Raw genomic sequence first — 57,671 nt, forward strand, 5'->3', positions numbered from 1 at the left:
CGATCCCGCCGGGGTGCTCCGCCGCCGTGCGGGCGAAGGGCGCCATCAGGTCCCAGGGGTAGTCGGGCAGCGCGCCGAGGGCCATGGGAGCGGCCTCAGTGGCTCTGCGGAGGCAGCGCCGCGATGACCGGGTGGTCCTTCGCGATCACGCCGACCTTGGCGGCTCCGCCCGGGGAGCCGATCTCGTCGAAGAACTCGACGTTGGCCTTGTAGTAGTCGGACCACTCCTCGGGGAGGTCGTCCTCGTAGTAGATCGCCTCGACGGGGCAGACCGGCTCGCAGGCACCGCAGTCGACGCACTCGTCCGGGTGGATGTAGAGCGAGCGCTCGCCTTCGTAGATGCAGTCGACCGGGCACTCGTCGATGCAGGCGCGGTCTTTGACATCGACGCACGGAAGTGCGATCACGTAGGTCACGGTGCTCCAGGTCCCTTCGAACAGTGTCTCTATCGTACGGGGGCCGACGGGGCGTCGGCGTCCGCCGGCCGCGGGGCGGCGGCGGGAGCATCCGCCCGCAGCCGCGGCCAGGCGATCACGACGAGGGCGATGAGGGCGGGGAGGAAGGTCCAGGCCACGCCGAGGCCGTTCGCCGGGACGAGGACGGATCCGCCCGTGCTGCGCAGGGCGAGCAGCCCGATCATCCCGAGCAGGCCCATCGCGGTGCAGAACGCGACGAACCGGTCGATGAGCACGAGGCGCAGCCCGAGCAGGAGCAGCAGCACGCCGGCGAGGGAGGCGGCGAGGCCGACCGGGAGGACGACACCGCCGACCGACACGGTGCTCTGATGGGCGACGGTCGTGATCGCTCCTACCACCGCGCCGACCAGGACTCCGGCGACACCCGACAGCACGCGCGATCCCAGCGTCGGACGCTCCTCCGGCAGCGGCGCCGGACGCCCCGCCTGCGCGACCGGGCGGAAGCGCTCGATGCGGCCGATGGGGAACGGCGGACCGCTCGAGAGGCGGGCCTCGTCGCCCTCGACCACCAGCTGCGTCGCGTGCGCCTCGAGGGCCGCGCGCTTGCGGGCGTGGTCCTCGGCGGACAGCTCGATCACGACGTCGCCGGGGAGGGGCGGGGCCGCGTCGGGGAGGACGGCGAGGAAGCGCAGGCCCAGCAGCTCGGCGGCGCGCTCGGCGACCCGGGCGGTACGGACGTGGTCCGGGTGGCCGTAGCCACCGCCCGCGTCGTACGACAGCACGACGCCCGCGTCGACCTGCCGGAGGACGGCGACGAGATCGGCCACCTCCTCGTCCTCGGGCGCGGCGGTGAAGGACGCGGGATGCACCGGCTCGAGCGGCACCGGGACGCGGCCGGGCCCCCACTGCATGCCGGAGTCCCGGTAGACCCGCGGAGCGAGGCCGGGTGCGCGGGCACCCGCCTCGCCGAGGAAGCGGTGGTCGGCGACGCCGAGGGCCGTCAGGGCGACGACGAGCTCGGTCGTCCGGTGCGCGGCCAGCTCGGCCGAGCCCTCGAGCGGAGCGAGGTCCTCGGGGATGACCTCGCCGCACTCCCCCCGGGTGGCGGTGACGACGGTGACGGAGGCGCCCTGCGCCACCAGCCGCGCCAGGGTCCCGCCCATGGTGATCGTCTCGTCGTCGGGGTGGGCGTGCACCGCCACCACCCGCTCCGCTGCTGCGTCCCGGCCCGCGTCCACTCTCCGCCTCTCGTCCTGCGCGGCCTCCGCTGCGGGCGCTTCTGGACAGCGACCGGGCAGCGGACTACAGTCGACTCGGGTTAGGCAAGGCTTACCGAACAACGGAGCCCCGCCGACCGGATCGACTCGGGGCGGGAGTCGCCCCCTCCTCGTCCACCATCGACCAAGAGAACACGCGTGCTCGCAAACTACCTCATCGGCCTCCGCGAAGGCCTCGAAGCCGGCCTCGTCGTCGGCATCCTCGTGGCCTACCTGACCAAGCTCGGCCGGCGCGACGTGCTGCCGCGGCTCTGGACCGGTATCGCCGCCGCGATCGCGATCTCGCTCGTCACCGGTGCGATCCTCACCTGGGGCCCCTCGACCCTGTCGTTCCAGGCCCAGGAGCTCATCGGCGGCGGCCTCTCGATCCTCGCGGTCGGGCTGGTCACCTGGATGATCTTCTGGATGGGCGCGAACGCCCGCAGCATGAAGGGCGACCTCGAGTCCCGGCTCGACGGCGCCGTCGCGGGGTCGGCCCTCGGCATCGTGGTCCTCGGCTTCATCAGCGTCGGCCGCGAGGGCATCGAGACGGCGCTCTTCGTCTGGGCGAGCGTGTCCTCGAGCAGTGCGGGGTCGGGATCCAGCGCGTGGGTCGGCACGGTCGGCGCACTGCTGGGCATCCTCAGCTCGGTCGTCATCGCGTACCTGATCTTCCGGGGCTTCGTCCGGATCGACCTCGGGCGCTTCTTCACCTGGACGGGCGGCTTCCTCATCCTCGTCGCGGCCGGCGTCCTCTCCTACGGCGTCGGCGACTTGCAGGAGGCGTCGCTCCTGCCCGGCTGGGGCACCCCGCTGTTCTCGCTCGGCCCGATCCTCCCGCCGCCCGTGACCGCCGTGGTCGGCGGCCTCTTCAACTACACGCCCGAGCCGACCGCTCTGCAGTTCGCCGCCTGGCTGCTCTACCTCGTCGTCGTCGGCGCCCTGTTCGTCCGCCAGGTCCGCCTGCGCGGCCCGCGACGGGGCAGCGCGGCCCCGGTCGCCGCTCCCGCTCCCACCTCCGTCTGACCCGCTCCGGCACCGCCGGCGCACTCGCCCCGATCCAGGAGAAGCATGTCCTCGCGCGCTCGTCCCACCCTCCCCCGCGTCACCCTCGGCCTCGCCGGAGCCGGCGCCCTGGCGCTGATCCTCACGGGCTGCGTGCCGAACACCCCCGCGTCCTCCTCCTCCGCCGCGCTCGACGTCGCGATCAGGGACGACGCCTGCGAGGTGTCGACGGCGACCGCCGAGGCGGGAGCGGTGACGTTCTCACTGACCAACAGCGGCTCGGACGTCAACGAGTTCGAGATCCTGGCCGAGGACAAGCTGCGGATCGTGGGCGAGAAGGAGAACGTGACCCCGGGCCAGAGCGTCTCCTACGTCGCTCAGCTCGAGCCGGGCACCTACTACACCGCCTGCAAGTTCCAGCAGGTCGGCGCCCCGGTCGGGCTGAGCGAGTTCACCGTGACCGGTGAGGCCACCGCGCAGTCGGCGGACGAGAAGGCGGCGACGGAGGCGGCGGTCACCAACTACGTGGCGTACGTGAAGTCGCAGGTGGGCGAGCTGCTCCCCGCGGTGGCCGAGTTCGCCCAGGCCTACGAGGCCGGCGACGACGAGAAGGCGCGCGGCCTCTTCGCGTCGACCCGCGTCTTCTACGAGCGGATCGAGCCGACCGCGGAGGCGTTCGGCGACCTCGACCCGCGCATCGACTACCGCGAGGTCGACGCCGTCGCCGAGGGCCTGGACTGGACCGGCTTCCACCGCATCGAGAAGGACCTGTGGGCCCCCGCGGAGGGTGCGCTCAACTCCGACGGCACGAGCGCGCTCCTCGACTGGGCGCCCTCCACCCCGGAGCAGCGCGCGCAGTTCGGCCAGGGCCTCGTCGACGACGTGCAGAGCCTGGCCGACCTCGTGAACGCGCCCGGCTTCACCGTCTCGGTGGGCGACATCTCCAACGGCGCCATCGGCCTGCTCGACGAGGTCGCGGCCGGCAAGATCACGGGCGAGGAGGACTGGTGGTCGAGCACCGACCTCACCGATTTCGCCGCGAACGTCCAGGGCGCGGAGGTGGCGTTCGGCAACGTCGAGCCGATCGCGACCGCCAGCGGCGACGAGGGCGCCGACCTCACCGGACGGATCACGCAGCGGTTCTCCGAGCTCGACGCCCTGCTCGCGCAGTACGGCTCGATCGACTCCGGCTTCGCCGCGTACTCCACCGTCACCGCGGAGCAGAAGAAGGAGCTCTCGGACGCGGTCAACGCTCTCTCCGAGCCGCTCTCGCAGCTGACCCACACGGTGCTGGGCGTCGAGGAGCCGGCCGCGTAGTGGGCGCCGAGCAGCACGAGGGAGCCCGGCCGACGGATTCCGAGCAGCCCGCCGACGAGCCCCGCCGCCTCTCGCGGCGCGGGCTTCTCGGCCTCGTCTCGGCGGGGACGGCCGGGCTGGCCGCCGGAGTGGGCGGCACGGTGGCCGTCACGTCGTCCGCCAGCGCGACGGCCTCCTCCGCCACGCGCACCGTGCCGTTCTTCGGCGCGAACCAGGCGGGCATCACCACCGCCGCGCAGGACCGTCTGCACTTCGCCGCGTTCGACCTCGCCGCGGGCACCACGCGCGAGGACCTCGTCGAGCTCCTGAAGGACTGGACGCTCGCCGCCTCGCGGATGACCCAGGGCCTCGAGGTCGGCGAGACCGGCGCGGTGGACGGGCCGGACACGGCTCCCCCGGAGGACACCGGGGAGGCGCTCGGGCTCGACGCCGCGTCCCTCACCGTCACGGTCGGCTTCGGACCCACCCTCTTCACGGACGAGTCCGGCGCCGACCGCTTCGGCCTCGCCGACCGCCGGCCTCCGCAGCTGCAGGCCCTGCCCCGCTTCCGCGGCGACGCGCTCGTCCCGTCGGCCGGCGGCGGCGACCTGTGCATCCAGGCCTGCGCCGACGATCCGCAGGTCGCCGTGCACGCCATCCGCAACCTGAGCCGGATCGCGTTCGGCCGAGCCTCGCTCCGCTGGTCGCAGCTCGGCTTCGGCCGCACCTCCTCGACGTCCACCGCCCAGGCGACTCCGCGCAACCTGTTCGGCTTCAAGGACGGCACGGCGAACGTGAAGTCCGAGGAGGCTGACGCCGTCCAGGAGCACGTCTGGGTCCCGTCCTCCGACGGTCCCGCGTGGATGGTCGGCGGCAGCTACCTGGTCGCGCGGAAGATCCGGATGATCATCGAGACGTGGGACCGCAGCCAGCTGGGCGAGCAGGAGCGGGTCATCGGCCGCAGCAAAGGGTCCGGCGCGCCGCTCTCGGGCGGCACGGAGTCCACCGAGCCCGACTTCGCAGCGGCCGGCGCCACCGGTGCCCCGCTGATCGATCAGGAGTCGCACGTGCGCCTCGCGCACCCGAGCGTGAACAACGGAGTGCGGCTCCTGCGGCGCGGCTACAACTTCGTCGACGGCAACGACGAGCTCGGGCGCCTGAACGCGGGGCTGTTCTTCCTCTCGTTCCAGCGCTCCCCGGAGCAGTTCGTCACCGTGCAGCGGAACCTCGCGACGGACGCGCTGAACGAGTACGTGAAGCACGTCGGCTCGGCCGTGTTCGCGGTGCCGCCCGGTGCTCGCGACGAGACCGACTTCCTCGGCTCCGGCCTCTTCGCCTGATCCCTGAGAGGACCCGCACTCCGTCCCAGGATCCGGCGGGCGCACTCCACGGCGCGCCGAAGCCTGCGCCCGTAGCGTCGTCGGCGATGTCCGGGAACAGTGCGAGAAGCGGCCTGACCAAGCGCGAGCGCCAGGAGCTCGCCCGAGCGCAGGCGCGGGAGCGCCGCGAAGCCGAGAGGCGCCGGCGGCGCCGGAACCGGCTGCTCGGGCAGGGCGGAGCGGTCGTCGGGCTCCTCGCGGTCGTGGCCCTGGTCTGCTGGAACGTCTGGTCGCAGCAGGAGGTCGCGAGCGCCGGCCCGGCGAACATGCTCAGCGACGGCATCGTCCTCGCGGGCGACGGCTCGGCCGTGACGGCGACGACGACCGCGGCACTCGCTCCGGGAGCATCCCCCGTCCCGACCGACGAGAGCGCCACGCGGGCGGGCGGAGTCGTCGCCGTCGACCTCTACGTCGACTACCTCTGCCCGTACTGCGGGCAGTTCGAGAAGGCGAACGCCGAGCAGCTGCAGTCGTGGTTGACGAAGGGGGCGATCACGCTCGAGATCCACCCGGTGGCGATCCTCGACTCCTCCTCGGCCGGCTCCGAGTACTCCAGCCGGGCCGCGAACGCCGCGGCGTGCGTCGCCGACGAGGATCCGGACCGCTTCCTCGCCGTGAACGCGGCGCTCTTCGCGCAGCAGCCGGCGGAGGGGACGACGGGCCTCGACGACGACGCTCTGCGGGCGCTGGTGACCGGAGCGGGCGTCACCGACGACGACGTCCTCGCCTGCATGACCGCGGGCGAGTTCCGGCCCTGGGTGAAGGCCGCGACCGAGCGGGCCACCTCGCTCCCCCTCGCGAACTCCTCGCTGCCGAAGCTCGAGTCGACGCCCACCGTGCTGGTGAACGGCGAGCAGTACACGGGGAAGCCGGACGACGCGGCGGCGTTCGTCTCCTTCGTCACCTCGACGCTCGAGGCGGAGTCCTCGACCCCCTCTCCCTCTCCGAGTCCGGCGGGCTGATCCGGACCGCGAGGGACGGGATCGGCGCTGCACGCTGCAGCACCGGGCGGAGACGACGAGACCGGCCGGAGCATCGCTCCGGCCGGTCTCGTCGTGGGCGGGCGCCGAGGCGCCCGGGGCTCAGCCCTGCTTCTTGAGGCGGCTCGTCATGCGCGCGCGGGCGTTCGCATCGAGCTCCACCTTGCGGATGCGGACGACCTCGGGGGTGACCTCGACGCACTCGTCCTCGCGGGCGAACTCGAGGCACTCCTCGAGCGTCAGCTGACGCGACGGCGTCATCGACTCGAAGGTGTCGGACGTGGACTGACGCATGTTGGTCAGCTTCTTCTCCTTGGTGATGTTGACGTCCATGTCGTCGTTGCGCGAGTTCTCGCCGATCACCATGCCCTCGTAGACCTCCTCGGTGGGGTTCACGAAGAAGGTCATCCGCTCCTGGAGCGCGATGATGGCGAACGGGGTGACGACGCCGTTGCGGTCCGCGACGATCGACCCGTTGTTGCGGGTGACGATCGCGCCGGCCCACGGCTCGTAGCCGTGCAGGATCGCGTTCGCGATGCCGGTGCCGCGCGTGGTGGTGAGGAACTCGGTGCGGAAGCCGATCAGGCCGCGCGACGGGACGATGAACTCCATGCGGACCCAGCCGGTGCCGTGGTTCGACATGCCGTCCATGCGGCCCTTGCGGGCGGCGAGGAGCTGCGTGATCGCTCCGAGGTACTCCTCCGGAGCGTCGATCGTCAGGTGCTCGAAGGGCTCGTGCGTCTTGCCGTCGACCTGGCGGGTGACCACCTGGGGCTTGCCGACGGTCAGCTCGTAGCCCTCGCGGCGCATCTGCTCGACGAGGATGGCCAGCGCGAGCTCGCCGCGGCCCTGGACCTCCCAGGAGTCGGGGCGTCCGATGTCGACGATCTTGAGCGACACGTTTCCGATGAGCTCGCGGTCGAGGCGGTCCTTGACCATCCGCGCCGTGAGCTTGTGGCCCTTCACCTTGCCGACGAGCGGCGAGGTGTTGGTGCCGATCGTCATCGAGATCGCCGGGTCGTCGACCGTGATGGCCGGCAGCGGGCGGATGTCCTCGGGGTCGGCGATGGTCTCGCCGATGGTGATCTCGGGGAAGCCCGCGATCGCGACGATGTCGCCGGGGCCCGCGGACTCGGCCGGGTAGCGGTCGAGCGCCTTGGTGATCAGCAGCTCGGTGATGCGCGCGTTGGTGTGGGTGCCGTCGTGGTGGACCCAGGCGACCGTCTGCCCCTTCTTGATCGTGCCGTTGAAGACGCGGAGGAGGGCGAGGCGGCCGAGGAACGGCGACGCGTCGAGGTTGGTGACGTGGGCCTGGAGGGGCGCGTCGTCGTCGTAGGTCGGCGCGGGGATGTGCTTGAGGATCGCCTCGAACAGCGGCTCCAGGTCCTCGGCGTCCGGCAGCGTGCCGTCCTCGGGCTTGTTCGCCGAGGCGCGGCCGGCCTTGCCGGAGGCGTAGACCACGGGGACGTCGAGGATCGCGTCGAGGTCGAGGTCCGGCACGTCGTCGGCCATGTCCGAGGCGAGGCCGAGGAGCAGGTCCTGGCTCTCGGCGACGACCTCGTCGATGCGCGCGTCGGGGCGGTCGGTCTTGTTGACCAGGAGGATGACGGGGAGCTTCGCCTCGAGCGCCTTGCGCAGCACGAAGCGGGTCTGGGGCAGCGGGCCCTCGGACGCGTCGACGAGGAGGCAGACGCCGTCGACCATCGACAGGCCGCGCTCGACCTCGCCGCCGAAGTCGGCGTGGCCCGGGGTGTCGATGACGTTGATGGTGATGGGACCGTCGCTCGCGTGCTTGCCGCTGTACGAGACAGCGGTGTTCTTCGCGAGGATCGTGATGCCCTTCTCGCGCTCGAGCTCGTTGGAGTCCATCGCGCGCTCGTCCACGTGGGCGTGCGCGTCGAAGGAGTTCGTCTGCTTGAGCATGGCGTCGACCAGCGTGGTCTTGCCATGGTCGACGTGGGCGACGATCGCGACGTTGCGCAGGTCGGAGCGGGTGGCACTTGCCATGGATACGGACTCGTCTCGTGTTCTCGTGCAAAAGGGGGACCATCCATCGTACCGCAGCGAGGCGTCCGCACGGCGAAGGGCCCCGGATCCCCGCTCCGGAGGGCTCCGAGGAGCGCTCCAGGCGGGGCCGGGGCCCAGGTGACGGTCGGTCAGACCGCGAACTCGATGCCGGCGCCGGGGATGGCGTCGAGCAGCTCGCGGGTGTACTCCTGCTGCGGCGAGTCGAACACGGTGTCCGTCGGGGCGTGCTCGACGATCCTGCCCTTCTGCATCACGCAGACGTCGTCGGCGATCACGCGGACCACCGCCAGGTCGTGCGTGATGAACAGGTAGGTCAGCCCGAGCTCGGCCTGCAGGTCGGCGAGGAGGCGGAGGATCTGCGCCTGGACGAGGACGTCCAGAGCCGACACGGCCTCGTCGAGCACCACGATCTCCGGCTTCAGCGCGAGCGCGCGGGCGATCGCCACGCGCTGGCGCTGGCCGCCGGAGAGCTCGTTCGGGTACCGGCTCGCGATCACGCGCGGGAGGGACACCTGGTCGAGCAGCTCGAGGACGCGCTCGCGCTGCGACGTCCGGTCGCCGACCTTGTGCACCCGCAGCGGCTCCGAGATGGTGTTGCCGATGTTGTGGAGCGGGTCGAGCGAGCCGTACGGGTCCTGGAACACCGGCTGCATGGAGCGCCGGAGCGCCAGCATGTCGCGGCCCTTGAGCTTCTCGGTCCGGCGGCCGGCGATCGAGATCGCTCCGGAGGTCGCCGTCTCGAGGCCCAGCACCAGGCGGGCGATCGTCGACTTGCCCGAGCCGGACTCGCCCACGAGCGCCGTGGTGGTGCCCTTCGGGATCGAGAACGACACGTTGTCGACGGCCGTGAAGTCCTCGGCCTTCAGGCCGCCGCGGCGGATCTTGAAGACCTTGGTGAGGCCGTCGACCTCGATCATCGGGGCGCCCGAGGCGACCGCGCCCGCGTGGTGCGCGGCACCCGCGCCGACCAGGTCGACCTCGCGGACGGCCTCCGACTCGCCGGGGACCGACTCCACGGCTCGGCCGGCCGTCGACTGGATGCGGCGCGACGCGAGGCTCGGCGCCGCCGCGATCAGGCGCTGCGTGTAGGGGTGCTGCGGGTTCTGCAGCACCTCCACCGAGGCGCCGGACTCGACGATGCGGCCCTTGTACATGACGATGAGCTTCTCGGCGCGCTCGGCGGCGAGGCCCAGGTCGTGCGTGATGAAGAGCAGCGCGGTGCCGTCGGTCTTCGTCAGCGTCTCGAGGTGGTCGAGGATCCGGCGCTGGACCGTGACGTCGAGCGCCGAGGTGGGCTCGTCGGCGATCAGCAGCTGGGGTGCCGCGGCCAGGCCGATGCCGATCAGCACGCGCTGGCGCATGCCGCCCGAGAACTGGTGCGGGAACTGCTTGAGGCGCTTCTCCGCGTCGGCGAGGCCCGCGTTTTGCAGGACCTCGATCGCCTTGGCGCGCACCTCCTTGCGACCGGTCGCGAGGCCGTTGGCCTTGATGGTCTCCTCGACCTGGAAGCCGACCGACCACACGGGGTTCAGGTTCGACATCGGGTCCTGCGGGACGTAGCCGATGCGGCGGCCGCGGATGTCCTCGAGCTCGGTCCTCGTCGCCTTCGCGAGGTCCTTGCCGTCGAACAGCACGGAGCCGGCGGTGACCTGTCCGGTGCCGGGGAGCAGGCCGATGATCGCGGCGGCGGTCGTCGACTTGCCGGAGCCCGACTCCCCCACGATCGCGACGGTCTGGCCGTGCTCGATCGTGAGGCTCACTCCGCGGAGGGCGGGGACCAGTCCGCTGCCGGTCTGGAAGCCGACCTCGAGGTCGGTGACCTCGAGCAGCGGCCCCCTGGGTGCGTTCGGTGTCGTGGCGGTCATCGGAGGGCCCTCGCCTTCGGGTCGAGCGCGTCGCGGAGCGACTCGCCGAGGAGGATGAAGCTCAGCACCGTGACCGTCAGGGCGATCGACGGGTAGATCAGCGTCTGCGGGTTGGTGCGCAGATCGCGCTGGGCCTGGCTGATGTCGTTGCCCCACGACATGACCGAGCCGGGAAGGCCGACGCCGAGGAACGACAGCGTCGCCTCCGCGGTGATGGCCGCGCCGAGCGAGATCGTCGTGACGACGATGACGGGGGCGATCGAGTTCGGCAGCACGTGCCGGAACAGGATCGCCATGCGCGAGAGGCCGGTCGCGGTGGCGGCGCCGACGAAGTCGGCCTGCTTCACGCGGAGGACCTCGGAGCGCAGGACGCGCGCCGTCGTCGGCCAGGCGAACGCTCCGATCGCCAGGGCGATGACGAACACGTTCCGGTAGGCCGAGAAGACGGACATGATGACGACCGCGGCGAGGATGTAGGGGATCGAGAAGAAGATGTCGCCGAGGCGCATGATCACGGTGTCGACCCAGCCGCCGAAGAAGCCGGCCAGCGCGCCGCCGATGACGCCGGAGACCGTCGTGATCACGATCACGATGAGGCCGACGGTCAGCGACGTGGACGTGCCGTGGATGATCCGCGAGAAGACGTCGCACCCCTGCTTGGTGTAGCCGAGCAGGCTGCCGTCTCCGGGGCCCTGGTTGCTGAACGAGAGCGCGCACTGGCGGGGGTCCACCGAGGTGAACAGGCCCGGGAACAGCGCGACGGCGATGATGACGAGGATCAGGACGCCCGAGATCCAGAACATGGGCCGCTTGCGCAGGTCGCGCCACGCGTCGGTCCAGAGGTTGCTGGGCTTCTCGTCGAGGCTGACGGCGTCGACCGACGCGATCGGCGTCTCCTCGAGCGGGGCCACGAAGTGGTCGATGCGGCGGGCCTTCTGCGCGCCGCCGGTGGACTCATTTGGCATAGCGGATCCTCGGGTCGAGTACGGCGTAGAGCAGGTCGACGAGGATGTTCACCACGAGGTAGAACAGCACCATGACCGTGACGAAGGAGACGACGGTCGGCCGCTCACCTCGGATGATCGCCTGATAGAGCGTGTTCCCGACTCCGGGAACGTTGAAGATGCCCTCGGTCACGGTCGCGCCGACGATCAGGAGGCCGAAGTCGGCTCCGAACTGGGTCGTGACCGGGATGAGCGAGTTGCGCAGGACGTGCACGGGGATGACGCGGCGTCGCGAGAGCCCCTTGCTGTACGCGGTGCGCACGAAGTCCGAGCCGGCCGTCTCGATGACCGACCCGCGCGTGAGGCGGATGGCCGAGGCGACCACGAACAGGGCGAGCACGATCGCGGGCAGCAGCAGCCTCTGGAACGACGCGTCGGCTCCGACGGTCGGAGGGAACCATCCCAGCTGGATCGCGAAGAAGGACTGCGCGATGAAGCAGAGCACGAAGATCGGCACCGACACGAGCAGGAGGCTGACGACCAGCGCGCTCGCGTCGAAGAAGCTGCCCTTGCGCAGACCGCTGATGAGGCCGATGGTCAGCGCGACGACGATCTCGATGACGATCGCCATCATGGCCAGCGTCAGGGTGACCGGGAAGGTGCGGGCGAGGATCTCGTTGACGGACTGGCCGGAGAACGAGATGCCGAAGTCGCCGCGGACGACGCCTCCCAGGTAGTACAGGTACTGGACGAAGAAGGGCTCGTTCAGGTGGTACTGCTCCTCGAGGCGGGCGAGGAGCGCGGGGCTCGGCGTCTTGTCGCCGAAGAGCGACAGGAGCGGGTTCCCCGGCATGGAGAAGACCATGAAGTAGATGAGGAACGTGGTGCCGATGAGCACGGGGACGGCTTGCAGGATGCGTCGGACGATGTAGGCGAGCATGTCAGCCCAGCCGGTTCCGGAGTCGCATGGATGGGGACCTCATTCGATTGTGACCGAAACAGGGCGCTCCGCCCGTGCCGTGACCTGGCGGCCGACGGCACGGGCGAAGCGCCCCAGTGGTTCGAGCTTAGTTCTTGGTGATCTCGTAGTAGAGCGGCACCGAGTTCCAGCCGAACTCGACGTTCGACACGCCCTCGCCGTAGCCGCCGGTCACGTTCGCGTACCACAGGGGCAGCGACGGGAGGTCCTTGAGGAGGATCTCCTGGGCCTGCTGGAACGTCTTGTTCGCAGCGTCGGCGTCGGCGTCCGACAGGCCCTGCTGGAGCAGGGAGTCGAACTCGGGGTTCGAGTAGTCGCCGTCGTTGGACGAGGCGCCGGTCACGTAGAGCGGTCCGAGGAAGTTGTAGAGGCTCGGGTAGTCGGCCTGCCATCCGGTGCGGAACGCGGTCTCGATCGAGCGGTCGACGATCTTGGTGCGCGCCTCGGCGAAGGTCGGGTACGCGTCGCCCTCGGCGTCGATGCCCAGCGTGTTCTTGATCGAGTTGGTCACCGCGTCGACCCAGCCCTGGTGGCCGCCGTCGGCGTTGTAGGCGATCTTGAAGGTGCCGTCCCAGGGGCTGATCGCGTCGGCCTGAGCCCACAGCGCCTTGGCCTCGTCGGGGTTGTACTCGAGCACGTCGGCGCCGGTGAGGGCGTCGCTGTAGCCGTCGATCACCGGGGAGGTGAAGTCGGAGGCCGGGGTGCGGGTGCCCTCGAAGATCACGTCGGTGATCTCCTTGCGGTCGAAGGACATCGAGATCGCCTGGCGGCGGAGCTTGCCCTCCTCGCCGTCGAAGTGCGGGAGACGGCCCGGGATGGTGAAGGACTGGAACACGGCCGAGGGCTGGTTCACGGCGCGGTCGCCGAGGTCGCTCTCGAAGGTGCCGAAGGCGGAGTCCGGGATCTGGTCGATCACGTCGACGTTGCCGCCGAGGAGGTCGGCGTAGGAGGCGTCCTGCGTGGCGTAGAAGACGATCTTCAGGCCGCCGTTCTGGGCCTCGCGGGGGCCGGTGTACTCGTCGTTCTTGACGAGCTCGATCTGGACGTCGTGCTGCCACGCGTCGTCGCCGTCGAGCTTGTACGGGCCGTTGCCGATCGGGTTCTCACCGAAGGCGGCCATGTCGTCGAACGCGGCGGCGGGCAGCGGGTAGTACGCCGAGTAGCCGAGGCTGATCGGGAAGTCCGACTGGGGGGACTTGAGCGCGACGGTGAAGGTGGTGTCGTCCACGGCCTTGAGACCGGTGAGCTCGCTGTCCTCGGTGTCGCTGAAGCCCTCGAAGTTCGAGAAGAACGACGCGCTGAGCTGGTTGTTCGACAGCTTGGCGCCGTAGTTCCAGGCGTCGATGAACGAGCTGGAGGTGACCGGGTCGCCGTTCGTGAAGGTCAGGCCCGACTTGATCGTGATCGTGTAGTTCTGCGCGTCGTCCGACTCGATGGACTCGGCGACGTCGTTCTCGGGGGCGCCCTTGGCGTCGTAGTAGACCAGGCCCGCGAAGATTTCGTCGAGGATCTTGCCGCCGCCCACCTCGTTGGTGTTCGTCGGGATCAGCGGGTTCTGCGGCTCGGAGCCGTTCGTGGAGATGATCGCGGCGGCGTCGCCTCCCGATGCACCTCCGCCCGAGTCGTTCGAGCTGCTGCAGCCGGCCAGGACCAGCGTGCTCGCGGCGACGAGCGCCAGAGCCCCGAATCCGTAACGTCTGATGTTCACTATTCCTCCAGTGATGTGGGGGCGCGCGAGAAGTGGTTTCCCTGACGCGTGGAGTGCCGTGCGCGTGGCGACGGCGGCGGCGCACGAGACTGGTGGCCGTCGCGCGGATGCCTTCAACGAGACTATGTATTCGCCCGCTATCTGCACAAAAGCATGTGGCAACCGTTACACAGCGGTAACCGGGAGGTGGAATCCTTGCGCTGTTCTGCACGAAACGTGCGTGCCGGGCGGCCGTCGCGCAACACATCGACTTCAGAGGAGACGCACGGAGTGTCCACCGACCTGTCAGGATCCGCGCCCGGACGGCGCCGGATCCGCGTCGAGATCCTGCTGGTCCTCGGGCTCTCGCTGGGCGCCTCCGCTGTCTACTCGGTGGTCTCCATCGCCAACCGGCTCACCCGCTCGACCGCACTGGCCGACCAGACCGCGACGATCAACGGCGCCCTCAGCGACCGCCCGGGCTTCGACCTCGTCTACCAGCTGCTCGCGCTCTTCTTCGACCTGGTGCCGGTGGCCCTCTGCGCGTTCCTGCTCTGGCAGAGCTCGGGCCGTCCCCTCGGGCGCCTGGGGCTCGACCTGCGCCGGCCGTTCGCGGACCTGGGGACCGGGACGGTCCTCGCGGTGGCGATCGGCGCGCCGGGCATCGCGCTGTACGCCGTCGGACGCGCGCTGGGCATCACCGTGGCGGTGGTGGCCTCGCCGCTGGACGCGTACTGGTGGACGGTGCCGGTGCTCGTGCTCTCCGCGATCCGGGCGGGTGTGCAGGAGGAGGTCGTCGTGATCGGGTACCTCTTCGCCCGCCTGGGCGATCTGGGCTGGGGGCGGTGGCGGATCCTGGTGACCAGTGCGCTGCTCCGGGGCAGCTACCACCTGTACCAGGGCATCGGGCCCTTCATCGGGAACGTGGTCATGGGCCTGGTGTTCGGACTCTTCTACCAGCGCTTCGGCCGCACCCTGCCCCTGGTGATCGCCCACTCGATCATCGACATCGTCTCGTTCGTCGGCTACCCGCTGGCCGTCGCCCTCTGGCCCGAGCTGTTCGCGCCGCCGGCTCCGCGGCCGTGACGACGGACCGATCGCATCCGAGGAGCCGCAGGACCGCGCCGCGCTCGACGGCGGCTCTCAAGAGCCGCGGCGTGACACCCGCACGGTGGAGCCGCTCGCTCGTCGCGACTCCGTCGAGCCCTGCCAGCACCTCCACCACGCGTTCCACACGGTCGGGCTCCCTCGTGCATCGGAGTCGCCGTGCGCCGTTCCCCCCGGATCGGGAGGACTGCGCCCCACTCCGCGCCTGCGCGGAACCGCCGGTATCCGCAGCCGAGGATGGGAGATGACAGGACGGGCTCGAGGCTCCGTTCCTGCTCTCTCACCCTCGGTTGCGGACGAGCGCGTGCGGGCGGATCAGGCGAAGGCCTCGATGGGCGGGCAGGCGCAGACGAGATTGCGGTCGCCGTAGGCCTGGTCGATCCGGCGGACCGGCGGCCAGTACTTGCCGCGCACCAGCGAGCGGACCGGGTAGACGGCCTGCTCGCGGCTGTAGGGGTGCGTCCACTCCTCGGCCGTCAGGCACTCGGCGGTGTGCGGGGCGCCGCGCAGCGGGTTGTCGTCCACCGGCCACTCCCCCGCGCCGACGCGGTCGGCCTCCGCCCGGATCCCGATCATCGCGTCGATGAAGCGGTCGATCTCGGCGAGGTCCTCGCTCTCCGTCGGCTCGACCATCAGGGTCCCGGCGACGGGGAAGCTCATGGTCGGGGCGTGGAAGCCGTAGTCGACGAGGCGCTTGGCGACGTCGTCCACGGTCACTCCGGTCGCCGCCGTCAGCGGACGGATGTCGAGGATGCACTCGTGGGCGACGAGCCCGTTGTCCCCCGTGTAGAGCACCGGGTAGTGCTCGCGGAGGCGCGCGGCGACGTAGTTGGCCGAGAGGACGGCCGCCCCGGTCGCGGCCCGCAGGCCCTCCTCGCCCATCATCCGGGCGTACGCCCACGAGATCGGCAGGATGCCGGGGCTGCCGTAGGGCGCTGCCGACACCGGTGCGCCGCCGTGGACGATCCGCTCGCCCTGCGTGCCCACGCCGTGCTCGAGCCGCTGCGCGAGCGGGTGGCCGGGCAGGAACGGCGCGAGGTGCGCCTTCGCGGCGACGGGACCGACGCCGGGACCGCCTCCGCCGTGCGGGATGCAGAACGTCTTGTGCAGGTTGAGGTGCGAGACGTCGCCGCCGAAGTCTCCGAAGCGGGCGAAGCCCAGAAGCGCGTTGAGGTTCGCGCCGTCCACGTACACCTGTCCGCCGGCCTCGTGGACGAGGCGGCAGATCTCGGCGACCTCGTGCTCGTAGACGCCGTGGGTCGACGGATAGGTGATCATCAGCGCGGCGAGGGAGCCCGCGTGCTCGGCGATCTTCGCCCGGAGGTCGTCCAGGTCGACGTTGCCGAGCTCGTCGCAGGCCACGACGACGACGCGCATGCCGGCGAGGACCGCGCTCGCGGCGTTGGTGCCGTGGGCGCTCGAGGGGATCAGGCAGACCGTGCGGTCCTCGTCGCCGTTCGACCGGTGCCAGCCGCGGATCGCCAGCAGGCCCGCGAGCTCGCCCTGCGAGCCGGCGTTGGGCTGGAGCGACACGGAGTCGTAGCCGGTGAGGTGGGCGAGCCACCCCTCCAGCTGGCCGATCAGCGCCAGGGAGCCCTGCACGTCCGCCTCGGGGGCGAACGGGTGCAGGTCCGCGAACTCGGGCCAGCTGACCGCCTCCATCTCGGTGGCGGCGTTGAGCTTCATGGTGCAGGAGCCGAGCGGGATCATGCCGCGGTCCAGCGCGTAGTCCGAGTCGGCGAGGCGCTTGAGGTAGCGCATCATCGAGGTCTCGCTGTGGTGGCTGCTGAAGACCGGGTGCACGAGGAAGGGCGTGCGGCGGTCGAGCTCGGCGGGGATGCTCCGCGCGGAGCCGCCGAGGAAGCCGAACGACGAGTCCAGCTGCCCGACGGCGGTCGCGACGGCGATCACCTCGAGGTCGGTGACCGTCTCGTCGATCGACACCGAGACCGTGTCGGCGTCGACCAGGCGCACGTCGAAGCCGGCCTCGCGGGCGCGGGCGACCGCCGCCTCCGCGCCGCCGGGCACGACGACCGAGACGGTGTCGAAGAAGTCGGCGTGCCGGAGGGAGTGGCCCCGGTCGAGGAGGAGGCGCGCGAGGAGCGCGGCCCGGCCGTGCACGCGCTCGGCGATCGCGGCGAGCCCGTCCGGCCCGTGGTAGACCGCGTACATCGCCGCCATGACCGCCAGGAGGACCTGCGCGGTGCAGATGTTGGAGGTCGCCTTCTCGCGGCGGATGTGCTGCTCGCGGGCCTGGAGGGACAGGCGGTAGGCGGGGTGGCCGTCCGCGTCCTGGCTGACGCCGACGAGGCGGCCGGGCAGCTGGCGCTCGAGTCCCTTGCGGACGGCGAGGTAGCCGGCGTGCGGTCCTCCGAAGCCCAGCGGGACGCCGAAGCGCTGCGTGGTGCCGACCGCGACGTCCGCGCCGAGCTCGCCCGGCGAGCGCACCAGGGTCAGCGCGAGCAGGTCGGCGGCGACGACGGCCAGGCCGCCGTGGGCCTTCACCGCGGCGAGCACCGCCGACGGGTCCCAGAGGTGCCCGGACGCGCCGGGGTACTGCACGAGTGCGCCGAAGCACTCCGGCACCTCCTCCGCGGCGGTGCGCGAGAGCGGGAGCTCGACGATGCGGATGCCGACGGCCTCCGCCCGGCCGCGCAGCAGCGCGAGGGTCTGCGGGAGAGCGTCGGAGTCGACGACGAAGACGTCGGTGCGCGCCTTCGAGGCGCGGCGCGCGAGCAGCATGGCCTCGACGACGGCCGTGCCCTCGTCGAGCATCGACGCGCCGGCCGTGTCGAGGCCGGTGAGGTCGGAGACCATCGTCTGGAAGTTGATCAGCGCCTCCAGGCGCCCCTGCGAGATCTCGGGCTGGTACGGCGTGTAGGCCGTGTACCAGCTGGGGTTCTCGAGCACGTTGCGCTTGATCACCGCGGGGGTGTGCGTGCCGTAGTAGCCGAGGCCGATCATCGGCCGACGCACCGTGTTCCTCGCGGCGAGGGCGCGCAGCTCGGCGAGCGCCTCCGTCTCGGTGGCCGGAGCGGGCAGCACCTGCGGGAGGTCGCGGACGTGGATCGACTCGGGGACGGCGGCGGTGACGAGCTCCTCCACGGAGTCGTAGCCGAGAGCCGCGAGCATGGTGCGCTGCGCGTCGGCGTCGGTCCCGATGTGGCGGGACTCGAAGGCGCCGGGGGTCCTGGTGGCCGCCATCTACTCGCCGACCAGCTCGGTGTAGGCGGCCGAGTCGAGGAGGCCGTCGGGCAGGGCGTCGAAGCGGACCCGGATCAGCCACCCCTCGCCGAACGGGTCGGAGTTGACGAGCTCGGGGCTGTCGACGACGGCCGTGTTGGTCTCGAGGACCTCGCCGTCGACGGGGGCGAACAGCTCGCCCACCGACTTGGTCGACTCGATCTCGCCGACGACGCTGCCGCCCTCGACGCGGGCTCCCGCCTCGGGGAGCTCGACGAAGACGACGTCGCCCAGCTTGTCCGCGGCGTAGGCGGTGATGCCGACGGTCGCGACCTCTCCGTCGACCCGGATCCACTCGTGGTCGGAGGTGTACTGCAGCTCGGTGGGCACGGCCATGTCAGTTCTTCTTTCTCGAGTAGAAGGGGAGCTCGGTGACGGTCATCGGGAGGCGCGTGCCGCGGATGTCGACGGCGAGCGCCGTCCCGGGCTGCGCGGAGGCGGGGGCGACGTAGGCCATCGCGATCGGGACGCCCAGGGTCGGCGAGAGGACGCCGCTGGTGACCACTCCGACCTCGTCGTCGCCGGAGAGGACGGTGTAGTCGGCACGGGCGGCGCGGCGGCCCTCGCCGACGAGCCCGACGAGCACGGGAGCGTCTCCGGAGGGACCCTCCTCGCTGGCCGCGCGGCCGACGAAGTCGATCGGCTTCCCGAAGGCGACGACGCGGCCGAGGCCGGCCTGTGCGGGGAAGACGTCGCGGGAGAGCTCGTGGCCGTAGAGCGGCATGCCCGCCTCGAGGCGGAGGGTGTCGCGGGCGGCGAGGCCGGCGGGGACGAGGCCCGCTCCGGCGCCGGTCTCGGCGAGAGTCTGCCAGAGCGCGGGAGCGGAGTCGGGCGAGACGTAGATCTCGAAGCCGTCCTCGCCCGTGTACCCGGTGCGCGCGATCAGGATCGGATGCGCCTCGAAGGTCGCGGGCACGGCGCGGTAGTAGCGCAGCTCCGCGAGCAGGCGGGCGGCGTCGTCCGTGTCGAGCACGGACTCCGCTCCCCGCTCGGTCTCGACGGCGAGGCCCTGGACGTTCTGCAGGATCTCGAGCGAGCGCGGGCCCTGCAGCGCGATGAGGGCGACGTCGTCGCTCTCGTCGAACAGCTCGCACTCGAACATCGCGGTGCGGTCGCGGAGCGTCTCGACGACGATGTGCCGGTTGGCCGCGTTCGCGACGACCATGAAGCGGTCCTCGCCCGTGCGGTAGACGACGAGGTCGTCGATCACGCCGCCCGTGCGCTCCAGGAGAAGGGTGTACTTCGCGCGGCCGGCGGCGACGGCCGAGATGTCGCTCGCCAGCGCGTAGTCGAGGGCGTCGACCGCCTCGGGGCCGACGACGAGGATCTCGGCCATGTGCGAGAGGTCGAAGAGGCCGGCGGCAGTGCGCACGGCGTGGTGCTCGGCGAGATCGCCGGAGTAGCGGACCGGCATCTGCCACCCGGCGAAGTCGGTGAAGGACGCGCCGGCGGCGACGTGCACCTCGTGCAGGGGCGAGTAGCGGGCTTCGGGGCTGGTCGTCGGGGTCTCGGACATGAGTTCTCCATTTCGTCGCAGTGCTGGACTCGCGCCGCGTTCGCGGCAGAGCACAGCAGTGCCGTGGGAACTCCCCCTCTGTCGTGGAGCCTGAGAGATTCGCGCCGCCCCGAGGGGTCGAGCGCTTTCACCATGGGCGGATCCGAGCGGATCGCTTTCCAGAGTGGCCAGTTCGACGCGGTACAAGACCTGAGAGATTGGCGGGGAGGCTTGCTCCTTCGGTGCCGACCGGAGTCGGCTCTCCCGCGTCGCGTATTGCGGCCCGGTATTCGGTTGTGCGGTCAGCCTAGCGGTGAGGGCGGACCCTGCGCGGCGTGTCGCCTCTTCCGCTAGGTGTTCAGGTGTTCGTGACACTAAGGTGATCCCAGCACTTACAGTCGGTGCGACTCTTAGTAGGGGGCACCGGATGCCGGACGTGCAGCTCGCCGTGTCGACGGTGATCTTCGCCCTGCGGCCGCACCCGGAGACCGGAGCGAGCACCGTCTGGATCCCCGTCGTCCGGCGCATCCGCGAGCCGTTCGAGGGACTCTGGGCACTGCCCGGCGGACCGCTGCATCCGGACGAGGACCTCGCCGAGTCGGCCCGCCGCACTCTCCGCGAGACCACGGGCCTGGCTCCGCGCTACCTCGAGCAGCTCTACGCCGTCGGCGGCACCGACCGCTCCCCCGGCGAGGACCGCGTCGTGTCGATCGTCTACTGGGCGCTCGTGCGCTCCGCCGAGGCCGACGAGGCCATCGTGGGAGAGAACGTCGCCTGGCTCTGCACCGATCTGCCGCTCGAGCTCGCCTTCGACCACGGACTGATCGTCGACTACGCCCTCTGGCGCCTGCGCAACAAGATGGAGTACTCCCGCATCGCGCAGGCCTTCCTCGGCGGCGCCTTCACCCTGTCCCAGCTGCGGGAGGTCCACGAGGCCGTCCTGCAGAAGCCCCTCGACCCGGCCAATTTCCGCCGGACGATCGAGAGCTCCGGCACCGTGGTGCCCACCGGGGAGCGCCTGACGGGCACCCGCCACCGTCCCCCGCGCCTCTACCGCTACGACGAGTCGGCGGCGCTCGTCGACAACGGCCCGCTGCCCGTCTGAGCGCGCCGCCCGACTCCCCCACCCGCCTCACGAGGAGAACACCGTGACATCCGTCGACAGCACCATCCGGCTCATCGAGGGCGGCTCCGCGCCCGGCGCCACCTGCGCGCCCGAGCTCGCGGAGGCCCCCTGGTCGTTCGACCTCGGCCTGCCCGCCTACGGGCCCGGCGCCTCCCAGGCCGACCCGATCCCGGCCGACGCCCCGGTCCAGGGACGTCTGCCGGAGGAGTACACGACGGCGAGCGCCGACGAGCTGCACCACCGCATCCTCGCGGCGAAGGAGACGCTCGGCGAGCGGGTCGTCGTGCTCGGGCACTTCTACCAGCGGGACGAGGTGGTGCAGTACGCCGACTACGTGGGCGACTCGTTCCAGCTGGCGAAGGCGGCGACGAGCCGGCCCGACGCCGAGGCCATCGTCTTCTGCGGCGTGCACTTCATGGCGGAGACGGCCGACATCCTCTCCGGACCGGAGCAGGCCGTGATCCTCCCGAACCTGGCGGCCGGCTGCTCGATGGCGGACATGGCCGACATCGACTCCGTCGAGGACGCCTGGGCCGAGCTCACCGAGCTCTACGGCACCGAGCCGGACGCCGACGGCCGCGTGCCGCTCGTCCCGGTCACGTACATGAACTCCTCCGCCGCGCTGAAGGCGTTCTGCGGCCGCAACGGAGGCGTGGTCTGCACCTCCTCGAACGCGGCGACCGTTCTCGAGGACGCGTTCGCGCGCGGGCAGCGGGTGCTGTTCTTCCCCGACCAGCACCTCGGCCGCAACACCGCCAAGGCGATGGGCGTGCCGCTGGAGCGGATGCCGATGTGGAACCCGCGGAAGCCGCAGGGCGGCTCCGACACTGCGACGCTCCTGGACGCGCAGGTGATCCTCTGGCACGGCTTCTGCTCGGTGCACAAGCGCTTCACGACGGCCCAGATCGCGAAGGCGCGCGCCGAGCACCCGGGCGTGCGCGTGATCGTGCACCCGGAGTGCCCGATGGCGGTCGTCGACGCGGCCGACGAGTACGGCTCGACCGACTACATCGTGAAGGCGATCCAGGCGGCACCCGCGGGATCGACCTTCGCGATCGGCACCGAGATCAACCTGGTGCAGCGCCTCGCCGTCCAGTACCCGCAGCACACGATCTTCTGCCTCGACGACGTGGTCTGCCCCTGCTCGACCATGTACCGCATCCACCCCGGCTACCTCGCCTGGGTGCTCGAGGGACTGGTCGCGGGGACGGTGCTCAACCGGATCGAGGTCGCGGAGTCGGTGCAGGCCGAGGCGCGCATCGCCCTCGAGCGGATGCTCGCGGCCGTTCCGCCCGCCGGGCCGGCGGCGGTCTGACATGGCGCGGGTCGTCGTCGTCGGCAGCGGCATCGCCGGGCTGGTCGCCGCGCTGACGGCGCAGCGCCGCCACGAGGTGCTGCTCGTCACCAAGGGCGCGCTGGCGGAGTCGTCGACGCGCGCCGCGCAGGGCGGGATCGCCGCGGTCACGGCGCCGGGCGACTCCGTGGCGCTGCACGTGGAGGACACGCTCACCGCCGGTGCGGGCCTCGCCGTGCGCTCGGCGGTCGAGGTGCTCTGCGCCGAGGGGCCGGAGGCGGTCGCGGTGCTGCAGGAGTGGGGCGTCGGCTTCGACCGCGAGGGCGGCGAGCTGGCGCGGGGACTCGAGGGCGCCCACTCGCGTCCGCGGATCCTGCACGCCGGCGGCGACGCGACGGGCGCCGCGATCGAGGCCGCTCTCGTGGCGGCGGTGCGGGCCTCGTCGGTCGAGGTGCGCGAGCACGCCGCCCTGGTCGACCTGGTGCGGGAGGGCGGCTCGGTCACGGGCGCCGACGTCCTGCACGACGGCGTGCTCGAGCGCCTGGCGGCCGACGCGGTCGTGCTGGCCACCGGAGGCGCCGGGCAGCTCTACCGGCACACCACCAATCCGTCCGTCGCTACCGGGGACGGGCTCGCCGCCGCCCTGCGGGCAGGAGCGGAGACGGCGGACCTGGAGTTCTACCAGTTCCACCCGACCACGCTCGCGCTGCCGGGCGGCTTCCTCGTCTCGGAGGCGGTGCGCGGCGAGGGCGCGGTGCTGCGCGACGCCGCGGGCGAGCGGTTCCTGGCCGGGGTGCACCCCGAGGCCGAGCTGGCGCCGCGCGACGTCGTGGCGCGCGCGATCGCGGAGCGGATGCGGCTGCAGGGCGGACTGCCCGTGCACCTGGACGCCCGGGCGATCGACCCCGAGGTGCTGGCGAAGAGGTTCCCGACGATCTCGGCGGCCTGCCGCGAGAACGGGCTCTCGCTCGCCGACGACCTGCTGCCCGTGACTCCGGCCGCGCACTACTGGATGGGCGGGATCGCGACCGACCTGGACGGGCGCACCAGCCTCCCCGGGCTGCTCGCAGTGGGCGAGGTCGCCCGCACCGGCGTCCACGGCGCGAACCGCCTCGCCTCCAACAGCCTGCTCGAGGGCGTCGTGTTCGCGCGCCGCGCGGCGCTCGCCCTCGACTCCCTCTCCTGGAGCGGCGGCCCGGTCGCCCCTCCCCGCGCCGTCGTCCCGATGACGCTCGACCGCACCGCTCTCCAGGACGCGATGTGGGCGGGAGCCGGCCTCTCCCGGGACGCGGCGGGGCTCACAGCGGCGCGCGACGCGCTCGTCGCCTCCGCCTCGCCCGCTCCGCTCGGACTGAGGACGCTCGAGGACGCGAACCTGCTGATCTGCGCCCTCGCTCTCATCGACGCCGCGCTCGCGCGCACGCACTCCGTCGGCGCCCACCACCGCACCGACTCCTCCGACCCCGCGACGGCGAGCGCCGCCGCCCCCACCAGAGAGGCGGCCCTTCCGTGCTGACCCGCCAGAGCATCGACCGCGTCGTCACCCTCGCCCTCGAGGAGGACGCGCCCTGGGGCGACCTGACCTCCGACACCCTCCTCCCCGCGGACGCCACCGCGAGCGCCGCCCTCGTGGCCCGCGAGCCCGGTGTCTTCAGCGGCGGCGCCGTCCTCGTCGGCACGATGCGGCAGGTCGACTCCCGGATCCGCTGCTCGGTGCTCGTGGAGGACGGCGCGGTCTTCGAGGCCGGGCAGACCCTCGCCCGGATCGAGGGCCCCGCGGGCGGCGTGCTCCGCGGCGAGCGCGTCGCGCTCAACCTCGTGCAGCGGATGAGCGGCATCGCCACCCTGACGGCGCAGTACGTCGCCGCGGTGGAGGGGACGCGCGCCCGCATCGTCGACACCCGCAAGACCACGCCGGGCCTGCGCGCGCTCGAGAGGCACGCCGTCCGCAGCGGCGGCGGCCGCAACCACCGCTTCTCGCTCTCGGACGCGGTGCTGGCGAAGGACAACCACCTCGCGGTGCTCGCCGCGCGCGGGATCGACCTGACCGCGGCCCTGCGGGCGGCGCGCGCCTCGATCCCGCACACGGCGCACCTCGAGGTCGAGGTCGACCGGCTCGACCAGATCGAGCCCGCGCTGGCGGGAGGCGCGGACACGATCATGCTCGACAACTTCACCCCCGAACTGCTCCGCCAGGGCGTCGCCCTCATCGGCGGGCGGGCCGTGGTCGAGGCGAGCGGCGGCGTCGACCTCTCGACCGTGCGCGCGATCGCGGAGGCGGGGGTCGACGTGATCTCCGTCGGCGCGCTCACCCACAGCGTCCGCTCGCTCGACCTCGGCCTGGACATCGCGGTCGAGTGATCTACCTCGACCACGCCGCGACCTCGCCCGTGCGCCGCGAGGTGCTGGAGGCCATGTGGCCGTTCCTCACCGCCGAGTACGGCAATCCGTCGAGCAGCCACTCGCTCGGCGACGCCGCGGCGCGCGCGCTGGAGGCGGCGCGCGCTCACGTGGCCCGCTTCCTCGGCGGCCGCGCCTCCGAGACGCTCTTCACCTCCGGCGGCACGGAGTCGATCAACACGGCGGTCAAGGGCCTCGCGCTGGGATCGCCGCGCGGACGGCACCTGGTGATCTCGGCGCTCGAGCACGAGGCGACCGTCGAGTCGGCCGACCACCTCCGGCGCCTGCACGGCTTCGAGGTGTCGACGGCCCCCGTCGACGCGACCGGCCTGCTCGACCTCGACGCGCTCGCCGCGCTGGTCCGGCCGGACACCGCACTGGTCTCGGTGCTCGCGGCGAGCAACGAGATCGGGACGGTGCAGGACGTTCCGGCGATCGCGGCGCTCTGCCGATCGCGGGGCGTGCCGCTGCACGTGGACGCCGTCCAGGCCGCCGGCTGGCTGGACGTCGCGGGCTGGGGCGCCGACGCGGTCTCGGTCTCCGGGCACAAGCTCGGGGCGCCGAAGGGCGTGGGGGCGCTGCTGCTGCGCAGCCGGCTCCCGTTCGAGCCCCTGCTGCACGGCGGCGGCCAGGAGCGGGAGCGGCGCTCGGGCACCGAGAACGTGGCCTTCGCGGTCGCGCTCGGCACCGCGGTGCGCCTGCTCGATCCGGACCGCGCGGCGCGGGTCGGAGCGGTCCGGGACGCGTTCGCCGAGCGGGTCGCGGCCCTGGCGCCCCGGGCCGTGCCGCTGGGCTCCGCGGCGCACCGGCTCCCCTCGATCGCCGCGTACGCCGTCCCCGGGCGCAGCGGCGAGTCGACGCTCCTCGAGCTGGAGGAGCGCGGCGTCGTCGTCTCGAGCGGCTCGGCGTGCGCCGCCGGGCGCGACGAGCCCTCGCCCGCGCTGCTGGCCCTCGGCCTCGACCCCGACGTCGCCCGGACCGCCGTGCGGTTCAGCTTCGGCGAGGGCGCCACGCTCGAGGAGGCCGAGGCCGCGTCCTCCGCGCTCTGCGCGGTCCTCGCCTGAGACCTCTCGCAGCGGATCCCCGTCGATCGGGAATGTCCGGGGCGCCCGCCGCTGTTCTCCCTCCGTACCCCGCATCCGCGCCCGCGAGTCGAGCCGTCGATGCGCCCCTCACACCGATCCCCCTCACGACCGGAGAACACCTGTGACCGAGCGCAGCACCCTTCCCGCCGCGCGGCCCGCCGCACCCGCCGCCGCCACGACCCTCGAGCCGCGCAGCCGCCTGGTCATCAGCCTCCTGCTGGTGTCGGCGTTCGTCGTGATCCTCAACGAGACGATCATGAGCGTGGCGCTGCCCGACCTCATGCGCGACTTCGACGTCGAGGCGCACGTGGGCCAGTGGCTCTCGACCGCCTTCATGCTCACGATGGCCGTCGTCATCCCGATCACGGGCTACCTGATCCAGCGGCTGCACACCCGCACGCTCTTCGCCGCCGCGATGATCCTCTTCAGCCTCGGCACGCTCACCGCCGCGCTCGCCCCGACCTTCGCGGTCCTCCTGGCGGCCCGCGTGGTGCAGGCCGGCGGCACGGCCATCATGATGCCGCTGCTGATGACGACCGTGATGACGCTGGTGCCCCCGGCGATCCGCGGCCGGATGATGGGCAACATCTCGATCGTCATCTCGGTGGCTCCGGCCGTCGGACCGACGATCTCGGGCGTCATCCTCAACTTCCTCGGCTGGCGCTGGATGTTCTGGATCGTGCTGCCGATCGCGATCGGCGCGCTGCTCCTGGGCCTGCGCAAGGTCGAGAACGTCACCGAGCCCCGCTCCATCCCGATCGACTCGCTCTCGGTCGTCCTCTCGGTCTTCGGCTTCGGCGGCCTCGTCTACGGCCTGTCGAGCCTCGGCGAGGGCGGAGCCGCGGTCGTCGCGCCGTGGATCCCGTTCGTCGTCGCGGGCCTCGGCCTCGCGGGCTTCATCGCGCGCCAGCTCCTGCTGCAGCGCACCGACCGGGCCCTGCTGGACCTCCGGACCTTCTCCTCCGCGAACTTCACCATCGTCATCGCGATGATGGCGGTCAGCATGTCGGCGCTCTTCGGCACGCTGATCCTGCTGCCCCTCTACACGCAGAACGTGCTGGGCCTCACTCCGCTGGAGACCGGGCTGCTCCTGCTCCCCGGCGGCCTGCTGATGGGCCTGCTCGCGCCGTTCGTCGGCCGCGGCTACGACCGCTTCGGCCCGCGCGTGCTGCTCGTGCCCGGCTCGATCGTCGTCGCCGGCGCACTGTGGGGGTACACCCTGCTCGCGGCGGACTCGTCGCCCTGGTTCGTCCTCTCGCTGCACGTCACCCTCAGCCTGGGCCTCGCCTTCGTCTTCACGCCGCTGTTCACCGCCGGCCTCGGCTCGGTGCGCCCCTCGCTCTACTCGCACGGCAGCGCGATCATCGGCACCGTGCAGCAGCTGGGCGGCGCGGCGGGCACGGCGCTGTTCGTCACCGTCCTCTCGATCCGGTCGGCGGAGCTCGCGCAGGGCGGAGTCGACGAGGTCGCCTCCTACGCCGGCGGCATCCACTCCGCGTTCCTGTGGGGCGCGTCGATCGCGACGGTCGCGATCGTGGCCGCGTTCTTCGTCCGCCGCCCGGCGGAGTCGGACGCGCCGCTCCCGATGGCGCACTGAGCCGGGCGGGCCGACCCCGCCTGTTCACCTCCGCGTCACCCCGCCTCCCTACGGTGTCGCCCCGGCCGCCGCGCTCCCGATCGCGCGGCCGGGACGGAGACGAGACGTGACCGAGACGGCCGGCCCCCAGGACGTGCTCGACGCCGGAGCGGCCACCCCTCCTCCCCGCACGCTGGTCGACGTCCTCCGCGACACCGCGGAGCGCCACCCGGACGCCTCCGCCCTGGAGGACCCGGCCGGCGCGCTCAGCTACCGGGAGCTGCTGGCCCGCACGGTGCAGCTCGCGGGCGAGCTCACCGCCGCCGGGGTCCGACGCGGCGACCGCGTCGGGATCCGCATGCCCAGCGGCTCCCGCGAGCTCTACCTCGCGATCCTGGCCGTCCTCGCCGCGGGAGCCGCGTACGTCCCGGTGGACGCCGACGACCCCGAGGAACGGGCGCGCCTCGTCTTCGGCGAGGCCGCCGTCCGCGGCGTGATCACCGGCTCCGGGCGCTTCGAGCGCACCAGCGCCGACGAGCCGGCCGCACGCCTGTTCACCGCGAGCGCGCCGCACCCGAGCACGGCGTCGATCCCGCTGCTGCAGCCGCCCTCGCTCGAGGACGACGCCTGGATCATCTTCACCTCCGGCTCCACCGGAACCCCCAAGGGAGTGGCGGTCAGCCACCGCTCCGCCGCCGCCTTCGTCGACGCTGAGGCGCGCCTCTTCCTCCAGGCGGAGCCGCTCGGCCCCGGGGACCGGGTGCTGGCCGGTCTCTCGGTCGCGTTCGACGCGTCCTGCGAGGAGATGTGGCTCGCCTGGCGGCACGGCGCCTGCCTCGTCCCCGCTCCCCGCTCGCTGGTCCGCAGCGGCATGGACCTCGGCCCCTGGCTGACCACGCACGGCATCACCGTGGTCTCGACCGTGCCGACCCTCGCGGCGCTCTGGCCCGCGGAGTCGCTCGAGAACGTCCGCCTGCTGATCTTCGGTGGCGAGGCGTGCCCGCCGGAGCTCGGCGAGCGCCTGGCCGTCGAGGGCCGCGAGGTCTGGAACACCTACGGGCCGACCGAGGCCACCGTCGTCGCCTGCGCCGCGCCCCTCGGCGGGCCTCCCCCGGTGCGCATCGGGCTGCCGCTGGACGGCTGGCGGCTCGCCGTCGTGGACGCGGACGGGCAGCAGGTCGGCGAGGGCGAGGTCGGCGAGCTGGTCATCGGCGGGGTCGGGCTCGCGCGCTACCTCGACCCGGTCAAGGACGCCGAGAAGTACGCGCCGGCACGTCTCCTGGGCTGGGAGCGGGCCTACCGCTCCGGCGACCTGGTGCGCTTCGAGAGCGCCGGCCTGGTCTTCCAGGGGCGCGCGGACGACCAGGTGAAGCTCGGCGGTCGGCGGATCGAGCTCGGCGAGGTCGAGGCGGCGCTGCAGGCGCTCCCCGGAGTCTCGGGGGCGGCGGCCGCGGTCCGCACCACGTCGGCCGGCAACCAGGTCCTCGTCGGCTACCTGGCCCTCGCCGGCGGCCGGGAGCTCGACCGCGACGCGGCGCTCGCCCGCCTGCGCGAGGAGCTGCCCGCATCCCTCGTGCCGCTGCTGGCCGTGGTCGAGGAGCTGCCGACCCGCGTCTCCGGCAAGGTCGACCGCGCCGCACTCCCCTGGCCGCTCGCCGTGGGCACGACCGAGGACGCCTCCCTCGACCCCGAGGAGGCGTGGCTCGCCGCCCTCTGGCGCGACGTGCTCGGCGTGCCGGTCGACGAGCGGGCGAACTTCTTCGACCTCGGCGGCGGCTCCCTCGCCGCCGCCCAGCTGGTCGCGCGGATCCGCGAGCGCGACCCCGAGTTCACCGTCGCCGACGTCTACGCCCACCCGCGTCTCGCGGCGATGGCCGCCGAGATCCAGAGCCGCTCGACCGGCACTGCGGAGGTGTCCGCTCACCGCATCGCGCCGGTCCCCCTCAGGATGCGCGTGCTGCAGACCCTCCTCGGCGCACCGCTGCTCGTGCTCGGCAGCGCCCGCTGGATCACTGCGATCCTCACCGTCACCGCGGTGCTCGACCTGGTGCCGGGGTTCGGCTGGCTGCCCACCGCTCCGCTCGCCGCGCTGATCCCCGCGTTCGCGCTCTTCCTCACGCCGTTCGGGCGGATGGGGCTCACCGTCCTCGCCGCGCGCACCCTGCTGCGCGGGATCCGAGCCGGAGACCACCCGCGCGGCGGGAGCGTGCACCTCCGGCTCTGGCTGGCCGAGCAGATCGCCTTCCAGCTCAAGGCCGTGAGCCTGGCGGGCGCGCCCTGGGTCGCCTACTACGCCCGCGCGCTCGGCGCCCGCATCGCCGACGACGTCGACCTGCACTCCCTCCCTCCGCTGACCGGGATGCTCACGCTCGGGCGCGGCGCCGCGATCGAGCCCGAGGTCGACCTCTCCGGCTACTGGATCGACGGCGACGTCCTGCGCGTCGGCGCCGTCCGGGTCGGCGCCGGCAGCACGGTGGGCGCGCGCAGCACGCTCCTCCCCGGCGCCCGGATCGGCAAGCACGCGCAGATCGAGCCGGGATCGGCCGTCTTCGGGCGAGTGCCGGCCGGGCAGCGCTGGGGAGGATCCCCCGCCCAGCGGCTCGGCAGGGCGAACGCCGGGTTCCCCTCGGAGCGCCCGGCGCGCCGCCCGGGCTGGGTCTGGGCGTACGGAGCGTCCGCGGTCGGCCTCGCGGCGGTCCCGGTCCTCGCCCTCGCGGCCGGGCTCGCCGTCGTGGCCGCCGCCGTGCGCGGCTCGGCCGGCCTCGGCGCCGCGCTCGGGCCCGCTCTCGTCGCCCTCGTGCCCGCCGTCGCCGTCTCCGGAGTCGTCCTCGCCGCTCTCGTCGTCGTCCTGGTGCGCCTGCTCGGCCGGGGCGTCGAGCCGGGCACCCACCCCGTGCGCGGTCGGATCGGCTGGCAGGTCTGGTCGACGGAGCGGCTGCTCGACTCCGCGCGGGTCCTGCTCTTCCCGCTCTACTCGGGCCTGTTCACCCCGGTCTGGCTGCGGCTCCTCGGCGCGAAGGTCGGACGCGACGTCGAGGCCTCGACGGTGCTGCTCCTGCCCGCGATGACGACCATCCGCGACGGCGCGTTCCTCGCCGACGACACGCTCGTCGCCTCCTACGCGCTCGGCGGCGGCTGGATGCGGCTCGCCCGCGCCGAGATCGGCGAGCGCGCGTTCCTCGGCAACTCCGGCATGGCGGCTCCCGGTCACACCGTGCCCGCCGGCGGTCTCGTCGCCGTCCTCTCCTCCGCGCCCCTGAAGTCGAAGGCGGGCTCGTCGTGGCTCGGCTCACCGCCCGTGCGGCTGCGGCGCACCGTCGTCGAGGCGGAGTCGGCGCGCACCTTCCGTCCCGCCCGCCGACTCCGCGCGGCCCGCATCGCGTGGGAGCTCGGCCGCTTCGTCCCGGTGGTCGTCTCGGTCGCGATCGGCCTCGGCGTGGTCGCCGGACTGCTGGCGCTGATCCAGACGCTCGGGTCGGTGCTCGCCGCGCTCGCGGGTGGCGTCGTCCTGCTGGCCGCCGGGGCGGTCGCCGCGGCCGTCTCCACCGCCGCGAAGTGGATCCTGATCCAGCGGGTCGAGCCGAGCGAGCAGCCGCTGTGGTCCTCGTTCGTCTGGCGGAGCGAGCTGGCCGACGCCTTCACCGAGATGGTCGCCGCGCCCTGGTTCGCCCACGCCGCCGCGGGCACTCCGGCGCTGGTCTGGTGGCTGCGGAGCCTCGGCGCCCGGATCGGACGCGGCGTCTGGTGCGAGAGCTACTGGCTCCCCGAGGCCGATCTGATCTCGCTCGGCGACGGAGCGACCGTGAACCGGGGCTGCGTCGTGCAGACGCACCTGTTCCATGATCGAATCATGAGCATGGATCTCGTGAGCCTCGACGCCGGCGCCACCCTGGGCCCGCACAGCGTGATCCTCCCCGCCGCGCGGATCGCCGAGCACGGCACGGTCGGCCCCGCCTCGCTCGTCATGCGGGGGGAGCTCGTGCCCGCGGGCAGCCGCTGGAGCGGCAACCCGATCGGCCCGTGGCGCGAGGTGCGCGTCGCCGACTACCACGCGCCCGTCGCGTGAGCCCCGCGCTGACCGGGCTCGAGACCGCCGGCGACCCCTACGTCCCCGGCATCGGGAACACCGGCTACCGCGTCGAGTCCTACGACCTCGACCTCGACTACCGCGTCGCCTCGAACCGCCTGGCAGGCCGGGCCGTGCTGCGGATCGTCGCGCTGCAGCCGCTCCGGCGGTTCTCCCTCGACCTCTCCCGGCTCCGCGTGTCCCGCGTCCGGATCGACGGACGCCGCGCCCGCCACGAGCAGGCGCCGCACAAGCTGCGGGTGTCCCCCGCCGAGCCGCTGGCCGCCGGCGAGAGCGTCGACGTCGAGATCGAGTACAGCGGCCACCCCGCCCCCCGCGCCAGCCACTGGGGCGAGCTCGGCTGGGAGGAGCTGGAGGACGGGGTGCTCGTCGCCTCGCAGCCCTCCGGCTCCTCCACCTGGTTCCCCTGCAACGACGACGTCGCCGAGAAGGCTCCGTACCGCCTGCGCGTCACCGCCGAGGAGGGCTACGCCGTGCTCGCGAACGGGGTGCTCGTCGACTCGAGCGCCCGCTCCGGCCGCCGCACCTGGCTCTACGAGCAGCGCGAGCCCAGCGCCGCGTACCTCGCCTCGGTGCAGATCGGCCGCTACGCGATCGAGGAGCGCGTGCTCGCCGGGGTCACGGTGACCCTCGCCCGCCCCGCCGCCCTGGCCTCTCGGGTCGCGCACGACTTCGCTCCGCTCGAGCGCATGCTCGCCCTGTTCACGCGGCTGTTCGGGACCTACCCCTTCGCCCGCTACTGCGTCGTCGTCACGGCGGACGAGCTGGAGATCCCGCTCGAGGCGCAGGCGATGGCGGTGTTCGGCGCCAACCACGCCGACGGCCGCGGCGGCTCGGAGCGCCTCATCGCTCACGAGCTCGCGCACCAGTGGTTCGGCAACAGCGTGGGCATCGCCCGGTGGCGCCACATCTGGCTCAACGAGGGGTTCGCCTGCTACGCGGAGTGGCTGTGGTCGGAGGAGTCGGGCCGCGCCACCGCCGACGCCTGCGCCCGCCGCCACCACGCGGTGCTGCGGGCTGCGGCGCAGGATCTCGTGCTCGCCGATCCGGGGCCGGTCGCGCTCTTCGACGACCGCGTCTACAAGCGCGGCGCGCTCACCCTGCACGCGCTGCGGCTCACCGTCGGCGACGAGCACTTCCTCCGGCTGCTGCGGGAGTGGACGTCCCGCTACGCCTCCGCCGCCGTCACCGACGAGGAGTTCCGCGAGCTCTGCACCGAGGTCCTCGGCGAGGGCGTGGACGACCTGCTCGACGCCTGGCTCCTCGACGAGGAGCTGCCGCCGCTACCGCCCGGGCGCTGACACCAGCGAGTCCGCGAGCGCGTCACCGTGCTCGCGCCGCCAGCCGATGATGGGCCCGGCGCCCGCGTCCCCCATCGGCCCGAGGGCGACGCTGACCCGCAGCGCGGGGTCCAGCTGCGGCTCGGCCAGCCGGAAGCGGACGCCGTCGATCCGCGCCTCCGCCGCGTGGTGCGACTCGTGCACGTGCACCCGGCGCGGGTCGAGCTCGAGCCCGCGGCCGTCCGCCTTCAGAGCGGCCTCGATCCGGGTCCAGTGCAGGACGGGGTCGGCGGGGCGCATCCCGCCCGTGGCGAAGGGCGCTCCGGCGATGCGCGTGATCCGCTCCCCGCGCTCGGGCGTGCCCAGCGTCGGCTCCACATCGACGCCGACCGCACCCGCGCTGCTCGCCGCGACCACGACGGCGCCCGCGCAGTGCGCGATGCTCACCGACAGCAGCTCGAGCGCGACCCCGCGTCCCTTCAGCCGCGGCCGTCCGTGCGCGCCCCCGCAGCGCGGGCAGCACGCGACGACCCGGACCTCCGACGCGCGCGTCCCCGTGAGCTCGGCCGCGAGCATCCGCAGGAGCACCCGCCCGAAGACGAAGCGCTCGGCCGCCGACGCGGCGACCGTGCCGGCGTAGCGCTCGCGCTCCTCGTCGCTCAGCAGCGGCAGCAGCCGCTCGGCGTCCAGCGTCTGCTCGTCGAGCGCCAGCCAGCGCAGGTGCACCCCCGGCAGCTCCGCGCCGATCCCCGACTCCCCCATGTCCGTCCCCCCGGTCAGCTCGTCGCGGCGTGCTCGCCGCGCTCGTACACGTCCGCGGCCGATCCGACGATCAGCGGGTCCGGACCCAGCGGGCCCACGACCTCCTCGTCGCGTCCGTCGTAGTCGTAGAGGCTCAGGACGTAGCGCATGGCCTCGAGCCGGGCGCGCTTCTTGTCGTTGCTCTTCACGATGGTCCAGGGAGCGTCGGCGGTGTCGGTCGCCGCCATCATCGCCTCCTTGGCCGCGGTGTAGTCGCCCCACTTGTCGAGCGAGGCGAGGTCCATCGGCGAGAGCTTCCACTGGCGCACGGGGTCGATCATGCGGATCGTGAACCGGGTGCGCTGCTCCTCCGCCGAGACCGAGAACCACAGCTTCACCAGGTCGATGCCGTCGCCGACGAGCATCCGCTCGAACAGCGGCGTCTGGCGGATGAACTCGTCGTACTGCGCCGGCGTGCAGAAGCCCATCACGCGCTCCACGCCGGCCCGGTTGTACCAGGAGCGGTCGAAGAGGACGATCTCGCCGGCGGCCGGCAGGTGCGAGACGTAGCGCTGGAAGTACCACTGACCGGCCTCGCGCTCGGTCGGCTTCTCGAGCGCGACCACGCGGGCTCCGCGCGGGTTGAGGTGCTCGGTGAAGCGCTTGATGGTGCCGCCCTTGCCCGCGGCGTCGCGCCCCTCGAACACGACCACGAGTCGGCGCCCGTGCTTCTTGATCCAGTTCTGCAGCTTCAGCAGTTCGATCTGGAGGAGGCGCTTGCCCGCCTCGTACTCCTCGCGCGACATCCGCTCGTCGTAGGGGTAGCCCTCGCGCCAGGTGTCGATCTGCGTGCCGTCGCGGCGCAGGAGCACCGGATCGTCGTCGTCCTCGTCCAGCACGACGAGGTCCCGCGCGTCGGCGGGCGTGAGCGTGCGGAGCAGCTCGGGAGTGGGACGGAGGGCGTCATCGGCGGTGTCGGGCACGGAGGGACGCTAGTGCGCCCGTGCGACGCTCCGGTGAACGGCGGGTATCCCCGCGTCTGCGGGGAGGACGGTCGGACGGGCTGCCGCGCCGATCGCGGTCCCGGCCGCCGGATGCGCAGGCTGATCACGGCGGCTGTACGCAGCCGAGGCTGCAGTGCTCGATCCGGGGCGCTCCCGCGAGGATCGACCGGCTCCGCCTCGTCTCGGGACGGCGTCAGCCGGTGAACGCCGCAGGAGGCAGGTCGGTCTCGCCGCCCTCGACCGCGTCGAGCAGCCGGTCGACCACGTCCTGCGGCGCCAGACCCGCGCCGAAGCGGGGCGCGTCTCCCGCGAGCGGGTGCCGGGACAGCTCGGTCTCGGTGTGGCCGGGGCGCGCGTCGAGCAGGAGGACGCCCGCCCGCTTGTACTCGCGGGCCGAGGCCTTCACGAAGGAGTGCAGTGCCGCCTTCGAGGCGGAGTACGCGGCGAGTCCCGCGGTCGGAGCCTCCGCCACCACGCCGCTGATGGTCAGCGCGAACGGCTCGCGCCCCTCGCCCGCCGACGCGACGAGCGACGGCAGCGCGGCGGTCAGCACCCGGATCGGCGCCAGCGCGTTCACCTCGACGAGCTCCTCCAGAACGGCCGGATCGAGCTCGGCGGAGGGCCCGAAGGCCACGACGCCCGCGGCCACGACGACGCCGTCGAGGCGCCCGTGCCGCTCGAGCACCTCGGCGACCACGCGCCGGGGCTCGTCCTCCCCGCGCAGGTCGGCGACCAGGGGTGTCTCGCCGAGCGCCGCGGAGTCGCGCCCCGAGCGCACCGCGACGGCACCGCGCGCCTCCAGCGAATCGGCCAGGAGGCGGCCGAGGCCGCCCGAGGCTCCGAGGACGAGGACGACGGCACCGTCGAGACGAGTCATGTGGCGAGCCTAGACGGGTGCGCTGTCGCGGATCGGCACTACCGTCCGAGCGACCGGGCCCCTACCGTGAGGCCCATGACACGGCTGCAGAGCCGTGCCGTGCTGCAGCGCCTGCTCGAGGTCCTCGAGGATCCCGCCCCCGTCACCATCGGCCACGCGCGTCACGTCCGGATGCTCGTCCGCGAGGCTCTGGAGTGGATCGCCGGCCCTCGGGCGCAGGAGTCCGGTGCGTGGAGCGGCCCCGCTTCGGGAGAGCCCGCGGCCGCGCTCGCCCCGAGGATCCCGCCGCCACGGACCCGGGTCTCTGACGCTCCCGCCCTCCTCGTAGACTCGTTCGCCGGAGGAACGGGGGGTCGATGGACGAGGGTGCGCCGGCGGGCTGGTACCGCGACGAGGCCGATGCGGCCGAGATGCGCTGGTGGGACGGCAGGCGGTTCACCGGGGCGCGCCGCTCCGCGCAGGACAGTGCCGCGGTGGTGCGGGACGCACCCGTCACCCCCGTCACGGAGCGCGTCGACTACCGGCTCCCGAACGCCGACGGCGCCCCGAGCGTCGACGCCCTCGCCGAGGCCGAGCGGATCGAGGAGATCGCCGATCTGATCGGCCGCACGCTCGAGCAGGGCGAGATCGACGAGCGGACCCTCGAGGTCGACCTGATCCCCGAGCCCGACCACCCCACCGGCCTCGACGCCGTCTCGGTCCGGGCCGGCGGCCGCGTCCTCGGCTACCTGCCGAACGCCTCCGCCCACCGGGCCGCTCTCGACCGGGTCGTGGCGAGCGGAGCCGTCCCGGTCACGACCGCGCGCCTCCGGGTCGAGCGCGGCGAGGAGGGCCTGCGGGCCGTCCTCCGCGTCGCCCTGGTCGCCCCCGAGCTGCTCGTGCCGCTCAACGAGCCGCCCGTCGAGCGCCACTCGATCCTCCCCTGGTCGCGGGGCCTGCCGGTCCTGCGCGAGGACGAGCACTTCGCCCGCCTCTCGACGGTCGTTCCGGCGAGCGGCCGCGGCCTGCTGCTGGTGACCCTGCACCCGGCCGGCGACCTCGTCGAGCTCCGTCTCGACGGCGAGCGGGTGGGCGAGCTCTCCCCGACCCTCTCGGCGGATTTCACCCCGACCCTCCGCCACCTCGCGAGCCTCGGTCTCACCGCCGCCGCCTACGCCTCCCTCCGCGGATCCCCGCTGAAGGTCGAGCTCACACTGCAGGCCGCGAAGGCCGCGGAGCTGCCCGCCGAGTGGGTCGACGGCCGTCCGGTCACTCTCCCCCGACTCCTCCCGCCGGCCCGGACCTACACCGTCCCGCCCGCGTACACGCCGCCGCTGCGTCCCACTCCCCGCAGCTCGGAGGCGGTCTCCCGTTCGGTCCGCCGGACCGTCGCCTGGGTGGTCGTCGGCGTCTGCACCCTCGTCGGGCTGTCGAGCTGGCTGATCGGGGACGTGCTGAACTGAGCAGGACGGGGCAGACGTCAAAGGACGTGACCGACGTCGCGATGGATTCCCGAGGTCGGCGACCCCGCACCGCCACGAGAAAGCGCCCGGCTCGCGGATCCGGGAGTCCGAGCGGACCGGGCGCCTCGAGCCGAGTAGGTCATCCTAGACGTTGAAGCGGAACTCCACGATGTTCCTCAACCGAAAGCTATCAACGAGGCCGACCGTCGATGCAACTTCTGCCGTTCCAAACAACCTGGGCGGGGCCAGTTGACCTTCGCTCTAGCATCTCGGCCCTCTCCTCGAACGTCTTCAATGACCCCGCCGGCAGGATGGTTGCTTACCCGCACATCTTTCGCCTCACTTCTGCTGGCGCAGATCCGGTGAGAGTGAAGACAATTAGTGTGCGCGCGAGGTAGGCTCAGCTGCTTGATCTAAGACTGGGGGTAAGTGTGCGCGCATGGATGGTTCGAGCGGGAGCCGACGGGCAACGCGAGCAGGAGGCACTCGCCGAAGGGACTCTGCTGCCGGGTTGGACTGCAGTACGTGCCGATCTTTCCGAATTCCAGTCACAGCACACCCTAAAAACCGAGCTTCGATCGGTTTACGGGGAGACGAAGAGTGAGCGGACGCTGGGTAGTTGGGCAGGCCAGATGTGGCGCTTCGTGAACGTAATGGCCGACGGAGATGTCGTCATCATGCCTATGAAGAGCGATTGGGGCAAGGTTGCAGTCGGCCGCATCATCGGCCCTTATAAGTTTGACCCAAACGCTGCGCCGGGGTGCCAGCACACACGCCCCGTCAATTGGTCGCGAGAGCTTCGACAAAAGGACGCGCTCGGACCGGACCTGCAAGCGTCTCTCGGGGCACTGCCGACTCTGTGCGAACTTTCACGCAATGACGCTGCGCACCGATTTGACATTGTCTTTCAGCAAGGCAGTGATCCGCGAGCTCCTTCGTCTGAGGAGTCGGCCTCCGAGGAGTACCTCGCGGGCATCGCGGCAGAGGTCGAGCAGGGTGAGCACCCTGTCACCATCGTCCGAGATCTTCTCGCACGATGGGGCTACTTTCGGCGGACGTCGACTAGCATCGAGGTTATCACTACGGCGCTGAGTGATTATGGACTTCTAGCTGTGCCTGCAATCACTGAAGGTACGATTGACGATGAGATTCAATTCGCCGCCGATGGGACGCCGGAAGCGGATAGCCCTGACGATTCTCGAATTCGGGAGCAAGTCGAGGTTAGCGAAGAAGAAATCGACAGCGCGAAACGCACAACCCAGGATGTCATTAGTGGCGAGATCCGCTACGCCGTGGGTAGCCTTCCCAGCGCAAGCACGGACGTCGCAGCAGTCGAAGCAAGCACTAGCCTTCCCGAAGCACTCACGAGGATGGCTGTGGAATCTTATTCACAGCTTGCCGTTGTGGATGACGCTAGTCGACTCATTGGTGCTCTGACATGGGAGTCAATCGCTATGGCATGGGCTTCGGGCAATCCTAAGAGTGTGAGAGATGCCATGGTTGAAGCTCAATCCGTAGCCACTTCCGAGGAACTTCTTAGCCTAACAAGCCGAATCTCCGATTACGGCTATGTTTTTGTCCGAGACGCCGACGGCCGCGTACAGGGAATTGTGACTGCTGCCGACCTGACGAAAAAGTTTGGCGATGACCAAGCTCCTCTAATTCAGCTAGATGAGATTGAGAAGCGGCTTGGTACGCACGTGCGAGCGCACTGCTCCGACCAGGAATTGATCGAGAACGACGTGAGAGTGCCGAATACCGGCAAAACGCTCGGGACCTACGTTTTGGCCCTCAAACGCCAGCCGCTGTGGGACAAGCTTGGGTGGCGCGGCGTCGACCAGGGCATGATGTATTCCCTCATGGACCGCGTCCGCACGATTCGGAACGATGTTATGCATTTTTCCCCCGACCCCATCACGCTCCAAGAACTCAACACGTTAGCGAGTGCTATGCGGATGCTTCGGCTGATCACTGAAGACGGAAAATGAAAGCCTCGGCAGTTGTTAGCATTTGCACTGGTCTAGCGAGTACTTAAAGCCTCTTCAGCTTTCCACGAAAGGGAAGCGCGGGAGCGACTCGAACCAGTCAATTGTCGTGCGCGGCAAATGGCCAACTTGCTCGCAGCCTGATTAAAGGTGCCTACCGGCATCGACTGATTGCGTCTTGGCATGTGGTCGACTCCGGCGGCCCACGGCGAGAGCGGCAGAATTAGTGCGCAATGGAGACCTAGATTGCCAAGCTCGCGGCATTTATCGGATCAAAACACCGCTGAAACACTATTACTCGCTGCTTCGCACGACGATGCACAAATAAGGGAGTGTCTCCCTCAGTTGTTGAAGCGGAACTCCACGACGTCCCCGTCCTGCATGACGTAGTCCTTGCCCTCGATGCGGGCCTTGCCCTTCGCGCGGGCCTCGGCGATCGAGCCGGTCTCGACGAGGTCGTCGAACGAGATGATCTCGGCCTTGATGAAGCCCTTCTGGAAGTCGGTGTGGATGACACCGGCGGCCTGGGGCGCGGTCCAGCCCTTCCCGATGGTCCAGGCGCGCGTCTCCTTCGGGCCGGCCGTGAGGTACGTCTGGAGGCCCAGGGTGTCGAAGCCGATGGTCGCGAGCTGGTTGAGGCCCGACTCCGTCTGGCCGGTCGACTCGAGCATCTCGGCGGCGTCGGCCTCGTCGAGGTCGATCAGCTCGGACTCGATCTTGGCGTCGAGGAAGATCGCCTTGGCCGGCGCGACGAGCGCCGAGAGCTCGGCCTTGCGGCCGTTGTCGGTCAGCACGGCTTCGTCGACGTTGAAGACGTAGATGAAGGGCTTGGCGGTCAGGAGGCCCAGCTCGCGGATCGGCTCGAGGTCGATCGAGGAGGCCGACAGCGGCTTGCCCTGGTCGAGGAACTCGCGCGCCTTCTTCGCGGTCTCCACCACGATCGGCTCGATCTTCTTGCCCTTGAGCTCCTTCTCGTAGCGGGCCTCGGCCTTCTCAAGGGTCTGGAGGTCGGCGAGGACGAGCTCGGTGTTGATGGTCTCCATGTCGCTCGCGGCGTCGACCTTGCCGTCGACGTGGACGACGTCGGAGTCCTCGAAGCCGCGGATGACCTGCGCGATGGCGTCGGCCTCGCGGATGTTCGCGAGGAACTTGTTGCCCAGGCCCTCGCCCTCGGACGCGCCGCGCACGATGCCGGCGATGTCGACGAAGGAGACGGGCGCGGGGAGGATGCGCTCGGAGCCGAAGATCCCGGCGAGCACCTCGAGGCGGGAGTCGGGCAGGTTCACCACGCCCACGTTCGGCTCGATCGTCGCGAACGGGTAGTTCGCCGCGAGCACCGTGTTCTTGGTCAGTGCGTTGAAGAGCGTCGACTTGCCGACGTTGGGGAGACCGACGATTGCGATAGTGAGAGCCACGGGCATCCATCCTACGGCGTGGCGGCGGACGGGCCGGGCGGGCGGGTCGCGGAGGAACGGGAGGCGCCCGGTGCGCGGCCGGCGGGCGCCCACGGCCGCCCCGCGGCGACGCGCGCGCGACGCTCCCTGCGGCGTCGGAGGTGCGTGAGAGGCTGGAGCGTGCCCATCGACTTCACCGCCATCGACTTCGAGACCGCCAACTCGCACGGGGCCTCCGCCTGCTCCGTCGGGCTCGTCAAGGTCCGCGACGGCCGCGTCGTCGACCGCGCCGGCTGGCTCATCCGCCCGCCGCTGGGGTACGACGACTTCCTCGAGTGGAACACGCGGATCCACGGCATCCGCAAGCACGACGTGCACGCCGCCGCCTCCTGGGTCGACCAGTTCGCCGACCTGGCGGCCTTCGCCGGCGAGGACGTGTTCGTCGCGCACAACGCCGGCTTCGACATGGGCGTCATCCGCGCAGCCTGCGCGGCGACCTCCCTCGAGCACCCCGAGTACGACTACCTCTGCTCGCTGCAGCTCGCCCGCAAGACGTACGAGCTCGACTCCTACCGCCTCCCCGTCGTCGCCATGGCCGCGGGCTTCGAGGACTTCCGCCACCACGACGCGTCGGCCGACGCCGAGGCGTGCGCCGCGATCGTCGTGCACGCGGCCCGGCGGCACGGCGCCGCGAGCATGGCCGAGCTCGGCGAGCTGGCCGGCGTCTCCGTGAAGCGCCTGCGCCCGAAGGCCCCCGTCGCCGCCTGACGTCCGTCATGCCGAGCCGGCTCGAGACGATCGGCTCAGCCGCGGGGGTCGCCGAACCAGGTGCTGAAGATGCGCCAGAAGTTCCGGTTCCCGTAGGCCGAGCAGTCGTCGCCCTCGCCGTAGAGGTTCGCGAGCGCCGCCGCATTCGGCTGGTACGGCGTGTAGTAGTAGAGACCCGCCGTGGCCGCGTTGGCGATCGTCACCGGGGCGGTACCGCAGGACTCGTCCGGGGAGTAGCGGACGTCGCCGGCCGCGCCGACCGGGTACCAGTCGAAGCTCGAGTCCGGATTCCGGTAGCGCTGGAACTGCCACGCCGCTCCGTACACCTGCGCGGCGAAGCCGTAGGAGTCCGTGTCGCAGTCCGCGGTGTCCGGGCAGCCGTAGCCCGTGGCGCTGCGGAACTGCCGCTCGCTCGGCTCCGGATCGGTCACGAGCGACTGCTCCTTCTGCAGCAGCACCAGGAGGACGGCGGGATTCACGCCGCACGCGCCGGCGACCGAGGTGATGATCTCCGCGGCCGGGACGTCGCGTCCGGCGGGCAGCGCATCGCACTGCTCGTCGGCCGTGATCGCCGCGGTGTCCTCGGCGTAGTCGCGCAGGCACGGCACCGGCCCGCCCGCGCAGTCGGGGACGCGGGCGTCGAGGAACGCCTGCACCGTGAGCGGTCCGAGCGCGTCGCCGGCGAAGAAGACCTCGTCGGAGATCAGGTCGCCCGGGTCGAAGTCGGCCGCGACGGGGCCCGGCTGGAGGAAGGTCCACAGCCGGACGGTCTGCGGCTCGGACGGCACCGCGGCGAGGCGCGTGCCGTCGACGGACCCTCCCAGCAGGAGCGCCACCAGCGCCCCGACGACGGCGACCGCACCGCCCCGCCGGCGTCGGACGCCGGTCGGGGACGGTGCGGTCGGGGTCATCCCTCCACGCTAGTGGCGGGGCCGCGGGCGATCAGCCGCAGGGGGTGAGGCGCGCGACGTCCTCCGAGAGGGTCGTGGGACCGCCGAGGAGGACGACCCGTTGCGCTCCCGACTTCGCGATGTCGGTCAGGACGGCGCGGGGCACGCAGTTCGTCGGCACGGCGAACAGCGGGCTGTTCGAGTAGCCCGCCGCCGTGGCTCCGGCGAGGGCGTCGGGGAAGTTCTCGCCCGTCGCCAGGAACACGGTCTTGGCCCTCGAGAAGGCGGCACGGTTCAGCTGCTCCGAGGTGTCGTAGCGGTCGACCCCGCCGATGCGCTTCACGCTCGGCACGCCGAGCGAGTCCACGATGCCGTCGCTCACCGAGAGAGCGCTGCCCGCGACGGTGAGGTCCTGCACCTTGAGCTTCGAGAGGATGCCCTTCGTCACGGCGTCGGCCGTGCCGCCGGTGCCGTTGACGAGGACGACGGGAGCGTTCACCGAGCCGGCTGCCGCGCTCGCGCCGAGCGCGTCCGGGAACTTCTCCCCGGTCGCCAGCCAGGCGCGCGAGGATCCGCCGGAGAAGGCGTACTGGATGATCTTCCTCGAGGTGTCGTAGCGGTCGGTCCCGCCGAGTCGCTGGATCGCCGGGGTGTAGTCCTTGAGCTGGTCGTACACGCCCTTGCCGACGCTGAGCTCCGATCCGACGACGACGATCTCCGCGGGCTTCAGGCGGGCGAGCTCGTCGCGGACGGGCTGCGACATGCCGTCGCGGTCGACCAGGAGCAGCGGACCGCCCTGCTTGGCCGCGGCCGGGGCGGCGCTCAGCGCGTCGGGGAAGTTGGCGCCGGTCGCGATGTAGACGACGGGGACGTTCGGGCCGAAGACGGCCTTCGAGATCTCGACGGCGGTGCCCTGGCGGTCGGTGCCGGCCAGGCGCGAGACGTCGATCCCGGCCGACGTGCTCACGGTCGAGCAGCCGAGGTCCTTCCGGCCGGGGCCGCGGGAGTCGCCCGAGCCGACCCAGCGGTTCCACTCGACGGAGTCGGCGGAGACGCAGACCTGGTAGGCGCCGGGCGCCGAGACGGGCGTGGTGGCGCCGAAGCCGTGCGCGCGGCCTGCGACGGAGTACTCGCCCGGGATGTCGCCGCGGTCGCCGTTCGCGGTCTGCGTGCGGACCGTGCGGGTGCCGTCGGGGCCGGTCACGGTGACCGTCGTGCTCAGAGCGGCCTGCTGCGTCGTCGGGTCCACGGCCCAGCCGGACACGCTCAGCGTGCTGCCCGAGATGCGCGGGGCGTCGACGCGGCCCGCGGGGGCGATCCCCGCGTTGGCCAGGGTGCCGTTCGGGTTCCAGTCGCTGAAGAGGTACCAGAAGTTGATGTTGCCGTAGGTCGCGCAGTTGGCGTTGCCGGAGCCGGTGAGCGCGTAGTCGTTGGGCTGGTACGGCGTGTAGTAGTAGAGGTCGGCCGTGGCCTGGTTGCGGATGGTGACCGGCGAGGAGCCGCACGCGGTGCTCGGGTAGTAGGCGACGTTCGGCGTCGTGCCCGGAGCGTAGGTGGTGAAGTTCGAGCCGGAGCCGGGGGGGTTGGCGTAGCGCTTGAACTGGCGGGCCGCGCTGTAGACCTGCGTGAAGAAGCCCGCCGAGCCGGGGTCGCACGCCGCGGTGTCCGGGCAGTTGTAGCCGGTCGCCTTGGCGTAGTCCTCGGGGCTCGGCGTCGCGTCGGTGACGAGGCTCCGCTCCTTCTGCACGAGCACGACCAGGGCCAGCGGGTTGATGCCGCAGGCCAGGCCGACGCGCGTGAAGATCGAGGCCGACGACTCGCTGCCGGAGCCCTGGTAGGCGCTGCACATCGCGTCCGCCGCCTTGGACGGCGTCGCCTGCGAGAAGTTCTTGAGGCAGGGGGCGGTGCCGGCGGTGGAGCACCGGCTGCCCTTCTCGTCCAGGAGCGACTGCATCTGACCGGTGCTCAGCGCGTCGCCGTCGAAGAACTGGGCGTCGCTGACGATGAAGCCGGCGCGGAAGCTCTTCGTCTCCTCGGCGCTGTACTGCGTCGACTGGTCCGGGACGCCGAGGTCGGCGCGGTCGAGGGACGCGTCGAGAGCGCCGGTCTCGACCGAGACGGTCGACGGCGCGTCCTCGGCGGCGGAGGCGGAGGTGATCGGGACGAGGGCGGTGCCGAGCCCGACGGCGAGAGCGAGCGCGGCCGTGAGCAGGCGCGATGAGCGGTGGTGATTCCCCATGATCGCGAAGTCTACGAGGCGGTCGCAGGGCGTCCTGGCCCTCGTTCGGTGGTCGTGGCGCGTCGATCGCTCGATGTCGGAGGTGCGTGGTGTCATCGGCGGCATGGATCTCTCCTTCGTCCTCGGCCTGGTGGTCGGCGCGCTCCTCGCGGGAGTCGTGGCCGTCCTCCTCGCCCGCTCCCGCACGCCCGACGCCGCCCTCGCCCTCGACCTCGCGACGGCCCGCGCCCGCGCTGAGGGCCTGGAGGAGCGGCACGAGGCCGTCGTCGAGCAGCACCGCGAGCACCTCGGCTCCGCCCGCGACCAGATCCGCGAGCTCCAGGAGCAGCTGCGCGTCGTCGCTGAGCGCGAGCGGCACGACGCGCGCATCCTGCAGACCCTCTCCCCCGTCGCCGAGAGCCTGCGCGGCATGCAGGAGGCGGTCGGCCGGCTCGAGCGCGAGCGCGCCGCCCAGTTCGGGGCGATCACCGAGCAGCTCGAGGGACAGCGGGCGGCGGGCGAGCAGCTGCGCTCGACGACCGAGACCCTCGCGTCCGCGCTCCGCTCCACCACGAGCCGCGGCGCCTGGGGCGAGACGCAGCTGCGGAACGTCGTCGAGGCCGCCGGGCTCACCCAGCGGGTCGACTTCGACGTGCAGTTCGGGCTCGAGGGCGAGGCGGGCCGCGGCCGCGCCGACATGGTGGTCCGCCTGCCCGGCGGCAAGGCGATCGCGGTGGACGCCAAGGTGCCGTTCGACGCGTACCTGGAGGCGAGCGCGATCCCCGCGGGCGCCGGCGGAGAGGAGGAGGCGCGGCGCGCAGGGCTCCTGCGCGCGCACGTCCGCGCCCTCCGCGGCCACGTGGACGCGCTGGCCGCCCGCTCCTACTGGACCGGTCTCCCGGCGAGCCCCGAGTTCGTCATCGCGTTCGTGCCGAGCGAGCCGCTGCTCGCGAGCGCGCTCGACGCCGACCCGAGCCTGCTCGAGTACGCGTTCCGCAAGCGCGTCGCCCTCGCCTCGCCCGTGACCCTGTGGTCGGTGCTGAAGACCGTCGCCTACACCTGGCAGCAGGACGTGCTCACCGACGACGCCAAGCGCCTGCTCGACCTCGGCAAGACGCTCTACGCCCGTCTCGGCACCCTCGCCGACCACGCCGAGGGCCTGCGCCGCTCGCTCGAGAAGACGGTCGACTCCTACAACGCCTTCGCCGGCTCGCTCGAGAGCCGCGTGCTGGTCACCGCGCGCCAGTTCGACTCCCTCGACGAGTCGCGCGTCATCGCCCCGGTCGGAGGAGTCGCCTCCTCGCCGCGCCGCCTCACCGCCGTCGAGCTGCTCGCCGCGGAGGACGGGTCCGAGCGGAGCGCGTAGGGTCCCGGGTCCCCGCTGAGCGAGCACCGGGCGTGCAGGCCGGGCGCGAGCGGCGCCGTCCATCCGGCTCGACACCCGGACGACCGCAGCTCGCGACGGCGCTCCACCTCCGCGGCTCGGCGGAGGAGCGCCCGCGAGGCGTCTCGAGACCCGCCGCGGCCCCGCCCGCTCGCCTCGGTGACCGAGGCCGGTGTCCTTCCGCGTCCTGCACGCCGAGACGCCGCCGCACTCGTCGAGTGCGCCGTCAGCGGGGCGGCGCCTCGGCAGCAGTGCGGCGTCTCTGAGAGAGCGTGACGGCCTAGACCCACTTCTCCGCGAGGTGCTGGGCGGTCACGCGGCGGATGGTGCCCGAGCGGGAGCGCAGCACGATGGACTCCGTCGTGATGACGTGGCCCTCCTTGCGCACGCCCTTCACGAGCCCGCCGTTCGTCACTCCGGTCGCGACGAAGTAGGTGTTGTCGCTGCGGACGAGGTCGTTGGCGTGGAGGACGCGATCGAGGTCGTGGCCGGCGTCGATGGCGCGCTGGCGCTCGTCGTCGTCCTTCGGGCGGAGGATGCCCTGGATCACTCCGCCGAGCGCGCGGATGGCGCAGGCCGTGATGATGCCCTCGGGCGTGCCTCCGGTGCCGACGCACATGTCGAGTCGGGAGTCGTGGCGAGCGGCGTTGATGCCGCCCGCGACGTCGCCGTCGAGCAGGAGGCGCGTGCCGGCTCCGGCCGCGCGGATGTCCTCGATCAGCTGAGCGTGGCGCGGGCGGTCCAGCACCGCGATGCGCATCTCCTCGACGGGCTTGCGCTTGGCGCGGGCCAGGGCGCGGATGTTCTCGCCGATCGGGCGCTGGATGTCGATGATCCCGACGCCCTCGGGCCCGGTGACGATCTTCTCCATGTAGAACACGGCGGAGGGGTCGAACATCGCGCCGCGGTCGGCGACGGCGATCATCGAGAGCGCGTTCTGGCGCCCGGCCGCGGTCAGCGAGGTGCCGTCGATCGGGTCGACGGCGATGTCGGCGGCGGGCCCCGAGCCGTTGCCGACGTGCTCGCCGTTGAAGAGCATGGGCGCGTTGTCCTTCTCGCCCTCGCCGATCACGACGACTCCGTCGAAGTTCACGGTCCCGAGGAAGGTGCGCATGGCGTCGACCGCTGCGCCGTCGGCGGCGTTCTTGTCGCCCTTGCCGATGAAGGGCACGGCGCGGATCGCGGCGGCCTCGGTGGCGCGGACGAGCTCCATGCCGAGGTTGCGGTCGGGGTGGAGGTAGAGCGAGTCGTTGTCGATCACAGAGCGGAGTCCTTCGTCGTCGAGTTCGTGCACGTCGTCGCAGGACCCGCGGAGCGGATCCCCATCCCTGCCCGAAGCCTAGTCCAGGGCCCTCCACGGGCGGAGGGACCGCGGAGGGGCGCCTCGCTAGACTCGTCCGCGACGCGGGCCTCGCCCGACCCCCCTTCGTTCATCCGTCAAAGGAGATGCCATGCCCGTCGCTACCCCGGACCAGTACGCAGAGATGCTCGACAAGGCGAAGGCGGGCGGCTTCGCCTACCCGGCGTTCAACGTCTCGTCGTCGCAGACGATCAACGCGGTCCTCCAGGGCCTCACCGAGGCGGGCTCGGACGGCATCATCCAGGTCACCACCGGAGGCGCGGACTACTTCGCCGGCCACACCGTGAAGAACCGCGCGGCAGGCGCGATCGCCTTCGCGAGGTTCGCGACCGAGGTCGCCAAGAACTACCCGGTCACGGTCGCGCTCCACACCGACCACTGCCCGCAGAACGCGCTCGAGGGCTTCGTCTACCCGCTGATCGCCGCCTCCGAGGAGGAGGTCAAGGCCGGTCGCGAGCCGCTCTTCCAGTCGCACATGTGGGACGGCTCCGCGATCCCGCTCGACGAGAACCTCGCCATCGCGAAGGAGATCCTCCCGCGCGTCAAGAACATCAACGCCATCCTCGAGGTCGAGATCGGCGTCGTCGGCGGCGAGGAGGACGGCGTCTCGCACGACATCAACGAGCACCTCTACACCACGCTCGACGACGCGATCGCGACCGTCGAGGCCCTCGGCTTCGGCGAGCAGGGCCGCTACATGGCCGCCCTCACCTTCGGCAACGTCCACGGCGTCTACAAGCCGGGCAACGTCCGACTGCGCCCGGAGCTGCTCCGCGAGATCCAGGACGGCCTGCAGGCGAAGTACGGCACCGGTGCGCTCCCCCTCGACCTCGTCTTCCACGGCGGCTCGGGCTCGACCGACGAGGAGATCGCCGAGGCGGTCCGCAACGGCGTCGTCAAGATGAACATCGACACCGACACGCAGTACGCGTTCAGCCGCTCCGTCGCGGACACCGTGCTGAAGAACTACGACGGCTTCCTCAAGGTCGACGGCGAGGTCGGCAACAAGAAGGTCTACGACCCGCGCTCGTGGGGCAAGATCGCCGAGACCGCGATGGCCGCGCGCGTCGCCGAAGCGACCCGTCAGCTCGGCTCGGCCGGGAACTCCGGGAAGTAGGGCACCGCTCCGTGACGAACGCACACGATCAGCCGGGCGACAGGCGTCCGGAGCCGCAGTACGGCGAGTACGCGCCGCCCGGCTGGTCGTGGCAGCCGCCGGAGGACGCCGTGGTCGTCCCCGACCCGAGGGGGTCGGAGACCGATCCGAGGCCCGCGACCGCTCCGGCCGCGAAGCCGGTCGCGCATCCCGTCGACCGCCTGCTCACGATCGTGCTGCTCGCGCTCGGCGTGTTCTTCGCCGTGCCGACGCTGCTCGATCCCTCGAGCTTCGCGACGACCCTCCAGGAGCTCTACCGCTCCCAGGGCATCGGCACCTACGCGTCGCCGGAGCTCGCGCGGATCCTCGGCGTCGTGGTGGCGCTCGCCCAGTCGCTGATCGTCGCCTTCGCGGTGTGGATCTCGATCCGACGGCTCCGCGCGGGGAAGCGCGCCGTGCTCGTCCCGATCCTCGGGATCGCGGCGACCGTGCTGCTCTCCCTGATCGTCGCGGCGATCGCCATCCTGGGCGACCCGACGTTCGCGGAGTACGTCACGCGCATGTCGGGCTCGCAGGGCGGCGCGGGCACCGACGTCTAGCGTCGATCCCCGTTCCACCGCACACGGAAGAGGCCGCCGCTCCCGAGGGAGGGCGGCCTCTTCCGTGTCCGGGCCGGAACGCTCTAGGCGCCCGCTCCCGCGCTGATGCGTCCACCGACGCCGCGGGCGTCGCGCTTGCCGGCGACGTCCTTGCGCAGCTCCTTGGGGAGCGAGAACATCAGGTCCTCCTCCGCCGTCTTGACCTCCTCGACATCGCCGTACCCGGCGGCGGCGAGGTCGTCGAGGACCTCCTGGACGAGCACCTCGGGCACCGAGGCGCCGCTGGTGACGCCGACGGTGCGGATGCCCTCGAGCCACTCCTGCTTGATCTCGCTCGCGTAGTCGACCCGGTAGGCGGCCTTCGCGCCGTACTCGAGGGCGACCTCGACGAGGCGCACGGAGTTGGAGGAGTTCGCGGAGCCGACGACGATGACCAGCTCGGCGCCCGCGGCGACCTTCTTGATCGCGACCTGGCGGTTCTGCGTGGCGTAGCAGATGTCGTCGCTCGGCGGGTCCTGCAGGTTGGGGAAGCGCTCGCGGAGGCGGCGCACCGTCTCCATCGTCTCGTCGACCGAGAGCGTCGTCTGCGAGAGCCAGACGACCTTGTCCGGGTCCTTCACGACGATGTTCGGCACGTCGTCGGGGCTGCCGACGAGGGTGACGTGATCGGGGGCCTCGCCCGCGGTGCCCTCGACCTCCTCGTGGCCCTCGTGGCCGATGAGGAGGATCTCGAAGTCGTCGCGCGCGAAGCGGACGGCCTCGCGGTGCACCTTCGTCACCAGGGGGCAGGTCGCGTCGATCGCCTGGAGACCGCGGTCGGCCGCGCCCTGGACGACGGCCGGTGAGACGCCGTGCGCGCTGAAGACGATGTGCGATCCCTCGGGCACCTCGTCGACCTCGTCGACGAAGATCGCGCCCTGGCTCTCGAGCGTGGAGACGACGTGCACGTTGTGCACGATCTGCTTGCGCACGTAGACCGGGGCACCGTAGTGCTCGATGGCCTTCTCGACGGCGACGACCGCGCGGTCGACTCCGGCGCAGTAGCCGCGGGGCGCGGCGAGGAGGACGCGCTTGCGGCCCTCGACGGGGACGTCGCGCAGACGCCCTGTGGCGCGGGGCATGCGCGGCATGGGCAGGCTGATCGGGACTTGGCTCACCCCCTGATTCTACGTGGTGCATCCTGTGCCCGGGCCGTCCCGGTGTCGGACCCGTCCCGTACCGTTGTCGTCGCGGGAGGGCACTCCCGCTCCCCCGTCCCTCCGAGCAGAGGCAGCGATGACCGACGCCCCACCCACCGCCGACGCACCCTGGCCGGTCGGCCTGCTCGCCAGCAAGATCAAGGGCTGGATCGAGCGCCTCGGGACCGCGTGGGTCGAGGGCGAGATCACCCAGTGGGGCGCGTCCGGCGGCAACGTCTACGGGAAGCTGAAGGACCTGTCCGGAGACGCGACGGTCGGCTTCACCGTCTGGTCGTCGGTGCGGAGCCGCCTCCCGGCCGACCTCAAGCAGGGCGACCGGGTCATCGCGCTGGTGAAGCCCAACTACTGGGTCAAGGGCGGCACGCTCTCGATGCAGGTCTTCGAGATGCGCCACGTCGGCCTGGGCGATCTGCTGGAGAAGCTCGAGCGGCTCCGCCGGCAGCTCGCGTCGGAGGGGCTGTTCGACGCCTCCCGCAAGAAGCCGCTGCCGTTCCTCCCGCACGGCGTGGGCCTCATCACCGGCAAGGACTCGGACGCCGAGAAGGACGTGCTGCGGAACGCGCAGCTGCGCTGGCCGGCCGTGCGCTTCCGGGTGGTCCACTCGGCCGTGCAGGGCGACCGGACGGTCCCGGAGGTGCTCTCGGCCCTGCGGACCCTCGAGGCCGACGACAGCATCGACGTGATCGTGATCGCCCGCGGAGGCGGTGACTTCCAGAACCTGCTCGGCTTCAGCGACGAGGCGCTCGTGCGCGCCGTCGCCGCCTGCTCCACTCCGGTCGTCAGCGCGATCGGCCACGAGGCCGACCGCCCGCTGCTCGACGACGTCGCCGACCTGCGCGCCTCCACTCCCACCGACGCCGCGAAGAGGGTCGTGCCCGACGTCTCCGACGAGCTGCTGCGCGTGCAGCAGGCCCGGCTGCGGATGACCGGCCGCGTGAGCGGGCTCGTCTCGCACGAGATCGACCGGCTCTCGCAGCTGCGCTCGCGGCCGGTGCTCGCCCAGCCGCACGTGCTGGTCGATCGGCACTCCGAGGAGCTGACCCGCTGGGTGGCGCGCGGCGCCGAGCTGGTGGACCGCCGCCTCGAGCGCGCGCACCTCGAGGTCGAGCGCCTGCACGGCCACCTGCGCGCCCTCTCCCCCCAGCACACCCTCGACCGCGGCTACGCGATCGTCCAGAACGCGGCCGGGCACGTCGTCCGGGCGCCCGGCGACGCACCGGCCGGCGGCGCACTCGTCCTCACGCTCGCGGAGGGAGCCGTCGGCGCCCGCTCCGAGGGGCCCACCGGCGATCCCGCCGGCCGGTCCTGAGCCCGCCGCGCCACCCGTCCCCCCTCAGCCCCGATCGATAGGATCAGACCCATGCCCGACTCCCCCGACGCCCCGGCGACCGACTCCGACGTCTCGGGATTCTCCTACGAGCAGGCGCGCGACGAGCTCGTCCGCGTCGTGTCCGAGCTCGAGCAGGGCAGCTCCACCCTCGAGCGCTCGCTCGCCCTGTGGGAGCGCGGCGAGGCCCTCGCCGCCCGCTGCGAGGAGTGGCTGATCGGAGCACGCGCCCGGCTGGACGCGGCCCGCTCCGGAGGGGCGGCCGCCGGATGAGCCGCGCGAAGCCCGCGCGGGTCGTCGCCGAGCTCGGGCGCCCGGAGACGGCGGCCGAGACGGCCGCCCGCAAGGCCGAGAACTCCCGGCTCTACCGTCAGCGCAAGACGGTCAACAACCTCGTCTTCTCGCTGCTCGCGACCGTCGGCGCCGTAGCGCTCATCGTCCTGCTCGTCCCCCGCGGCGACACCGTGGAGCTCTCCTCGGTCGACGTCCCCCGCGTCGCCGCACAGGTCCAGCTGGGCGAGGAGCAGACGCTCGCCGTGCCCTCCCTGCCCGAGGGCTGGAAGGCCAACGCGGCCGAGCTCCGCCGCGAGAACGGCACCGACTACTGGTACGTCGGCCTGATCACCCCGAAGGCGGGCTACATCGGCCTGAGCCAGGGGCTCGACGCGGACGCGGCCTGGGTCGCGACGCAGCTCGACCGCCGGGCGGCGACCGGCGTCGAGACGATCGACGGCCGCGACTGGACCGTCTACGACCACCGCGACTCCGGCGACGACACCGGCAACACGCCCTACGCACTCGAGACGACGGAGGGCTCCAGCACCTACCTCGTCTACGGCACGGCCCCGACGGACGAGATCCGCCTGGTCGTCGACGCCATCACCCCGCAGATCGGCCAGGAGGAGTCCCGATGAGCCTCGGAACCAGCAGCACCGTCCCCCGCGAGTCCCGCCCGCCGGCGTGGGTCTGGAAGGAGATGCTCCGCGGCAACCAGCGCTTCGTCGCCGGCGAGCCCCGCCACCCCCGCCAGGACGTCGAGCGCCGCGCCGAGCTCGCCGCCGCGCAGGCCCCGCTCGCCGCGCTCTTCGGCTGCAGCGACTCCCGCCTCGCGGCCGAGATCATCTTCGACCTGGGGCTCGGCGACCTCTTCGTCGTCCGCAACGCCGGCCAGGTGATCGCCGACTCCATCATCGGCTCGCTGGAGTACGGCGTCGCCGTCCTCGGCGTGAAGGTGCTGCTCGTGCTCGGCCACGACGAGTGCGGAGCGGTCCGGGCGGCGATCCAGTCGCAGGCGCCCGGCGCCGAGCGGCTCCCCCCGCACATCGAGCACCTGATCGAGCCGATCATCCCCGCGGTGCGCCGCCTCGTGGGCGCCCAGCCGGACGGCCGCGTGCTCGTCGACCCGTCGGCGACCGACGCGCTGGCCGTCGGCCGCGAGCACCTGCGCGACACGGTCGCCGAGCTGCTCCAGCGCTCCCCGCTGATCGCCGACGCTGTCGCGACCGGGCGGCTCGCCCTCGTGGGCGCCAACTACCGGCTCTCGGACGGCACCGTGATGTCCGATGTCGTGCTCGGCATCGATCCGCCCGAGCTCAGCCCCTACGTCTCCGAGCTGGAGCGCGACTCCGGCTCGGCCTCCTCCGCCGCCGCTCCGAGCGCGGTGGGATCGGATCCCGCGTGAGCGGCTCCGGACAGCACAGCACCAACCGATCAGACAAGGACGAACACAGCGTGGTGGATCACTCCCCGACCGACGACTCCGGCGACTTCCGCATCGAGCACGACACGATGGGCGAGGTGCGGGTCCCCCGCGACGCCCTCTACGCCGCGCAGACCCAGCGGGCGGTCGAGAACTTCCCGATCTCCGGTGCGGGCCTCGAGCCTGCCCAGATCGCGGCCCTCGCCCGCATCAAGAAGGCGGCGGCGCTGGCCAACGCCGAGCTGGGCGTGCTCGACGCCGACATCGCCACGGCGATCGCCGACGCGGCCGACCTCGTCGTCGGGGGCGGCTACGACGCGCACTTCCCGATCGACGTGTACCAGACCGGCTCGGGCACGTCCTCGAACATGAACATGAACGAGGTGCTGGGCTCGCTGGCGACCACGGCCCTCGGCCGCACCGTGCACCCGAACGACCACGTCAACGCCTCGCAGTCCTCCAACGACGTGTTCCCCACCTCGGTCCACGTCGCCGTCACCGGCGCGCTCATCGAGTCGCTGATCCCCTCGCTCGAGCAGCTCGCCGAGTCGCTCGAGGTCAAGGCGGAGCAGTGGGCCGAGGTCGTCAAGGCCGGCCGCACCCACCTGATGGACGCCACCCCCGTCACGCTCGGCCAGGAGTTCGGCGGCTACGCCGCGCAGATCCGCCTCGGCATCGAGCGCGTGCAGTCGGCGCTCCCCCGCGTCGCCGAGGTCCCGCTCGGCGGCACCGCGGTCGGCACCGGGATCAACACCCCCGCCGGCTTCCCGCAGAAGGTCATCGCGCGCCTCGCGGAGGAGACGGGCCTGCCCGTCACCGAGGCCCGCAACCACTTCGAGGCCCAGGGCGCGCGGGACTCGCTGGTCGAGGCCTCCGGAGCGCTGCGCGTGCTCGCGGTGAGCCTGACCAAGATCAACAACGACCTCCGCTGGATGGGCTCCGGCCCCAACACCGGCCTCGGAGAGCTGCGGATCCCCGACCTCCAGCCCGGATCCTCGATCATGCCCGGCAAGGTGAACCCGGTGATCCCAGAGGCCGTCCTCATGGTCTGCGCGCGCGTGATCGGCAACGACGCCACCATCGCCTGGGCGGGCGCCTCGGGCGCCTTCGAGCTCAACGTCGCGATCCCCGTCATGGGGACGGCGCTGCTGGAGTCGATCCGCCTGCTCGCGAACTCCGCCGTGCTGCTCGCCGACAAGACCGTCGACGGCCTCGAGGCCGACGTCGAGCACGCCCGCGCCCTCGCCGAGTCCTCCCCCTCGATCGTCACGCCGCTCAACAAGGTGATCGGCTACGAGGCCGCCGCCAAAGTCGCGAAGAACTCGGTCGCCAAGGGGATCACCGTCCGAGAGTCGGTCGTGGACCTCGGCTTCGTCGAGCGCGGCGAGGTGACGGAGGAGCAGCTCGACAGCGCCCTCGACGTCATGTCGATGACCCACCCCGGCTGAGCCCGGCCCTCCGACGGCCCGTCCCTGCGCTCGGCGCGGAGGCGGGCCGTCAGAGCACCAGCCAGAACCCCGTGAGCAGGAACGGTCCGAACGCGACCCGTCCGCGGACGCGCAGCACGAGCACCCACAGCCCCGCCACCGCGAAGCCGACAGCGGGCGCGGCGACGACCTGCTCGGGTCCGAGAGCCGCGAGCGGCGGTGCGAGGGCCGCCTGGAGCTTCACGTCGCCGAGGCCCAGCCCGCCCGCCGCATGCAGCACGCCCAGGCACAGCACCGTCGCGAGGACGGCGAGAAGCGTCCCCGCCGTGGGCGCGAGGACGGCTCCGACCACCAGCAGCGGGAGCGTGACCGCGTTCGGGAGCCGGTGCCCGCGCACGTCCGCCAGCACCAACGGCACGCTCGCGAGCGCCACCGGGACGAGGCCGGGCGCCCGACCCAGGTGCGGGGCCCCGATCAGGAGGAGCACCAGGGCGCCGAGGAGCAGGGCGGCCCGGTCGAGCAGAGATCCGCGGAGCATCCGCCGAGACTAGGGGGCGACGCCCTCGGGGCGTCGGAGTTCTCCACAGGGCGGCCCGCCGGCGTGCTCGGGCGGCGGCGGGTCCCATCCCGGCCTCAGTCGTGCGGCGGCAGCGGTCCCAGCAGGAGCGACGCCCAGGCCCCGTGCGCCGACGCGTCGTCGGAGGGGTGGAACTGCCCGGCGAGCACGTCGCGGTAGAGGCGATTGAGCTCCGACCGGCGCTGGTACGCCGAGCCGCCCGCGATCCGGACGGCGCTCTCGACCACGCGGAGCGCTCCCTCCGTGGTGCGGATCTTCACCCCCACCAGCGACGGGAACCAGCGCGCGCCCCGGTCGACGAGCGCGTCCACGTCGGCCGCCGCCGAGCGCAGGGGCGCCTCGAGCCCGTCGAGCAGCATCCCGGTCTCAGCCACCCGGTGCCGCACCTCGGGGTCCTCCGCCAGTGGCCGCCCTCCCGCCCGGAGGGAGGTCCGTCGGCGGACGGAGGCGACGGCGAGCTCGAGCGCGCGCTGCGCGACACCGAGGTAGACCGAGGAGATCAGCAGCTCGAAGGCCGCGAAGACGGCGAAGACGAAGGGGTCGGCGGTCGGTCCGACGGGCAGCGAGCGGATCATCCGCTCGGCCGGGACGACGACGCCGTCGAGCACCGTCGTGCGGCTCTGGGTCGCCCGCATGCCGAGCGTGTCCCAGTCGTCGCGGACCTCGAGCCCGGCGACCGGCGAGTCCGGGCTCCCGCGGTGGACGAAGCCGTGCACGAGCCGCGGCTCCGACCCGCTGTCGTCGCGGCCGAACACGCCGAGCCGCGTCCAGGCGGGCGCGAGGGAGGTGAAGACCTTCGTGCCGGTGAAGCGGTAGCCGCCGTCCCCGAGCGGCTCCGCCCGCGTCAGCGAGTCCGAGAGCACCAGGTCGTTGCCCGCCTCGCTGTTGCCGAAGGCGAAGACGTGACCCGCCGCGGCGTCGACGAGGACCGAGCGGAGGGAGTCGTCGCCCCGCTCGAGCAGGAGTCGCGCGATCCCGGTCCAGACCAGGTGCATGTTGACGGCGAGCGCGGTCGCGGGCGCGGCCGTCGCGAGGCGCGTCTGCTCGGCGGCCGCCTGCTCCAGGCCGAGGCCGGCACCGCCGAGCTCCTCGGGGACGAGCAGCGCCAGGTACCCGATCGAGCGCAGCTCCTCCAGGTCGTCCGCGCAGAACGCGTTGCGCTCGTCGTAGTCGGCCGCGCGGGTGCGGAAGCGCTCGAGGAGCGCATCGTCGAGGATGCTCACCCGTCCACGCTACGCCCCGGTGCCCTGCAGGGACGCGCCCGGCCCGGGGATCCTCGGATCCCACAGGCCGGACGCACGGCGAGCCCGTCAGGCGAGCTCGTTCGACTCCAGCATCTCGGTGACCAGAGCGGCGATCGCCGAGCGCTCGGAGCGGGTCAGCGTGACGTGCGCGAACAGCGGGTGGCCCTTCAGCGTCTCGATCACGGAGGCGACCCCGTCGTGCCGGCCGACCCGGAGGTTGTCGCGCTGCGCCACGTCGTGGGTCAGCACCACCCGGGAGTTCTGCCCGACGCGCGAGAGCACCGTGAGCAGGACGTTCCGCTCCAGCGACTGCGCCTCGTCGACGATCACGAACGCGTCGTGCAGCGAGCGCCCGCGGATGTGCGTGAGCGGCAGCACCTCGAGCATCCCGCGCTCGATCACCTCGTCGAGCACGTTCTGCGACACCAGCGCCCCGAGCGTGTCGAAGACCGCCTGCGCCCAGGGGTTCATCTTCTCGGCCGCGTCGCCGGGCAGGAAGCCGAGGTCCTGGCCGCCCACCGCGTAGAGCGGCCGGAAGACCATGATCTTCTTGTGCTGGCGCTTCTCCAGCACCGCCTCCAGGCCCGCGCAGAGCGCCAGCGCCGACTTGCCGGTGCCGGCCCGGCCGCCGAGCGAGACGATGCCGACCTCCGGGTCGAGCAGCAGGTCGATCGCGAGCCGCTGCTCCGCCGACCGCCCGTGCAGGCCGAACACGTCCTTGTCGCCGCGGACCAGCGTGATCTGCCGCTTGCCGGTGACCCTCGCGAGAGCGGAGCCGCGGTCGGAGTGGACGACGAGTCCGGTGTTGACCGGGATGTCGGCCACGACGTCCGTGAAGAGCCGCTCGCGGTCGTAGAGCTCGCTCATCGCGTCGCCGCCGAGCGTCACGTCGTCCATGCCGGTCCAGCCGGACTCGGGGGCCTGCTCGGCCAGGTACTCCTCCGCGGCGAGGCCGATGGAGGCGGCCTTCACGCGCATCGGCATGTCCTTGGACACGACGGTGACCGCGGCGCCCTCGCTCTGCAGGTTGAGCGCGACGGCGAGGATCCTCGCGTCGTTGTCGCCCATCTGGAGCCCGCTCGGCAGCACCGACATGTTCGAGTGGTTGAGCTCGACGCGGAGCGTGCCGCCGCGGCCGACGGCGATGGGGAAGTCGAGGCGCTCGTGCTGCACGCGCAGCTCGTCGAGGCGGCGCAGGGCCTGCCGGGCGAAGTAGCCGATCTCGGGATCGTTGCGCTTGCCCTCGAGCTCGCTGATGACGACGATCGGCAGCACGACGGCGTGCTCCGCGAACCGGAACATCGAGGACGGATCCGACAGCAGCACCGAGGTGTCCAGGACGTAGGTGCGGAGGAGCTGATCGGCCGGATCCGAGGAGCCGTGCTGGACACGGCGGTGGACGCCGCCCTGCGTCCCGGTCTGCGGATCCATGCCCTGGGGAACTGTCACGACGACTCTCCACACTCCGGGGGCCGGAGCCCCCGGCTCATGTCCTCGAGCCGGTCTCATCGGTGCGTGTCGTGCACCGCGCAGTGTCCCTTCGGCGTCTGCGCGATGTCGAGCCGTACTTCTGTGGCCGTCTCGACCAGGCGCTGTACCTGATGACTCGAACCTAACCCGGCGAATGACATCCGTGTGCTTCTCACCGCTACGAATGTGTAACCAGTGTGTGAACGCGCGGAATCCGGCCTAGTAGTCGATGCTCGTGGCCGACGAGATCAGGGCGGCGCGGAGCAGCGCGAGGGTCGCGTCGGTGGTGCCGGCGTGCGCGCTGAAGCGGACGGTGCTCGGACGCAGGCGCGCGGTGACGCCGTGCGCGGCGAGGGAGGCCGCCAGCGGGGCCAGCTCCTCCGGCTCCGGCTCGACGACCACGATGCCGGCGCGCTCGTGCTCGCCGCGGGAGCCCACGACC

47 protein-coding genes and 1 riboswitch (2 of these 48 only partly in view) are annotated in these 57,671 nt (G+C 72.0%); of the genes, 24 read left to right on the forward strand and 23 right to left on the reverse strand.

Annotation, left to right across the window (positions count from 1 at the left end; genetic code table 11):
* The 3 genes in view from dapC to GSU40_RS10575 are tightly spaced (at most 29 nt apart) and all read right to left on the reverse strand, a layout consistent with a single transcriptional unit that may run on beyond the window.
* Positions 1-85 carry the 5' portion of a succinyldiaminopimelate transaminase gene (gene dapC / locus GSU40_RS10565; protein ID WP_104328319.1) on the reverse strand. The gene continues 1,025 nt to the left of window position 1, outside the view, so 85 of the gene's 1,110 nt are visible here — the first part of the coding sequence; its start codon is at positions 83-85; its stop codon lies beyond the left edge, outside the window.
* A 10-nt stretch (positions 86-95) separates the two neighbouring features.
* A complete protein-coding gene (fdxA, locus tag GSU40_RS10570; protein WP_104222984.1) occupies positions 96-416 on the reverse strand; it encodes a ferredoxin in 321 nt (106 codons plus the stop codon).
* A gap of 29 nt (positions 417-445) precedes the next feature.
* Positions 446-1,654, reverse strand: a complete 1,209-nt coding sequence (locus GSU40_RS10575; protein ID WP_160034911.1) for a PIG-L family deacetylase — start codon at positions 1,652-1,654, stop codon at positions 446-448.
* A 177-nt stretch (positions 1,655-1,831) separates the two neighbouring features.
* Between GSU40_RS10575 and efeU the strand changes: the two genes are divergently transcribed.
* The 4 genes from efeU to GSU40_RS10595 all read left to right on the forward strand — a co-directional run bounded on the left by efeU (position 1,832) and on the right by GSU40_RS10595 (position 6,314).
* Complete coding sequence (gene efeU / locus GSU40_RS10580) at positions 1,832-2,698, forward strand: iron uptake transporter permease EfeU (RefSeq protein ID WP_104222982.1); 867 nt, start codon at positions 1,832-1,834, stop codon at positions 2,696-2,698.
* Positions 2,699-2,743: 45 nt separating this feature from the next.
* Positions 2,744-3,994: an iron uptake system protein EfeO gene (efeO, locus tag GSU40_RS10585; RefSeq protein WP_160034913.1), complete on the forward strand. Its 1,251-nt coding sequence runs from the start codon at positions 2,744-2,746 to the stop codon at positions 3,992-3,994.
* Entirely contained in the window at positions 3,994-5,313 is a 1,320-nt protein-coding gene (efeB, locus tag GSU40_RS10590) for an iron uptake transporter deferrochelatase/peroxidase subunit (protein WP_160034915.1), read from the forward strand. Before efeO ends, efeB begins: the two co-directional genes overlap by 1 nt.
* Before the next feature lie 86 nt (positions 5,314-5,399).
* On the forward strand, positions 5,400-6,314 hold the full coding sequence (locus tag GSU40_RS10595; protein ID WP_160034917.1) for a thioredoxin domain-containing protein: 915 nt from the start codon (positions 5,400-5,402) through the stop codon (positions 6,312-6,314).
* A 120-nt stretch (positions 6,315-6,434) separates the two neighbouring features.
* Here the strand turns inward: GSU40_RS10595 and typA are convergent, their stop codons facing one another.
* From typA to GSU40_RS10620, 5 genes are all read right to left on the reverse strand, one after another.
* Positions 6,435-8,339, reverse strand: a complete 1,905-nt coding sequence (typA, locus tag GSU40_RS10600; RefSeq protein ID WP_104222978.1) for a translational GTPase TypA — start codon at positions 8,337-8,339, stop codon at positions 6,435-6,437.
* 149 nt (positions 8,340-8,488) lie between these two features.
* The gene (locus GSU40_RS10605) at positions 8,489-10,225 is read right to left on the reverse strand and encodes an ABC transporter ATP-binding protein (protein WP_104277226.1); all 1,737 of its coding nucleotides are present in this window, start codon (positions 10,223-10,225) and stop codon (positions 8,489-8,491) included.
* Positions 10,222-11,190 (reverse strand): ABC transporter permease, encoded by a 969-nt coding sequence (locus GSU40_RS10610; protein ID WP_104222976.1) that lies wholly within the window; start codon positions 11,188-11,190, stop codon positions 10,222-10,224. The genes GSU40_RS10605 and GSU40_RS10610 overlap by 4 nt, the downstream gene beginning before the upstream one ends.
* Positions 11,180-12,109, reverse strand: coding sequence for an ABC transporter permease (locus GSU40_RS10615; RefSeq protein WP_104222975.1), 930 nt, complete (start codon positions 12,107-12,109; stop codon positions 11,180-11,182). Before GSU40_RS10615 ends, GSU40_RS10610 begins: the two co-directional genes overlap by 11 nt.
* Before the next feature lie 127 nt (positions 12,110-12,236).
* Complete coding sequence (locus tag GSU40_RS10620) at positions 12,237-13,856, reverse strand: ABC transporter substrate-binding protein (protein WP_160034919.1); 1,620 nt, start codon at positions 13,854-13,856, stop codon at positions 12,237-12,239.
* Positions 13,857-14,126: 270 nt separating this feature from the next.
* On the opposite strand from GSU40_RS10620, the gene GSU40_RS10625 reads away from it, so the two are divergent.
* Positions 14,127-14,921 (forward strand): CPBP family intramembrane glutamic endopeptidase, encoded by a 795-nt coding sequence (locus tag GSU40_RS10625; RefSeq protein WP_244229453.1) that lies wholly within the window; start codon positions 14,127-14,129, stop codon positions 14,919-14,921.
* A 336-nt stretch (positions 14,922-15,257) separates the two neighbouring features.
* Here the strand turns inward: GSU40_RS10625 and gcvP are convergent, their stop codons facing one another.
* Genes gcvP through gcvT form a run of 3 tightly spaced genes read right to left on the reverse strand, consistent with a single transcriptional unit; the run spans position 15,258 to position 19,701 of the window.
* On the reverse strand, positions 15,258-18,146 hold the full coding sequence (gene gcvP / locus GSU40_RS10630; RefSeq protein WP_160034923.1) for an aminomethyl-transferring glycine dehydrogenase: 2,889 nt from the start codon (positions 18,144-18,146) through the stop codon (positions 15,258-15,260).
* A complete protein-coding gene (gene gcvH, locus GSU40_RS10635; RefSeq protein WP_104225540.1) occupies positions 18,147-18,521 on the reverse strand; it encodes a glycine cleavage system protein GcvH in 375 nt (124 codons plus the stop codon).
* 1 nt (position 18,522) lies between these two features.
* Positions 18,523-19,701, reverse strand: coding sequence for a glycine cleavage system aminomethyltransferase GcvT (gcvT, locus tag GSU40_RS10640; RefSeq protein ID WP_160034925.1), 1,179 nt, complete (start codon positions 19,699-19,701; stop codon positions 18,523-18,525).
* Positions 19,702-19,869: 168 nt separating this feature from the next.
* A riboswitch (glycine riboswitch) is annotated at positions 19,870-19,957 on the reverse strand.
* 150 nt (positions 19,958-20,107) lie between these two features.
* Here gcvT and GSU40_RS10645 point away from each other — a divergent pair.
* From GSU40_RS10645 to GSU40_RS10680, 8 genes are all read left to right on the forward strand, one after another.
* Positions 20,108-20,785, forward strand: coding sequence for an NUDIX domain-containing protein (locus tag GSU40_RS10645; RefSeq protein WP_104222969.1), 678 nt, complete (start codon positions 20,108-20,110; stop codon positions 20,783-20,785).
* A gap of 43 nt (positions 20,786-20,828) precedes the next feature.
* A complete protein-coding gene (gene nadA / locus GSU40_RS10650; protein WP_104222968.1) occupies positions 20,829-22,121 on the forward strand; it encodes a quinolinate synthase NadA in 1,293 nt (430 codons plus the stop codon).
* A 1-nt stretch (position 22,122) separates the two neighbouring features.
* On the forward strand, positions 22,123-23,616 hold the full coding sequence (gene nadB, locus GSU40_RS10655; RefSeq protein WP_160034927.1) for an L-aspartate oxidase: 1,494 nt from the start codon (positions 22,123-22,125) through the stop codon (positions 23,614-23,616).
* Positions 23,610-24,461: a carboxylating nicotinate-nucleotide diphosphorylase gene (gene nadC / locus GSU40_RS10660; protein WP_104266935.1), complete on the forward strand. Its 852-nt coding sequence runs from the start codon at positions 23,610-23,612 to the stop codon at positions 24,459-24,461. Before nadB ends, nadC begins: the two co-directional genes overlap by 7 nt.
* Positions 24,458-25,564, forward strand: coding sequence for a cysteine desulfurase family protein (locus tag GSU40_RS10665; protein ID WP_160034929.1), 1,107 nt, complete (start codon positions 24,458-24,460; stop codon positions 25,562-25,564). The genes nadC and GSU40_RS10665 overlap by 4 nt, the downstream gene beginning before the upstream one ends.
* Positions 25,565-25,706: 142 nt before the next feature.
* Positions 25,707-27,182 (forward strand): DHA2 family efflux MFS transporter permease subunit, encoded by a 1,476-nt coding sequence (locus GSU40_RS10670; RefSeq protein WP_160034931.1) that lies wholly within the window; start codon positions 25,707-25,709, stop codon positions 27,180-27,182.
* Positions 27,183-27,288: 106 nt separating this feature from the next.
* Positions 27,289-31,227 carry a Pls/PosA family non-ribosomal peptide synthetase gene (locus tag GSU40_RS10675; RefSeq protein ID WP_244229454.1) on the forward strand — a complete coding sequence of 1,313 codons (3,939 nt, stop codon included), beginning with the start codon at positions 27,289-27,291 and terminating at the stop codon, positions 31,225-31,227.
* Positions 31,224-32,549 carry a M1 family metallopeptidase gene (locus tag GSU40_RS10680; protein WP_244229455.1) on the forward strand — a complete coding sequence of 442 codons (1,326 nt, stop codon included), beginning with the start codon at positions 31,224-31,226 and terminating at the stop codon, positions 32,547-32,549. Before GSU40_RS10675 ends, GSU40_RS10680 begins: the two co-directional genes overlap by 4 nt.
* On the opposite strand, the gene GSU40_RS10685 is transcribed toward GSU40_RS10680, so the two are convergent.
* The 3 genes from GSU40_RS10685 to GSU40_RS10695 all read right to left on the reverse strand — a co-directional run bounded on the left by GSU40_RS10685 (position 32,532) and on the right by GSU40_RS10695 (position 35,150).
* Positions 32,532-33,290, reverse strand: a complete 759-nt coding sequence (locus GSU40_RS10685) for a hypothetical protein (RefSeq protein WP_160034933.1) — start codon at positions 33,288-33,290, stop codon at positions 32,532-32,534. The genes GSU40_RS10680 and GSU40_RS10685 overlap by 18 nt on opposite strands.
* A 14-nt stretch (positions 33,291-33,304) precedes the next feature.
* Complete coding sequence (gene ppk2, locus GSU40_RS10690) at positions 33,305-34,165, reverse strand: polyphosphate kinase 2 (protein WP_244229668.1); 861 nt, start codon at positions 34,163-34,165, stop codon at positions 33,305-33,307.
* A gap of 301 nt (positions 34,166-34,466) precedes the next feature.
* Entirely contained in the window at positions 34,467-35,150 is a 684-nt protein-coding gene (locus GSU40_RS10695; protein WP_104255094.1) for an SDR family oxidoreductase, read from the reverse strand.
* Between the two features lie 356 nt (positions 35,151-35,506).
* Here GSU40_RS10695 and GSU40_RS10700 point away from each other — a divergent pair, with 356 nt between their 5' ends.
* Entirely contained in the window at positions 35,507-36,592 is a 1,086-nt protein-coding gene (locus GSU40_RS10700; protein ID WP_160034935.1) for a DUF2510 domain-containing protein, read from the forward strand.
* A 431-nt stretch (positions 36,593-37,023) separates the two neighbouring features.
* The gene (locus GSU40_RS10705; RefSeq protein ID WP_160034937.1) at positions 37,024-38,580 is read left to right on the forward strand and encodes a CBS domain-containing protein; all 1,557 of its coding nucleotides are present in this window, start codon (positions 37,024-37,026) and stop codon (positions 38,578-38,580) included.
* Between the two features lie 338 nt (positions 38,581-38,918).
* Here the strand turns inward: GSU40_RS10705 and ychF are convergent, their stop codons facing one another.
* Positions 38,919-39,992: a redox-regulated ATPase YchF gene (gene ychF / locus GSU40_RS10710; protein ID WP_160034939.1), complete on the reverse strand. Its 1,074-nt coding sequence runs from the start codon at positions 39,990-39,992 to the stop codon at positions 38,919-38,921.
* A gap of 159 nt (positions 39,993-40,151) precedes the next feature.
* Here ychF and GSU40_RS10715 point away from each other — a divergent pair, with 159 nt between their 5' ends.
* Positions 40,152-40,739, forward strand: a complete 588-nt coding sequence (locus tag GSU40_RS10715; RefSeq protein WP_104224410.1) for an exonuclease domain-containing protein — start codon at positions 40,152-40,154, stop codon at positions 40,737-40,739.
* Positions 40,740-40,774: 35 nt separating this feature from the next.
* Here the strand turns inward: GSU40_RS10715 and GSU40_RS10720 are convergent, their stop codons facing one another.
* Positions 40,775-41,650: a hemagglutinin gene (locus GSU40_RS10720; protein ID WP_160034941.1), complete on the reverse strand. Its 876-nt coding sequence runs from the start codon at positions 41,648-41,650 to the stop codon at positions 40,775-40,777.
* A 31-nt stretch (positions 41,651-41,681) separates the two neighbouring features.
* On the reverse strand, positions 41,682-43,868 hold the full coding sequence (locus GSU40_RS10725) for a cell wall-binding repeat-containing protein (RefSeq protein ID WP_160034943.1): 2,187 nt from the start codon (positions 43,866-43,868) through the stop codon (positions 41,682-41,684).
* Positions 43,869-43,971: 103 nt separating this feature from the next.
* Between GSU40_RS10725 and GSU40_RS10730 the strand changes: the two genes are divergently transcribed.
* Positions 43,972-45,213 (forward strand): DNA recombination protein RmuC, encoded by a 1,242-nt coding sequence (locus GSU40_RS10730; RefSeq protein WP_208543311.1) that lies wholly within the window; start codon positions 43,972-43,974, stop codon positions 45,211-45,213.
* A gap of 298 nt (positions 45,214-45,511) precedes the next feature.
* Here the strand turns inward: GSU40_RS10730 and glpX are convergent, their stop codons facing one another.
* On the reverse strand, positions 45,512-46,444 hold the full coding sequence (gene glpX / locus GSU40_RS10735; RefSeq protein WP_097165697.1) for a class II fructose-bisphosphatase: 933 nt from the start codon (positions 46,442-46,444) through the stop codon (positions 45,512-45,514).
* A 238-nt stretch (positions 46,445-46,682) separates the two neighbouring features.
* On the opposite strand from glpX, the gene fbaA reads away from it, so the two are divergent.
* Together fbaA and GSU40_RS10745 are read left to right on the forward strand one after the other, a co-directional pair.
* Positions 46,683-47,708: a class II fructose-bisphosphate aldolase gene (gene fbaA / locus GSU40_RS10740; RefSeq protein WP_104224414.1), complete on the forward strand. Its 1,026-nt coding sequence runs from the start codon at positions 46,683-46,685 to the stop codon at positions 47,706-47,708.
* 11 nt (positions 47,709-47,719) lie between these two features.
* The gene (locus tag GSU40_RS10745) at positions 47,720-48,286 is read left to right on the forward strand and encodes a DUF6264 family protein (protein WP_104224415.1); all 567 of its coding nucleotides are present in this window, start codon (positions 47,720-47,722) and stop codon (positions 48,284-48,286) included.
* Positions 48,287-48,369: 83 nt separating this feature from the next.
* On the opposite strand, the gene GSU40_RS10750 is transcribed toward GSU40_RS10745, so the two are convergent.
* Positions 48,370-49,416, reverse strand: a complete 1,047-nt coding sequence (locus tag GSU40_RS10750) for a 4-hydroxy-3-methylbut-2-enyl diphosphate reductase (RefSeq protein ID WP_104225527.1) — start codon at positions 49,414-49,416, stop codon at positions 48,370-48,372.
* A 145-nt stretch (positions 49,417-49,561) separates the two neighbouring features.
* Between GSU40_RS10750 and xseA the strand changes: the two genes are divergently transcribed.
* Genes xseA through GSU40_RS10775 form a run of 5 tightly spaced genes read left to right on the forward strand, consistent with a single transcriptional unit; the run spans position 49,562 to position 53,959 of the window.
* Positions 49,562-50,794, forward strand: coding sequence for an exodeoxyribonuclease VII large subunit (gene xseA / locus GSU40_RS10755; protein WP_104224417.1), 1,233 nt, complete (start codon positions 49,562-49,564; stop codon positions 50,792-50,794).
* A 51-nt stretch (positions 50,795-50,845) separates the two neighbouring features.
* The gene (locus tag GSU40_RS10760) at positions 50,846-51,085 is read left to right on the forward strand and encodes an exodeoxyribonuclease VII small subunit (protein WP_104224418.1); all 240 of its coding nucleotides are present in this window, start codon (positions 50,846-50,848) and stop codon (positions 51,083-51,085) included.
* Positions 51,082-51,726: a DUF4245 domain-containing protein gene (locus tag GSU40_RS10765; protein WP_104225525.1), complete on the forward strand. Its 645-nt coding sequence runs from the start codon at positions 51,082-51,084 to the stop codon at positions 51,724-51,726. The genes GSU40_RS10760 and GSU40_RS10765 overlap by 4 nt, the downstream gene beginning before the upstream one ends.
* A complete protein-coding gene (locus GSU40_RS10770; RefSeq protein ID WP_208543312.1) occupies positions 51,723-52,493 on the forward strand; it encodes a carbonic anhydrase in 771 nt (256 codons plus the stop codon). Before GSU40_RS10765 ends, GSU40_RS10770 begins: the two co-directional genes overlap by 4 nt.
* Before the next feature lie 50 nt (positions 52,494-52,543).
* Entirely contained in the window at positions 52,544-53,959 is a 1,416-nt protein-coding gene (locus tag GSU40_RS10775) for a class II fumarate hydratase (RefSeq protein WP_104224420.1), read from the forward strand.
* A gap of 49 nt (positions 53,960-54,008) precedes the next feature.
* On the opposite strand, the gene GSU40_RS10780 is transcribed toward GSU40_RS10775, so the two are convergent.
* The 4 genes from GSU40_RS10780 to GSU40_RS10795 all read right to left on the reverse strand — a co-directional run.
* Positions 54,009-54,476: a prepilin peptidase gene (locus GSU40_RS10780; protein WP_104291554.1), complete on the reverse strand. Its 468-nt coding sequence runs from the start codon at positions 54,474-54,476 to the stop codon at positions 54,009-54,011.
* A gap of 95 nt (positions 54,477-54,571) precedes the next feature.
* A complete protein-coding gene (locus GSU40_RS10785; RefSeq protein WP_160034945.1) occupies positions 54,572-55,738 on the reverse strand; it encodes an acyl-CoA dehydrogenase family protein in 1,167 nt (388 codons plus the stop codon).
* An 87-nt stretch (positions 55,739-55,825) separates the two neighbouring features.
* Complete coding sequence (locus tag GSU40_RS10790) at positions 55,826-57,190, reverse strand: PhoH family protein (RefSeq protein ID WP_104224423.1); 1,365 nt, start codon at positions 57,188-57,190, stop codon at positions 55,826-55,828.
* Positions 57,191-57,448: 258 nt separating this feature from the next.
* On the reverse strand, positions 57,449-57,671 hold the 3' portion of the coding sequence (locus tag GSU40_RS10795; protein WP_160034947.1) for an aminotransferase class V-fold PLP-dependent enzyme. Its footprint extends 920 nt past the window's final position; the window shows 223 of its 1,143 coding nt (coding positions 921-1,143); its start codon lies off the right edge, out of view — the gene reads right to left on this strand; its stop codon occupies positions 57,449-57,451.

It is taken from the genome of Rathayibacter sp. VKM Ac-2805, assembly GCF_009834265.1.
Taxonomy (GTDB): domain Bacteria; phylum Actinomycetota; class Actinomycetes; order Actinomycetales; family Microbacteriaceae; genus Rathayibacter.

Excerpts from the sequence above, each read along its gene's own strand:
- efeO (WP_160034913.1), top strand. The coding sequence starts at position 2,744 with ATGTCCTCGCGCGCTCGTCCCACCCTCCCCCGCGTCACCCTCGGCCTC.
- GSU40_RS10595 (WP_160034917.1), top strand. The coding sequence starts at position 5,400 with ATGTCCGGGAACAGTGCGAGAAGCGGCCTGACCAAGCGCGAGCGCCAG.
- typA (WP_104222978.1), bottom strand. The coding sequence starts at position 8,339 with ATGGCAAGTGCCACCCGCTCCGACCTGCGCAACGTCGCGATCGTCGCC.
- GSU40_RS10605 (WP_104277226.1), bottom strand. The coding sequence starts at position 10,225 with ATGACCGCCACGACACCGAACGCACCCAGGGGGCCGCTGCTCGAGGTC.
- GSU40_RS10610 (WP_104222976.1), bottom strand. The coding sequence starts at position 11,190 with ATGCCAAATGAGTCCACCGGCGGCGCGCAGAAGGCCCGCCGCATCGAC.
- GSU40_RS10615 (WP_104222975.1), bottom strand. The coding sequence starts at position 12,109 with ATGCTCGCCTACATCGTCCGACGCATCCTGCAAGCCGTCCCCGTGCTC.
- gcvP (WP_160034923.1), bottom strand. The coding sequence starts at position 18,146 with ATGGCGGCCACCAGGACCCCCGGCGCCTTCGAGTCCCGCCACATCGGG.
- gcvH (WP_104225540.1), bottom strand. The coding sequence starts at position 18,521 with ATGGCCGTGCCCACCGAGCTGCAGTACACCTCCGACCACGAGTGGATC.
- gcvT (WP_160034925.1), bottom strand. The coding sequence starts at position 19,701 with ATGTCCGAGACCCCGACGACCAGCCCCGAAGCCCGCTACTCGCCCCTG.
- GSU40_RS10645 (WP_104222969.1), top strand. The coding sequence starts at position 20,108 with ATGCCGGACGTGCAGCTCGCCGTGTCGACGGTGATCTTCGCCCTGCGG.
- nadB (WP_160034927.1), top strand. The coding sequence starts at position 22,123 with ATGGCGCGGGTCGTCGTCGTCGGCAGCGGCATCGCCGGGCTGGTCGCC.
- GSU40_RS10685 (WP_160034933.1), bottom strand. The coding sequence starts at position 33,290 with ATGGGGGAGTCGGGGATCGGCGCGGAGCTGCCGGGGGTGCACCTGCGC.
- GSU40_RS10695 (WP_104255094.1), bottom strand. The coding sequence starts at position 35,150 with ATGACTCGTCTCGACGGTGCCGTCGTCCTCGTCCTCGGAGCCTCGGGC.
- GSU40_RS10700 (WP_160034935.1), top strand. The coding sequence starts at position 35,507 with ATGGACGAGGGTGCGCCGGCGGGCTGGTACCGCGACGAGGCCGATGCG.
- GSU40_RS10720 (WP_160034941.1), bottom strand. The coding sequence starts at position 41,650 with ATGACCCCGACCGCACCGTCCCCGACCGGCGTCCGACGCCGGCGGGGC.
- GSU40_RS10725 (WP_160034943.1), bottom strand. The coding sequence starts at position 43,868 with ATGGGGAATCACCACCGCTCATCGCGCCTGCTCACGGCCGCGCTCGCT.
- GSU40_RS10730 (WP_208543311.1), top strand. The coding sequence starts at position 43,972 with ATGGATCTCTCCTTCGTCCTCGGCCTGGTGGTCGGCGCGCTCCTCGCG.
- glpX (WP_097165697.1), bottom strand. The coding sequence starts at position 46,444 with ATGGAGCTCGTCCGCGCCACCGAGGCCGCCGCGATCCGCGCCGTGCCC.
- fbaA (WP_104224414.1), top strand. The coding sequence starts at position 46,683 with ATGCCCGTCGCTACCCCGGACCAGTACGCAGAGATGCTCGACAAGGCG.
- GSU40_RS10750 (WP_104225527.1), bottom strand. The coding sequence starts at position 49,416 with ATGCCGCGCATGCCCCGCGCCACAGGGCGTCTGCGCGACGTCCCCGTC.
- xseA (WP_104224417.1), top strand. The coding sequence starts at position 49,562 with ATGACCGACGCCCCACCCACCGCCGACGCACCCTGGCCGGTCGGCCTG.
- GSU40_RS10760 (WP_104224418.1), top strand. The coding sequence starts at position 50,846 with ATGCCCGACTCCCCCGACGCCCCGGCGACCGACTCCGACGTCTCGGGA.
- GSU40_RS10765 (WP_104225525.1), top strand. The coding sequence starts at position 51,082 with ATGAGCCGCGCGAAGCCCGCGCGGGTCGTCGCCGAGCTCGGGCGCCCG.
- GSU40_RS10770 (WP_208543312.1), top strand. The coding sequence starts at position 51,723 with ATGAGCCTCGGAACCAGCAGCACCGTCCCCCGCGAGTCCCGCCCGCCG.
- GSU40_RS10780 (WP_104291554.1), bottom strand. The coding sequence starts at position 54,476 with ATGCTCCGCGGATCTCTGCTCGACCGGGCCGCCCTGCTCCTCGGCGCC.
- GSU40_RS10790 (WP_104224423.1), bottom strand. The coding sequence starts at position 57,190 with ATGGATCCGCAGACCGGGACGCAGGGCGGCGTCCACCGCCGTGTCCAG.